Source organism: Agrobacterium sp. BT-220-3 (genome assembly GCF_025910175.1).
Taxonomy (GTDB): Bacteria; Pseudomonadota; Alphaproteobacteria; order Rhizobiales; family Rhizobiaceae; genus Agrobacterium; species Agrobacterium oryzihabitans.
In genome coordinates this window covers 114417-172087 of sequence record NZ_JAPAIX010000006.1, presented here as the reverse complement: position 1 = coordinate 172087, position 57671 = coordinate 114417, and the positions used below count along the sequence as shown (strand labels likewise).

The following is a 57671-nucleotide window of genomic DNA, read 5'->3' as shown; positions in this document are numbered from 1 at the left end:
TTGGATCAAAATCTACACCTTGCGTAATAAGATGAGTTAAATTCTCCAGAAAAATATCCGCCTTGTGGCGGCGCGGGTTGATAAAGGGTCTTGGCGGTGCAGGGAAAAACCAAACACATTTCCATTCTGGCGGGCGGTTGCGCCGCCATTGCCTATGTGGCGTTTTTGTCCCCGGGCATCGCCCTTGCGCAGGAGGTCGGCACCACGGTGCTGCAGACCATTACCGTGGACGGCGTAAAAAAGCAGGATCCCAAGGCCCCGGTGAAGGGCTATGTGGCGAAAACCAGCGCCAGCGCCACCAAGACGGGCAGGTCCCTGATCGAGACACCGCAGTCGGTTTCCGTTGTCACCAAAGACCAGATGGATGCACAGGACGTCCGCAATCTCAGCGAGGCGCTGAATTATGTTCCCGGCGTCGTTGCGCAGCCGTCAGGTCCCGATCCGCGTTTCGATGCGCCGCGTATTCGAGGGTTTGCAGGAAACCAGCTGCAATTTCTCAACGGCCTTCGGCTGATGCGCACGGCGGGTGCGCCCTCGTACGAGGTCTACGGCCTGGAGCGTGTGGAGGTCATTCGCGGGCCGGCTTCCGTGCTTTATGGCCAGGGCAATCCCGGCGGCCTCATCAATCTCATCAGCAAGCGGCCAACCTTCGAGCGTTTCGGCGAAGTGGGCGCGCAGATCGGCAGCTTCGACTATTACCAGTCGATGTTCGATATTGGCGGGCCGGTGGCGGATAGTGACAGCCTTGCCTATCGCCTGACCGGGGTTGCCCGCAACGCCCACGCCCAGACGGACAATCTGCAGAACGACCGTTATTTCATCGCGCCGGCACTCACATGGCAACCCGATGAAGACACGAAGCTGACGGTCCTTGCTTCCTATCAGCATGACAATCCGAGCTCGCCCTCCGGCCTTCCGCCGGCGCTCACCTTTTCCCGCCCGGGCAACATGCTGGACCGCAGCTTTTATGTCGGTGATCCATCGTTCGATACGTCAAACCGCAAGTTCACCAATATTGGCTACGAATTCGAGCACCGTTTCGACGAGACCTTCACCTTCCGGCAGAATGTGCGTTATTCCAATTTCGACTGGTCCTACCGGGCGCTTGGCATGTCCTCGACCAATAGCGGCATGATCGGCAATCTCATCCGCCGCAATGCGACGTTCCAGGACGAGCTGCTGAACACATTCAACATCGACAACAGCCTCCAGGCCGATTTTTCGACGGGTCCGGTTGATCATACCCTGCTTGTTGGGCTGGATTATCGCTATTTCGACAATAACGTAAAAACAGAATTCTGGGCGGCAACGCCGCTTGATCCCGTCAATCCGGTCTATGGCAGGCCGATCAGCCTGACCTCGCGCACGCTTTATGCCGATGTGAAAACCGACATATCCCAGATCGGCCTTTATGCGCAGGACGAGATTTCCTACGAAAACTGGCGGGTTACGGCCGGCCTGCGGCAGGATTGGGCCAGCACCAGCGGCACCACCTTCAACGGCACCACCTATCGTTCGCTCGACAAGGATGACCACAAGCTCACAGGCCGCGTCGGCGTCAGCTATCTCTTCGATGGCGGCATTGCGCCTTATGTCAGTTACGCGACCTCCTTCGAACCGGTGCCGCAGCCGGCTGTCGGCGATGCGCCGAAGCCCACCACCGGCGAACAGTGGGAAGCGGGCATCAAATATCAGCCCGAAGGCTTTGACGGTTTCTTCTCGGCGGCGATCTACGATCTGAAGCAGAAGAACGTGACAACGACTGTCGGCGGCGTGACGCAGCAGATGGACGAGGCGCATGTGAAGGGCGTCGAGCTTGAAGGTGTCGCAAGCCTGGCCGATGGGCTCGACCTGCGTGCGGCCTATACCTACATGGACAGCGAAGTTTCCGGCCGCGTGAACAACGGCAGGGAGCTGGACAATACGCCGCGCCATTCCGCCAGCCTATGGCTCGATTATACCTTCGCGGAGGATACAGCGCTTGAGGGCTTCGGCATCGGTGGCGGTGTTCGCTATGTCGGCGAGCGATACGGCGATGCCGCCAATGCCTTTGAAATGAAGGGGCTTACCCTTCTCGATCTCGGCGTTCATTACGAGAAAAACGGCTACCGCGCCTCGCTTCTCGTGCAAAACTTGACTGATAAAGAATATATTTCTAGTTGCTCCACTTTCGGATGCTATTACGGTGATGGAAGAACCGTTATGGGCAAGCTGACCTACCGGTGGTGACCCACATCAAGTGAAGCAGCAGGGGCATGAAGCGTAAGGATCGATGGATGTCGCCCCTCTGGGGGCGGCGGGAATTTTTGGGCCTGCTTGCCGCTTCCGCGCTTGCTGGCAAGGCGCGGGCGGAGGTGACGCCGCGCATCGCCGCAATCGACTGGGCCATGCTGGAAACATCCGTGGCGCTCGGCGTCATGCCGGTTGCCGCAACGGAACTCATCCAGTTCAGGGCAGGTGCCGTCGAACCTGAAATTCCGGAAACCGTTGCCGATCTTGGTCTGAGGGGTGCGCCGAATTTCGAACTGCTGCAGCTCACCCGACCGAACCTCATTCTCATTTCGCCTTTCTACACGCGCTACACCGGTCGGCTGGAGGCCATAGCGCCGGTGTTTTCGCTGCCTTTCTACGTAAAAGGCGAGCCGCCGTTTGAAAAGGCGCTGGCCGCTGTCTCGGCACTCGGCGAAAAGCTCGGGCGGACTGAAGAGGCGCGAAAGGTTCTGGAAGAAACGAACCATGCGCTGCAAGCCATGCGGACGCGTCTCGAAGCCTTTGCGGCAAGGCCGACCTATGTGATCAATATCGGCGACTCCAGGCATTTCCGGGCGTTTGGCGCAGACAGCATGTTCGGTGATGTCCTTGGCCGGCTGGGGCTGAGCAATGCCTGGGCGAACCGTTCGCAATTCACCTTCGCAGCGCCTGTCCCGCTCGAAAATCTTGCCGGCTCACCCGATGCCCGCATCGTCATCGTCTCGGATATTCCAGTCGAGGCCCGCGAGAGCCTGCGCAACAGCGCCATCTGGCGCGCGCTTCCAGCCGTGCGGGAAAATCGCGTGGTGACGCTCGGCAATGTGGCCCCCTATGGCGGCATCACGGCGGCCATGCGTTTTGCAAGGCTTCTGACCGAGGCCCTGACGACGCGGGGAGAAGCACTGTGACAGCACGGCCTCTCCAGTTTCTCTTCGGGATCGTCTTTCTTCTGGCCTGTGGTCTTTCCCTGCATGCCGGGCTGTTGCGGCTGCCCTTTGGTGCATGGCCGGGCCTGCCATTCGATGCCGCGACCATGTCGATGGATCAGGTCATTTTCGCCTTCAGCCTGATGCCGCGTGTGGCGGTCGCCATTCTGGCGGGCGCGATGCTGGGATTGTCGGGCGCGCTTTTCCAACAAGTGCTGCGCAATCCGATCGCCGATCCTTCCACGCTCGGCATCTCCGCCGGCGCCCAGTTGGCAATCGTCATCGCAACCCTGTTCTTTCCCTCGGTGCTGGATGGCAACCGCGCATTGGTGGCGCTTGGCGGTGGTGCCGCTGCGGCCTGTGTGGTGTTTCTTCTCGGCTGGCGGCGCTCCTTCGAGCCGGTGACCATGGTGGTGTCAGGGCTTCTGGTCGGCATCACTGCTGCCTCCGTTTCCGCCGCGTTGACGCTTGCGCAGGGCGAATATCTGATGTCGCTCGTCGTCTGGAACGGCGGTTCGCTCAGCCAGCAGGACTGGTCGAATGCGTTTCTGCTTGCCGCTCAACTTCTCGCGGGCCTTGTTCTCACCGGGCTGCTGATAAGGCCACTGACGGTTCTCGGCCTTGGTGATTCCGGTGCGCGTTCGCTTGGCGTCTCGCTGTTTTCAATCAGGCTGGCGGTGGCCGCCGTCGCGGTCATGCTGGCGGCCTTCGTTGCTGCTGCGGTCGGCCTTGTCAGTTTTATCGGCCTTGCAGCACCTGCGCTTACCCGGGCGCTCGGCGTGCGTCGGGCATCCTCCGTACTGTTCGTTTCGCCGCTTCTGGGCGGTCTGCTGCTCTGGTGCTGCGATGGTCTCGTGCAGCTTCTGGCGAGTACGACGGCTGAAGTTTTCCCGACTGGTGCGGTGACCGCTCTTATCGGCGGACCGCTGCTTCTGTGGCTGCTGCCGAAAATCCGGCCGACCGATGTGCATCGCGCCGAAGGTGTGGACCCTGCGACAAGACGCCGGCTTGCGACCCTTCTGCCAGTGCTTGTCATCATGGCCGGGCTGGTTTTTGCCGCACTCGCCATCGGCAAGGGGCCGGAGGGTTGGACAGTGCTGCAAGCCGGTGATCTACAAAGTCTTCTGCCCTTCCGCTGGCCGCGGCTGGTGGCGGCTTGCGCTGCCGGCGGTCTTCTGGCGATGGCAGGCGCGCTTCTGCAGCGGCTCACCGGCAATCCCATGGCAAGTCCGGAAGTGATCGGCGTCAGCGGTGGCGCGGGTCTCGGTTTTGCCGCCGCCATCACGCTTTTTCCGGCGGCGGGTCTGTTCGAGCTGTTTTGCGGTGCAGGCATCGGCTCGGCCGCCGTCATGATCCTCGTTCTGTTCTTTTCCGTGCGCCGGCATTTGGCGCCGGAAAAAATCCTGCTCGCCGGCATCGCCATCAGTTCGCTCTGCTCGGCGGTACTTTCGGCACTGCTTGCCATTGGCGATCAGCGGGCCTGGCAAATTCTCTCATGGCTCAGCGGCTCTGGTTCGACGGCGACGCCCGCTTCAGCAATCTTTCTTGCGGTGCTTTCCGTCGTGCTGTTTGCCGCGGCTTTGTCGGTAACGCGCTGGCTGACGATCCTCCCGCTTGGACGGGATGTGCCGCTCTCCCTCGGTCTGCCGCTCGGCGCGGCGCGCATCGCCGTCATAGCCGTCGCCGGCATTGCCACCGGGGCCGCCTCACTGCTTGTCGGTCCGCTGAGTTTCGTCGGGTTGATGGCGCCGCACATCGCGCTTCGCGCCGGTTTCACCACGCCGCGCGACCACCTGTTCGCTTCGTTCCTGTTCGGTGCGGTGCTGATGGCGCTTTCCGATCTCGGGGCGCGATCCGGGACATTTCCCTATGAGCTGCCGCTGGGTCTCTTTGCGGCGCTCGCCGGTGCGCCTTACCTGATCTGGCTTTCAGGCAGGCGAGGATGATTATTTTGAATGACTTCTGGAGATGACATCCATGGCCCAGGCAACGCTTGCCGCCGATTATGACGATGTTCCGCTTTTTTCGCTGGAAAAAGTGACGATGGAAGTGCCGGGCAGGACATTGCTGCAGCCGTTGACCGCAAGCTTTGCCACCGGCAAGACCATCGGGCTGATCGGCCATAATGGTTCGGGAAAATCGACGCTGCTCAAAATCCTTGCGCGTATCCAGGAGCCAACAGCAGGCAAGGTGTCGTTCGAGGGACAGTCGCTGGGGAGTTGGGGCAATCGCGAATTTGCGCGAAAGCTCGGCTATCTGCCGCAATATACGCCGGCCGCCTCGGGCATGCTGGCCAGGGAACTGGTGGCGCTCGGTCGTTATCCCTGGCACGGCGCGCTTGGCCAGTTCACCAAGGCGGATCAGGAGAAGGTGGATGAAGCCATCGAACTGACCGACACCGTGGCCTTCAGGGACCGGCTGGTGGACACGCTTTCCGGTGGTGAGCGCCAGCGCGTGTGGCTCGCCATGCTGGTTGCCCAGAACGCCGAAAGCCTGCTTCTGGACGAACCCATTTCGGCGCTCGACATGGCGCACCAGCTCGAGGTTCTTTCTCTGGTGCAGAGACTGTCGCGGGAAAAGGGTTTAGGCGTCATCGTGGTTCTGCATGATGTCAACATGGCGGCGCGGTTCTGCGATGAGATCGTCGCACTGCATTCCGGCCATCTGATCGCAAGGGGAACGCCGAAGGACATCATGACACCGGAAACGCTGGAGCGAATCTATGGCGTGCGCATGGATGTCATGACGCATGCCGCCACCGGCTTTCCAGTCGCCCTGCCGCTTTAAGCTTGTTGCAGCAAAACAACGCGCGGAAGCGCTTGCTGTTGACAGCAATTCGCCGGGCATTTTTCGCCCTAACAATGTCTTAATGGCATCCTACCGCCAACAGACATTGTTAACTGTTTTGCTTTCCTTGCCCCCAATTAAGTTGTTTTGGATCGATTCTGGGGAACAAACGTTAACAGTGCGGAATTCAATATCCGGAGAGGGCAAGAAGGGCTGCTGCGGGTAGGAATGAAACAGGAGAAAATCAGATGAAAAAGGCTGTTGCCGTAACTTTTGCCGCATTGACGATGGGCCTCGGCGGAACCGTTTCCGCACTCGCTGCCGACCTTGCAAGATATGAGCCGGCTCCGCAGGAGCAGGACGACCGCAACGGCGTCAAGATCGGTTATCTCACCTGCGATATCGGCGGTGGCGTCGGTTACGTGATCGGCTCGGCCAAGGAACTGGATTGCACGTTCCAGTCCACCATGGGCGCGCGCCGCACCGACCATTACACCGGCGCGATCCGCAAGATGGGCGTTGACCTTGGCTTCACCACGCAGGGCCGTCTGGTCTGGGCCGTTTTCGCCCCGACAGCGGGTTACCATCGCGGTTCGCTCGGCGGCCTTTATCAGGGCGCAACGGCTGAAGTGACTGTCGGTCTCGGCGTTGGCACCAACGTTCTCGTTGGAGGCACTTCGGGCTCGATCCAGCTTCAGACGGTCAGCGTGACGGGTCAGGTTGGCCTCAACCTCGCAGCGACCGGTACGTCCGTGACGCTCACGGCCATGAACTAATCGGCAAGCGCGCCCGGTGTATTGCACCGGGCATTCTGTCGCATGTCAAAAAGCGCCCTCTTCGTTGTCAGACGGGGAGGGCGTTGTATTATGCAGGTCATGACGATCCCGGCACCCAGATCCCTCCCGGCTTTATTGGCTTTTTTCCTCTGTCTTTCTTCGACGGCCTTTGCCGAAGGCGATGCGGCACACGGGGAAAAGGTGTTCAGCCGTTGCTCCACCTGTCACAGCGTTGACGCACCGCGTACCCGCATGGGCCCGCATCTGATGGGCGTGGTGGGCAGGCCCATGGCTGGAGTAACGGATTACGGCCATTATTCGCAGGCGCTGAAAGATGCCGGTGCGGCGGGCCGGGTCTGGACGGAAGAGGAACTGCAAAAATTCATAGCCAGCCCGAAGAAGGCAATGCCGGGGACCTCGATGCGCTTTTTCGGGCTTTGGAGCGAAACGGATATCGACGATCTGATTGCGTATCTGAAAACGCATCCGATGCCGCAATAACCTTCAGAGCGGCGCATCCGCAAGAATCTCTTCGGCATCCTCCACCGTCATCGCCATGACCTTTGAGCCAATCTCGAAGCCGAAACCGTTGCGGGCGAAGGCGGAAAACTCCTTCGATTTGCGTTTTTCATCGAGTTCGACACGGCGAAAGGGTCCGAAGGCACGTTTGCGCGCAAAGATGACGGCCGCAACCAGATCGTTGGTTTCCTCAAGCGCGACTGCTGCCGTTTCCCGGTCGATACCCTTGATCTGAAGTTTTTGCGCAAGGCCGCGTTTCGACTTACCGCTGCGCTGGCCGCTTCGCACGGCAATTTCGGCGTAAGCCGTGTCGTCGAGCGCCTTGATGCCATAAGCGAAAGTCACGGCAAACTCGCCGAGCGCCTTTACCTGTGCGGTGCTGATATCCTCGAATTTTTCCCGCGCCTTGCGCGTGATGGCGTCGCGCAGCTGCTTTTCCGTCATCATGCGCTGTTCCAGCCGGTAGAGCGCGGAATTGCGCGCCCATGACAGCATCCGGCTGGTCGGTTCGGTGGCCTGCGTTTCGCCATCCAGGGCCATGTCGTCGGTCAGGAAGGGGCTGGAATCGTCGTTCATTCCGCTTTTATAGCGCGGTAAACGTGTCTTGCCAGTTCCTTCCCACCGAATGAACTTCGGTTTTCAACGCCTCACGGCGTCTGCGCACCGGTTGCGGCGACATAGACCGAATAGAGCGATTTCGTTGCGGTGATGAACAGGCGGTTCTTCTTCGGGCCGCCGAAGGTGAGGTTTGCGACCGTCTGCGGCACCTTGATCTTGCCGAGCAGCGTACCATCCGGTGAGAAGCAGTGAACACCATCACCGGCACTGGTCCAGAGGTTGCCCGCCGTATCCAGACGGAAACCGTCCGGCAAACCATTGTCGAGATTGCAGAATTCCCTGCCATTGGCGAGCTTCACGCCATCCACCACATCGAAGACGCGGATATGGCGCCGGCGGGACACATCATGGCTGTAGGAGCTGTCGGCAACATAGAGCTTGGTTTCATCCGGCGAGAATGCAAGACCGTTCGGCTGCACGAAGTCGTCGATGGCGATCGTGATCTCGCCGGTTGCGGGATCGAGCCGGTAGACGTTGCGCGTCTTCTGCTCGGGGTCCGCCTTGTAGCCCTCGTAATCGGAAAGAATGCCGTAGGTGGGGTCGGTGAACCAGACGCTGCCATCGGATTTCACCACCACGTCATTGGGCGAGTTCAACCGCTTCCCGCCGTAGCTGTCGGCAAGAACGGTGATCGAGCCGTCGACTTCGGTGCGGGTGACGCGGCGGCCGCCATGTTCGCAGGAAACCAGTCGTCCCTGCCGGTCGCGGGTGTTGCCATTGGTGAAGTTGGAGGGGTGGCGGAACACCGAGACCCCACCATCCGGCACCCAACGCAGCATGCGCTCATTGGGAATATCGCTGAACAGCAGGCAGTTCAGATCGGCAAACCACACCGGGCCTTCGGCCCAGCGGCAGCCGGAGTAAAGCTCTTCCAGTTCCGCATTGCCGACGATCAGAAGGCGGAAGCGGTCATCGTGGATTTCGTAAGGGGAGGCGTTGTCTGTTGTCATGAGCGTGGTCCGCTTGAGGGCTTGTCGTTATGGGTTCAGCGCGTGGCCTTGGGGCCGCTTGCCAGAAGAATGACGGAGATGATGATGAGGCCGGTGAGGATGAGGCGGATGCCCGCGCCGAAACCATAGGTGTTCAGCATCGAAACCACCAGGAACATGAAGAGCGAGGCACCCCATATGCCGGGGACGTTGGAATCACCACCCGCCACCGCCGTGCCGCCGATTACCACCACGGCGATGGACATCAGCAGATATTCCGATCCCATGTTGAGCGCAGCACCTCCGGAGAAGCTGGCGAGCAGATAACCGGCAATCGCCGCCAGAACCGCGCAGAGCACGTAGGTGACGAAACGTGTTCCATCCACGGGAATGCCGGTCATGCGGGCTGCGAACGTGCTCTGGCCGATGGCGGAAATCCACCGCCCGTAAAAGGTCCGGTCGAGCAGCAGCCAGGCGATGACCGAGAGAAGCAGCGCGACAAGCGCCACGTTCGGAATGCCGAAAGAACTGGACGTGGCGAAAGTGGCCAGTGTTTCCGGCGGCTTGATGCGCAGGCCGCGGTTGGACCAGATGGCGATGGATTGCACGATGAAGCTCATGGAAAGCGTCGCGATGATCGGCGGAATGCGTAAGAGCTTGATCAGCGCATAATTGCCGATGCCGATGGCGACGCCGATCAGAATGGCGATCAGCAATCCCGGCAGGATGAGACCATCGGACACATCCATGAATTTGAGCGCCAGCGTGCCTGACAGCGTCATCGTTGCGGGAACGCAGAGGTCGATATTACCAGGACCGAGCGTGATGACGAACATTTGGCCGATGCCGACGATCACGGAAAAGGCCGCGAAGGTCAGGGCTGCGTGCGACAGGCCGAAGGAGCTGGCGCCGCCGGTGAACATGACGGTAACGATCCAGACCGCAGCCGTTGCGGCGAACGACCATATCCATGGTTTTTTCGAGAGAGACGAAAGCCCGTTCATTGGTTTTTCTCCCGCTTTTCGAGACGGTTGAGCAGGATGCGCAGCGCCAGCACGATGATGAGGATCGCCCCTTGCGCGCCGATCTGCCAGTCCGGCGAAATGCGCATGAAGGACAGGAAGGAACCGGCAAGGGTGAGCGTCAGCGCGCCGATGACGGCGCCGATGGGCGAAACCCGGCCGCCGACGAATTCACCGCCGCCGAGGATGACGCCGGCAATCGACAGCAGCGTGTAGCGAAGCGCGATATTGGCGTCGGCCGACGTCGTCAGCCCGACAAGTGCGATACCCGACAGCACCGCGAAGAAACCGGCGAGCGCAAAGGTGGCGGCGCGGATACCGACGACCGACCAGCCGGAGCGCTCGACCGAGCGGAAGTTGCCGCCAACGCCACGCATCAGCACACCGAAGGAGGAGCGCATGACGATATAGTGGGCGACGACCGCAATCAGGATACTGGCGATGATGGCGATCGGCACGAGCGGCGGTTTTGCCGTCATCAGCGCCCGGATGAAGGCAGGGGCCTGTCCGCCGGGCGAGGGGAGGATGAGGACGGCAAGACCGCCCCAGACGAAACTCATGCCAAGCGTGACGACGATGGACGGCAGGGCGCGGATATGGATGATGGCGCCAAGGGCCGCATAAACCGCAATCGCCCCGGCAAAAATCGCGATCCCCAGCATCGGCGTGGTTTGCAGGAAGGTGGCGGTGACGCAGGCGCAGAAACTGACGAAGGTGCCCATCGACAGATCGAGATCGTTGACCGACATGATCAGCATCTGCGCAATGGTGGCGAGCGCGATCGGCACTGCCAGATTGAACAGCAGGTTGAGGCCGGTATAACTCATGGCGCGCGGCTGCATGTAGAAGACGGCGGCGAGCAGGAAGGCGAGCGAGGCGGCGGGAATGATGAGGCGAAGGGCGCTGGCGGAGAGTTTCATGCGTGGTCCTCTCCGGAAAAGGAGGCTGCCAGCACATTCTGCTCGGTGATGTCCTCGCCCACCAGTTCCGCTTGGATAGCGCCTTCACGGAAAACATAGACGCGGTCGCAAAGGCGGATTTCATCCATCTCGGTCGAGTACCAGATGAAGGTGCGGCCATGGGAGGCTTCGGTTCTCAATATATCGTAGACCTCCTGTTTGGTGCCGATATCGACGCCACGCATCGGGTCGTCCATCAAAACGGTGCTGGCCGTGGTGGCAAGCGCGCGGGCGAACAGAACCTTCTGCTGGTTGCCGCCGGACAGCGAAAGGATTTTGTTGCCCATGTCGGGCGTGCGGATTTCGATGCGCTTTTTCCATTGCGCGCCAAGTTCGGTTTCCTTGCCCCTGTCCACCATGCCTGCGGCTGAAATATCCCTGAGCGAGGCGATGGACAGGTTTTTGAGGATGCTCCACAGCGGGAAGGTGCCATTCAGGCTGCGATCACCTGCGACAAAGGCGATATCGGTGTTGCGTGCGGGCAGCCAGCTGCTGTTGCGGGCAAGATAAAGATCAAGAAGCGCTTCGGTCTGGCCGTGGCCGCCAAGACCGGCAAGGCCGATGATTTCACCGCGAAATGCCTCGAAGGCGAGGCCTTCGCCCCTGCGGGCCGGCATGGAAAGCACCTTCTCGCCGGCCTTGCGGCTTTCTCCCCCGCGACTGTCCTGTTCCTTGACGACGCTGCCCATCGCCTCCACCAGCGTTCGCGTCGTGAAGTCCGCAGCCGCCCGATCGGCGACCACGCGGCCGTCCTTCATCACCACGATGCGGGTTGCTGTCGAAAGAATTTCGCCGAGAATATGCGAGATCAGCAGAACGGAGCCGCCCGTGCGCACGAAACTGCGGACATAATCCATCAATTGCTCGGCAAGACCGGCATCAAGCGACGACGTCGGCTCGTCGAGGATCACCAGTCTCGGCGCTTCGGGTGTCCGGCAGAAATTGATGGCGATTTCCACCATCTGCCGCTCGGCGATGGAAAGTTCGGCAACCGTCAGCTCGCAATCAATGCCGTGGCCCGGAAAAATCTCGTCAAGCGTGTGCCGGATCATGGTGAGCGCACGTCCGCGCCAATTCCGCCCGCTGATTGCGGCATGCATGATGCGGACATTTTCGCTTATCGTCAGGTTGGGGCAGAGCGACAATTCCTGAAACACGCAGCGAACGCCGCTGGCGCGTGCGGCCGCGATGCCGTGGCGGCTCTGATCGCCGCGATAGGAAATGGAGCCCTCATGTGGTGTCAGTCCGCCATTGATGACGTTGACGATGGTGGATTTGCCCGCGCCATTATGGCCCACCAGCCCGAGGCATTCCCCCGAGCGGATGATGAGATCGGCCCCGTCAAGCGCTCTCACTGCGCCGAACACGACCTTCACGCCGCGCGCGGCGACGACTTCTTCCGCCTCGATGATGTCATTCATGAGCAATTACGCCAGTGATGTGAAAAAGTGATCTGAAAATCGGATAATGTGTGGCTATCGCGGCGCCCGTTCCGTGAGCGCCGCAATAGTCAGGCTCTGGGCTGATCCGGCCTATTTGGCCGACGCGATGGCCTTCTGCGCGTCTTCCTGCGAATATTCCACATTCGCTACGCCGCCCTTCTGGGTCGTCTTCAGGTTTTCCTCAAGGTTGCCCTGGTCGATGCGCAGGAAAGGCACGGTCAGGTCCTTCTTCACGTCCTTGCCGTCGAGGATCTGCTGCGCCACCCAGAAAGCGAGCGTCGAGACGCCGGGAGCGATGGAGACGGACATGGTCTCGTAACCGCTTGCGTCCTTCTGCTGTTTCCACCATTGCAGCTCGTCTTCACGGTTACCCATGACGATGGTGGGTGTCGGGCGCTTGGCGGCGGCGAAAGCCTGTGCCGCGCCGTAACCATCGCCGCCCTGCGTCACGACGGCCGCGACTTCCGGAAGGCTCGGCAGAATGCCGGCGACGGCGCGCTGCGCGACGTCCTGCGCCCAGTCGCCATTGACGGAACCGACGATCTTGAACTGCGGGTTCTTGGCGACGCCGGCGGCGATGCCGGCGTGGATTTCATCATCCACTGAAACGCCCGCAAGGCCACGTATTTCAAGCAGGTTTCCACCCTTCGGCATGGCCTTGGCGAGATAGTCGATCTGGCTTTCGCCCATCGCCTTGAAATCGACCGCGATGCGCCATGCGCAGGGCTCGGTGACGATGCCGTCGAAGGACACGACGGTGATGCCGGCATCACAGGCTTCCTTCACCGCGCCGTTGAGGGCGGTGGGTGAAGCGGCATTGATGACGATCGCGTCATAACCCTGAAGAATGAGGTTCTGGATTTGCGCGGCCTGTTCGGTCGCCTGGTTTTCGGCTGTGGTGAAGGCGTCGGCGCTTGCGACCTGCTTGTCGGCAACCGCCTGTTTGGTGATCTTGTCCCAGCTCGTCAGCATCGCCTGACGCCAGGAATTGCCTGCGTAATTGTTCGAAAGCGCGATTTTTTTGGCCGACGTATCGGCATGAGCGGTGATCGGCAAAGCTGCGCATGCGACAGCGGCCGACGCCAGAAGCATCTTCCTGATAGCCATTGATTTCCTCCCTGGTGGCTTGCCCTTTTCGAGCCCGGAAACACCTGTCTGTCGCAATCTCCTCGGCGGCAGACGGAATTCCTTTGCACTGGAGCTCCTTTCCCCAGTACAAGCGAGAATGACCAAGAAGGTTTGGCTTGTACAGGCGGATCACGGCAATCTTCCTGCGGGTTTCCGCAGAAAGCATGCGGGAACCCGCAGGACGAAATGGCCTTGCCGGGCGCAGAATGGTAATGCGGCGTTCTGATATGTCGAAACTGCGCCGCCAGAGGTCGACAAGGCAGACGCTTGGGAGGGCGTCCGCACATGCTGGATACGCCGAAAAGCGCTCTTTTCCACCATTATATGGGTATTTCGCGGCTGCTCGCCGGGCAGCTAGAATTTAATGCCATCATCCAGGCGGTCGCAACCGAGATCAGCCATATCATCCCGCATGATCATATGGATGTCTGCATCAAGCAGCTGGATGACAAATATCACATCGCCTATGAGAGCGGTCTCGTCAGCGCCTGGAGCCGGCAGCCGCCCGCCCTTCTGACCGGCAGCCCGATCCGTTCGCTGCTGTCAGGCGAGGTCGAGTATCTTTTGAGCGGCGACGCCTGTTCCGATCCGCGCTTTCATTTCGAAGGGTCGTTTTCAAGCCCGATCATCGAACTCAACCTGCATAGCCGCCTGCATGTGCCGATGAAGGTGCATGGCGATATCATCGGCGCGCTGAGTTGCTCCTCCCACCAGTCGGATGCCTATACGATGGAGGATGTGGCGAATGCCCGCGCGGTCGCCGATCTGCTGGCGCCCTATTTCTACGCCATCCGCGCCGCCGAGCAGGCCAAACGCTCCGCCATCGAGGAAGCGCGCGCCAATGCCCGCGAAGAGAGGTTGCGTCTCGGCGCGCTGCAATTGACAGAGGCGCTGGAAGCCGAGCGGCAGCGGATCGGCATGGATCTGCACGACCAGACGCTGGCGGACCTGACGCGGCTAGCGCGGCGCATCGAGCGCATGAGTCATACCCCCGACCTGTCAGGCGAGATGCTGGAGCCGGTGGTGCGCAGCCTGCAGCATTGCATGCAGGATCTGCGCGAGATCATCGAGGAGGCGAAACCCTCGATCCTGCAATTGTTCGGCGTCGTTGAGGCTATCGAGACCTATGTGGACCGTTCCGTGCGCGATAGCGGATCGGCAATCGACTGGTCGGTGACGGATGAGACGGACGGGCTGGTGGAAAGGCTGGACAAGACGGTGGCCATCTCGCTGTTCCGCATCGTGCAGGAGGCGGTGAACAATGCCATTCGCCATGCCCAGCCCGAAATGATTGCCGTGAAACTGACCGCAATAGACGGTGGCTTGCGGGTGACGGTCAGCGATGACGGCAGCGGCGGCGGCGAAGGCGGGGCCTCCGGTGGCCTCGGCATCGGCAATATGAAGACGCGGGCGCGGCTGATTTCAGCCAGATTCGATATTGGCGGCAATGGCACGGGAGCGGGAACCCGCATCACCGTCACATTGCCGGAAGATGCTTTCGACCGGCGGGAGGACCTGTGACATGGATGTGCTGATCGTCGAGGACGATGCGCTGCACCGTGCCTATCTGAATGAGGCGGTGCGAGCCGCCCTGCCGGAATGCGACAAGGTTCTTGAGGCGTCAAACGGCAGAACCGGCGAAAAGCTGGCGCGGGAAAATCGCGCCGCCCATATCGTCATGGATTTACAGATGAACGAGCGCAACGGCATAGAGGCGGCGCGCACCATCTGGAAGGAGCGGCCGGACACCCGCATCCTGTTCTGGTCAAACTATTCCGACGAGGCCTATGTGCGTGGGGTCTCCCGTATCGTGCCGGAAGGCGCCGCCTATGGCTACGTGCTGAAATCAGCCTCCGACGACCGGTTGCGGCTGGCGCTGCGCAGCATCTTCATCGAGGCGCAATGCGTGATCGACCGTGAAGTGCGCGGCCTTCAGGAAAAGAGCCTCGGCAAGGCGCATGGCTTTACCGATTCCGAATATGAAATCCTTGTCGATGTCGCGCTTGGCCTCACCGACAAGGCGATTGCGCGCCGCCGCAACCTGTCGCTACGCAGCGTGCAGAACCGTCTGCAAAGCCTGTATGAGAAGCTCAATGTGCATCAGGCGGCCGGCGATGACGAGGCGGAAGGTCGCTATAATCTGCGGACCCGTGCCGTCACCGTTGCCTTCCTGCGAAAGCTTTTGAACTATAGCGCTCTCGAAAGGGCCGAGCGGGAACTGGCGGAATGGGCGGGAAGCCGCTGATCGTCAGGGCAGGAAGGCAAGCAGCCGTCTTTCATCGGCCCTGAGGCCGGAAACGGGTTTTGCCCCAACCTTCAGGATGCGGCCAAGCTTCTTCTGCGCCTTCTCCTCCGTCGCGATATCGAGAACGGCAGGGTGGACGTAGCTCTTGCGGCAGATGGCGGGCGTATTGGAAAGCTCGATCGCCGCTGCCTGGCACATGCCCTTGATGCTGGGTTTTTCACCGGCTGCCACATGCTCCATCGCATGGCAGAAGGCGGCCAGGGTGCCGCCCCAGGTGCGGAAGGTCTTGGCGGAGATGCCCTGACCGCCAATGCGGGAAAGATAGGCGTTGAGATCGCTTGAATCGACGGAGTGCACCCGGTTTTCGCTGTCCTGCCAGACAAACAGCTCCTTGCCCGGCAGATCGGCGATTTCTTCGAGGATTTTCTGAAGGCGGGGGTGGCGCAGCTGGCGCTTCACCTTTTGCCCGCCCTTTGCGGCAAACCGCAGCTCGATGGTTTCACCGAAGGAGACGTGCCGCTTGAGCAAGGTGGTTGCGCCATAGGTGCCGTTGGTTTCGAGATAGGAGCGGTTGCCGACGCGCAGATAGGCTGCATCAAGAAGCAGTGTAAGGGCGGCCAGCGTCATCTCCTGCCCATGATCCTGCCTTTCAATATCGGCAATGGCACGACGGCGGATGGCGGGCAGCGCCTTGCCGAAGCTTTTCAGCTGAAAGAATTTCGTCTCGCCCCGCATGGCGTGCCAGTCGGGATGGTAACGATATTGCTTTCGCCCGCGCGCATCGAAGCCCGTGGCCTGCAAATGCCCGGCGGGATCGATACATATCCAGACGTCTCTATAGGCAGGTGGTACGCCGAGCGACTTGATGCGCTTCAGTTCAACGCTATCCGACAGGAGTTCGCCACCCGGCAGCCTGTAACAGAAACCGCGCCCGCGCTTTTCTCGGGCTATCCCCGGTTCCTGATCGTTGACATAGGCAAGTCCGATTTTGGCAAGAAGGCGGGTGGTTGGTTGTGGCATCGTTTTTTCCGGCAGGTTTCACGCTGCGGCAAACGAAAAACAGGCCGCCTTCGTTCCGGCGGCCTGTCGTGTCGATTATCCGTTTTTATCAACCGGCCTTGGCGATCCTCAGGATCTGGGATTCGCCGCCGCCCCGCTCCTCGGTCACGGCATAGATCGCGCCATCCGGACCGACCTTCACGTCGCGGATGCGCGCCTCGAGCGGCAGCCGGCTTTCGGTCGCGACCTTGTCGCCGTCGAGATGCAGGATGACGAGGCCCTGGCTCACCAGACCGCCAACGATGAAGGCGCCCTTCCATTCGGGAATCTGGTCGCCCTCATAAAACGCCATGCCGGAGGGGCCGATGACCGGGTCCCAATAATAGACCGGCTGCTCCATGCCTTCCTTGGCCGTGGCACCTTCACCAACGGCCCTGCCGCTATATTCGATGCCGTAGGTTATGACAGGCCAGCCATAGTTCAGGCCTGCTTTCGGCAGGTTCAGTTCATCGCCGCCTCTCGGGCCGTGTTCCACGGTCCAGAGCCTGCCTTCTCCGTCCAATGCTGCCGCCTGCAGGTTGCGGTGGCCGTAGCTCCATATCTCGGGAAGGGCATTCTGCTGGCCGGCGAAGGGATTGCCTTCGAAGGCTTTGCCTTGCGCATCAATGCGGAAGACCTTGCCGAGGCCGCTGGACAGATCCTGCGCCTGCACGCGCGGCGTCGCATCGGAGCGTTCGCCGACAGTGACATAAAGCTCGTTATTCGGCCCGAAGACCAAACGCGAGCCGAAATGCTTGTCGCCATCATAGGTCGGCATCTGGCGGAAGATCACCGCGACATTTTCAAGTTTGGCCGCGCCGCCTTCCTCGGTCAGTTTTGCCGAGGCGACCGAGGTGCCATTGCCGCCGTCACGCGGTTCGGAGAACGAAAAGAAGATGGTGCGCGATGTCTCGAAATCCGGCGCAAGCGCTATGTCGAGAAGACCGCCCTGTCCGGCAGAGGCGACTTCCGGCACGCCTTCTATGGCGGGGCCGGCCTTGCCATCGGCGACGATATGCATGGGGCCTTCCTTGGCCGCAACGATCATGCGGCCATCGGGCAGAAATTCCATCGACCAGAGATGTGGCAGGCCCTCGGCAATGACGGTTTTTTCGACGTCCGGCTGGGTTGCGGCCTGTGGCGCACGGGTCTGACCCTCGAAAGCCGGTTTCTGATCCGGCGCATTGGCCCGTTTCGTCTCGGCAGCCGGGGCGGTCTGTGCGTGGGCGGCGCCAGCAAGCGGTACGGCAAGCAGCGCAAATAGCATCGTCGAACTCAGAAATCGGTTGTTGCGGAACATGGGTCTCCCTTCCTTCGTTTGCGTCAGGCACAAACCATTTGGGGAGGATTTCGTTTCTTGCGATAGCTTCAAGAAAACTTGATGAGTTCGTGTGCAGGCGGCGGCCTCTTTTATCATCCGTACGAATTCGTAGGGAACCGCAATCATGCATCCACGTTTTCCCTCTGGTTATACGGAGGGCGCCATGCAGATCATCGATAACAAGACCATAGACGGGAACAGAACCAAACCGATCCTCAATGTCGCAGAATTCTGTCGCCGTTACCGACTGGACAAGGCCGAGGAGACACGGCTGAGAAAATTGTTTGGCGAGTTTGCATCCCGGCACGAACTTCTGATGAATGCGCAGCGCAAGCCCAACTTCCGCTGATCATTCCTCGGGATCGACTGATTTTCCGAAGATCATGAAGACATCATAACGGGTGTTCTTGCCCATTATCTGATGCGAGGGTTTGCGAATGCCCGGCATAGGTTCGGCGCGCAGGGGCCATTTAAGAACAACCCGTTTCGTTGCATTATCAAGCGCCGCCTCCATAAGTTCCACCTGATCGGGATCGGATCCCACCAGTTCGCGCAGCACCCGCATCTCCTTTTTCACCAGCGCCGTATTGTGGCGCGGCGGATGCATGGGGTCGACAATCACCACTTCCGGCGAAAGTTCTTTCAGCAGGTGCCTTGAATCACCCTGCAGCAGCGTCATGCGCGACGCGGCCTCCGCATAGGCGCCGCCGGCCTCCAATGCGCGGCGAATGCCGTCCGCCAGATGGGCATGCATGCCCGGCGAGCGTTCGATCAACGTCACCTCCGCGCCGAGTGATGCGAGCAGAAAGGCATCCCGCCCGAGCCCTGCCGTGGCATCCACGATTTTTGGGGTGCGGCCTTTGGTGAAGCCTGCGGCTTTCGGCAGGGCCTGTCCACGCCCCTCGCCGGAGCGGAAACGGTGCCCGACCGCACCGCCGACAAAGTCCACCACGAAGCTTTCGTCTTGTTCTTTCATCGCAGGCCTCAAAACGGGCAGGGCACGGTGTAGGTGACGTCACGGCCATCCGGGTGGCGAAAGCCCACCGCCTCGGCATGCAGCATCAGGCGCGGCGCGGCGGCAAGCGCCTCACCTTCGGCATAAAATTCATCGCCAAGGATCGGATGGCCGAGAGCCTTCATATGCACCCGTAATTGATGGGTGCGGCCGGTGAGAGGGGTAAGTGCGAGCCTCGTTGCGGGAAGCGGCAATCTTTCCAGCACGCGCCACAGGCTTTGCGCCGGCTTGCCATTTTCATGGTCGACGTGGTGGCGGGGCTTGTTTTCCGGGTCGATCGCGAGCGGCAGGTCCACTTCACCCTCTTCGCCTTCGAGCTCTCCCCAGACGACGGCCACGTAGGATTTGCGCGTCTGGCGGTTCTCGAACTGGGCGGCGACAGCAGCGTGCGCCTTGCGGTTCAGGGACATCAGCACGATACCGGAGGTATCCTTGTCCAGCCGGTTGATCATCAGCGCTTTTGGAAATTGTTTCTGCACACGCGTCAAAAGACTGTCGGACAGCGCCGGATCGCGCCCCGGCACCGACAGAAGCCCGCTCGGCTTGTCGAGCACCAGCAGATCGTCATCCCGGTTGACGATAGTGAGCCACGGTTCGAGCGGCGGATGATAGACGGGGTTGGAAAGCTCAGATGACATTGCGCTTCCTTAGCATAAATCGCGCAGCGGGCCAGATGCCGACCCACATGATATTAGTCCGGAATATCAAGATTGACGCGCCCGCTGGTCAGATCGCTGATGAGCCGTGTCAGGCGTTCCGCCTCCTCCGCCGGAATGGAAAGCAGCATATCCGCGCCGGTGCCGGTGAAATCCTCCCTTTCCACCCGCAGATTCTGTGTGGCGGCGAGGCGTGATTTCACCAGAGCCAGATCGGAAAAGGGGCAGCTCAGCGTCGCGCTGACATAGGCGATGACCGGCGAGGTTTCTCCAAGTCGAAGGCAGGCCGCCGCCGTGCCGCCATAGGCGCGCATGAGGCCACCGCTGCCGAGCAGGATGCCGCCGAACCAGCGGATGACGAGAACGGCGACATTGTCCAGCGTCTGACCATCAATTGCCTGAAGGATTGGTTTTCCGGCAGTGCCGGAAGGTTCGCCGTCATCGCTGAAACGATAGGTCTGACCGGTCCGCCAGGCCCAGCAATTGTGATTTGCATCGACATCAGAATGCGCCGCCAGAAAGGTTTTCGCGTCTTCCTCACCGGTCACGGGTGCTGCAAAGGCGATGAAGCGGCTTTTCTTGATATCCTGCGAAAAGGTGACGGGTCGATCGAGCGTGAACATGCGCGTTTCAATATCGCATATATTCAGTCACGGAAATCGGTATAAGGCCACGATGGCTAAGATGGCGATGGAGCGGGTTTTGAAGGAAGCAAGGCGGGTCGCGATTGTCGGCGGCGGGCCGGCGGGGCTGATGGCGGCCGAAGTGCTGTCGGCTACAGGCCATGTCGTGACGGTGTTCGAAGCGATGCCGACCGTGGCGCGCAAATTGCTGATGGCCGGGAAATCCGGTCTCAACATCACCCATGCCGAAGACTACGGCAGTTTCGTCAATCGTTTTGGCGAAGCCGGGCCAAGACTGCGCGCGGCGCTTGACGATTTCACGCCCGACATGTTGCGCGACTGGGCGCAGGGTCTGGGGCAGGAAACCTTCGTCGGCACCTCCGGCCGGGTGTTTCCAACCGTCATGAAGGCCTCGCCGCTGTTGCGGGCATGGCTCGTCCGGCTGGAAGCGCAGGGTGTGACCATCAGGACCCGACACCGCTGGACGGGTTTTTCAGGCGATGGGCTGGTTTTCGCAACACCCGAGGGCGAGGTTGCCGTCAAGGCCGATGCCGTTCTCCTGGCGCTCGGCGGCGCAAGCTGGCCGCGTCTGGGGTCCGATGCCGCATGGGTTCCAGCATTGGCGACAAAGGGCGTGGCGCTTGACCCGTTCAGACCTGCCAATTGCGGTTTCGATGTCGAGTGGAGCGATGTGTTCCGGCAACGTTTTGCAGGCGAGGCGCTGAAATCCGTCATCACCATTTCTGCCGCAGGTGCGTTTCAGGGCGAGTTCGTGGTGACGCAGAACGGGGTTGAGGGCAGCGTCATCTATGCCCATTCCGCTGCATTGCGCGACCGGCTGGAACAGACGGGCAAGGCTTCGCTTGTCGTTGATCTCGCGCCGGGGCGCACCGTGGAGCGCCTCAGCCTGGATCTGGCAAAGCTCGGCCGCAAGGAAAGTTTCGCAAACCGCCTGCGCAAGGCTGGTGGCCTCTCCGCCGTCAAGGTTGGGCTTCTACGGGAAATCTTTCCCGATATAGCGGCCATGCCGGATGATCTGGTCGCCGCAAGAATAAAACATGCGGAAATTCCGCTTTTGCGGCCAAGGCCGATTGCCGAGGCGATTTCATCGGCCGGCGGTATCGTCTGGGGCGGCCTTGATGAAAATTACATGCTGAAAAGGCTCCCCGGCGTGTTTGCCGCCGGGGAAATGCTGGACTGGGAAGCGCCGACCGGCGGTTATCTGCTGACGGCCTGTTTCGCCACCGGCAAGGCCGCCGCCAAGGGCATGGACGCCTGGCTTGAACGCTCAGCCTGAGAGCCGTTCCGCCATGCCGGTTTCCGAACCCGGCGTGGTCCTGACGAGGCAGCGCATGATGGTATCAGTGGTGACGGAACCAAGCGCCTTGCCGTTCTCGCTGATGACCGTGGCGCTGGCGACATTTTCCCTGACGAGTGCGCGCAGGCCCTCTTCGACCGTCATATCCGCAGCAAGCTGAAGACGCGACTGACCCGAAAATTCCGGCTGGACGATGGCCCCAAGACGGATGACCCGGCCGCGATTGACCTCTTCCACGAAGGCTTCGATATAGCTGTCTGCCGGTGACATGACGATTTCGGCGGCCGTGCCCTGCTGGATGATTTCGCCGTCGCGCAGAATGGCGATCTTGTCTCCGAGCCGCAGCGCCTCATCAAGATCATGGGTTATGAAGACGACGGTCTTCTTCAGTTCCTTCTGCAATTCAAGCAGCACCGTCTGCATGTCGACGCGGATAAGCGGATCAAGCGCCGAATAGGCTTCATCCATCAACAGGATTTCGGCATTGTTGGTCAGAGCCCGGGCGAGACCCACGCGCTGCTGCATGCCGCCGGAAAGCTGGTTCGGATAATGGCTGGAGAAACCTTCCAGACCCACACGCCGGATCCAGACATCGGCCCTTTCCTCCCGCTCGCGCTTGTCGACGCCCTGCACCTCGAGCCCGTAGACGACATTCTGCAGCACGTTGCGATGCGGCAGCAGGCCGAATTTCTGGAACACCATCGCCGTCTTGTGGCGGCGGAATTCCAGAAGTTCCGCTTCGTTGAGGCGACAGACATCGGTGCCGCCATAGAGTATTTCCCCGGCCGTCGGGTCGATCAGCCGGTTGACGTGGCGGATCAGCGTCGATTTGCCCGAGCCGGAAAGACCCATGATCACGGTGATCTGGCCGCCGGGCATAGTGATGCTGATATCGCGAAGACCGAGCACGTGGCCGTGTCTGGCATTCAGTTCCGTCTTGGACATGCCGCCACGCACGGCGTCGACATAGTCCGCCGCCTTGGAGCCAAAGATCTTGTAGAGGCTGCGGATTTCGATCGATTGACTAGCCATGCGCCACTTCCCGGTGTTTTTGCAGTCGAAGGCCATAGGCCTGGCTGATGCGGTCGAAGATGATGGCGATGCCGACGATGGCAAGCCCGTTGAATACGCCGAGCGTGAAATACTGGTTGGCGATGGCCTTCAGCACCGGCTGGCCAAGACCCTGCACGCCGATCATGGAGGCGATGACCACCATGGCAAGCGCCATCATGATCGTCTGGTTGATGCCAGCCATGATGGTGGGAAGTGCGAGCGGCAGCTGCACCTTGAAGAGTTTCTGGCGCTTTGACGATCCGAAAGCGTCGGCGGCTTCGAGAACGTCACGATCGACCATGCGGATGCCGAGATTGGTGAGCCGGATCATCGGCGGAATGGCGTAGATGACGACGGCGATAACACCAGGCACGCGGCCGATGCCGAGCAGCATGACAACGGGAATGAGGTAGACGAAACTCGGCATCGTCTGCATGACGTCGAGAATGGGATTGACGACATTCTGCAGGCGGTTGGAGCGCGCCATGGCGATGCCAATCGGTAGGCCGATGACGATGGACAGAACGGCGCAGACGAAAATCATCGAGACCGTCTTCATCGTGTCTTCCCACATGCCGAACCAGCCGATGGCAAACAGGATACCGCAACACAGCGCAACAATGGTGGCGCTGCGGCTGGCGAACCAGGCAAGCACGCCGACAATAAGAATAACGACCGGCCAGGGCGCGCCGATCAAAAGCCTTTCCGCCCAGATGAGGAAGCTCTGGAGGGGGGTGAAGAGCCCTTCTATCGCGCTGCCATAGGTTCGGGTGAATGCCCGGAAACCCTCGTCGATGACTTTCTTCAGCGCACGCAGGGCATCGTCATTCATGGTCGGAAATTTGAAAAGCCAATCCATATCCTGTTCTCCATGACGAAGCGGAGGCGGGGACCCAACTCCTCCGCGCTCCGGGAGTAAAATCGCCAGAGCGCCGCACGTCTGTTCCCAGGCCAGACGGGACGCTCTATTCTGTCGAACCGACGCATCGTGCCTCCACGAAAGCCAATTGGCCTTCCGGCATCAATGCGGCTCGGCGCCGCCATTGGCGGACGCCTTCTGCGGGAAAGATATGTCGCGCCGTCCTTAAAGGGCGGCCTTGACCTTTTCCGCGACGTCAGGAGAAACCCAGCCCGTCCAGAGGGCCTCGTTTTCCTTCAGGAAGTGTTTGGCGCCATCTTCGCCCGTCGCCTGATTGTCTGTCATCCAGGCGATCAGTTTGTTAACGGTATCGTTGGTCCAGGCGCGCTTGTTCAGATAATCCATGGCCGGGCCGGCGCGGTCGGCAAAGGTCTTGCTGACCAGCGTCTGCACGTCGTCCACCTGCCAAGCATTTGGCTTCGGGTCGGCGCAGTCGGCGACGGACGTGCAGCGCTTCCACTCGGCGGCGTCATATTCGGTGCCGAAGCCGAGTTTCACCATTTCATATTTGCCCAGCAGCGACGTGGGCGCCCAGTAATAACCGACCCATGGCTGCTTGGCCTCGTAAGCCTTGGCGATGGAGCCATCGAGGCCGGCGGCGGAGCCGGTGTCGACGAGGGTGAAGCCCGCCTTCTCACCGCCGAAAGCCTTGAAGAGCTGGGCGGTAACGACCGTCCCGCCCCAGCCCTGCGGGCCGTTGAAGACGGCACCCTTGGCCTTATCCTCGGGCGATGGGAAAAGTTCGGGATGTTTGAAGAGATCGGGAATGGTCTTGAGGTCGGGATTGGCGTCCGCGACATATTTCGGAATCCACCATCCCTGAACGGCGCCGTCCGAGAGGATCTTGGCGCCTGCGACGACCTTGCCGCCTTCCAGGCCCTGTTTGACGATTTCCGGCTGCAGGCTGACCCAGGCCTCGGGCGCTATGTCCGGCTGGCCCTTTTCGGCCATGGACGTCAATGTCGGCACGGTATCGCCGGTGACGATTTCGGCGGCGCAGCCATAGCCTTTTTCAAGAATGAGCTTGTCGAGATTGGCGGCGACTTCGGCGGATTGCCAGTTCATGCTGGCGATTGTTACGTTTCCACAGTCGGCGGCAAAGGCAACGCCGCCTGAAAAGGCGAAGCCGGCGGAAAGAATTGTGGCACCCAAAAGTATTTTCATTTTTGTTCCCTCTGGTCGCGGTGTGGCGGAGACCCGGGTGCGGACGGCACCGCGACCGTCAGCGTTTGTATTGAGGCTTAATAATTCCTTTGTTGTCGTTCCGTTTGCGGCAATTTCTGGCGTATTGAGGATGGCAATCGTCAATCAATCATCACGTTTACCGGGCGCATCTGTAAAATTTGCGGCTTGGGGATGCCGCTTTCCCGCCGCTTTGCTGGTGATGCATGCAGTCATTTTCGTGACGGCTGGAACTTATCCGGAATCTGAAAAAGCCGGGAACAATAAAACGAAGTTTCTGTTTTCTTGGACATTTATTCCGTTCTGTATTACGGGAAATTTCGTCTCTTTTTTTGTGGTGATATTGAATGACCAATTTTCGTGCTGCCCCGGTATGGCCGATCGGTGGCGGTGAAACGGGTGAGCTTGTGCGCGGCTTCGACTGGTCGAAGACATCGCTCGGTGCGATTAGCGACTGGCCGCAAAATCTGAGGCAGAAGGCTAATTCCGTCGTCAATTCGCCCATTCCGCAGGTGCTGATGTGGGGCGCCGATCATGTGATGATCTACAATGACGGCTATGCGGAAATCGCCGGCAATTATCATCCTCAGGCGCTGGGCGGAACCGTGCCCGGCATCTGGCCGGAAATATGGGACTGGAACAGCCGCATTCTGGAAGCCGGCTTTCGCGGTGAGGTCATGGCCTATCGCGACCAGCCGATGACGCTGATGCGCAATGGCCGCCCGGAAGAGGTGATCTTCGACCTGTTCTACACGCCGATCTATAATGAGGGCGGCACGGTGGACGGTGTCCTTTGCACCGTCCTTGACAATACAGACAAGGTGAGGGCCGTCGAGGCGCTGGAACAGAGCCGCAAGGAACTAAGCCGACTTACTAATGCCCTGCCGATCCTGGTGGGATATGTCGATCGCGACTATGTCTATAAATTCGCCAATGACGGTTATCTGGAATGGTTCGGCCGCAGCGCCGACGAGGTGATTGGCCGCAGCGTTCCCGACATTGTCGGCGAGGCGTTCTTCGAGTCGCGCAGGGCCTATCTCGACCGTGCGCTCGGCGGCGAGAAGATTGTTTCCGATACCGTGATCAGCAGACCGGATGGCAGCAAGCGTTCCGCCGAAATCCGTTACGTTCCACGCTATATCGCCGATGGGTCCATCGACGGTATTTATGTCCTGATCATCGATATCGAGGAGAGGAAGCGCGCCGAGCAGGAGATCGTGCTCAGCAACAACCGTTTCCGCGCCGCGGTGGATGCCGTGCACGGTGTGCTGTGGACCAACAGCGCCGAAGGAATGATGCTGGGTGAGCAACCGGCCTGGGCCGCGTTGACCGGGCAGAGCTTTGACGACTATCAGCGGTTTGGCTGGGTCGAGGCGGTTCACCCCGACGACAGGGAACACTCGCTGGAAAGCTGGAAAAAAGCCGTTTCTGCGCGGACGACCTATGTGTGGGAGCACCGCGTGCGCCGCCATGACGGCGTCTACCGCACCTTTGCAATCCGTGGCGTTCCGATTTTCGACAAGGCCGGCGCCATTGCCGAATGGGTCGGTGTCCACACGGATATCACCGAACAGCAGCGCGCCGAAAATACGCTGAAGGAACATGCCAGCAATCTCGAACGCGAGATCCGCCACCGCATAAGAGCCGAAGAGCAGCTTCGCCAGCTCAACGAAGGGCTGGAAGCGCGCGTCGAGACGGAAATCGCCGAGCGCCGCCAGACCGAAAGGGCGCTGCAGCAGGCCCAAAAAATGGAATCCATCGGCCAGCTGACGGGTGGCGTCGCGCATGACTTCAACAATCTGCTGCAGGTAATCGCAGGCAATCTGCAATTGCTGTCGAAGGATGTGACCGGCAATGAGCGCGCCGAGCGACGGTTGGAGAATGCGCTGGCGGGTGTCCATCGCGGCGCAAAGCTTGCAAGCCAGCTTCTGGCCTTCGGCCGGCGGCAGGCGCTGGAGCCGCGTGTCATCAACATTGCCCGTTTTGTGACAGGCATGGACGATCTGTTGCGCCGTTCGCTCGGCGAGGCGATCGAGGTGGAGGTCATCACTTCCGGTGGTTTGTGGAACACCTATGCCGACCCCAACCAGGTGGAGAACGCACTTCTCAATCTCGCGATCAATGCGCGCGACGCCATGGAAGGGCATGGCAGGCTGACGATCGAAGTGGGCAATGCGGTGCTTGATCGCGATTACGCCCGCAAGCACTCGGAGGTTTCGGCGGGGCAATATGTCATGCTCGCCGTTACCGATACCGGATCGGGCATGTCGCCGGAAATTCTGGAAAAGGTGTTCGAGCCATTCTTCTCGACCAAACCGGAGGGCAAAGGCACGGGTCTTGGCCTCTCGATGGTCTATGGTTTTGCAAAACAGTCCAGCGGTCACGTCAACATTTATAGCGAAGTGGGGCAGGGCACGACGGTGAAGATGTATCTGCCGCGCTCCGCCGCCGACGAGGACAGGGAAGTGGTCATGCCGACCGGCCCTGTCGAAGGTGGAACCGAAACGATCCTGGTGGTGGAAGACGACGAAGAGGTGCGCGGCACCGTCGTCGAGACGCTGAACGATCTCGGCTATCGTGTGCTGACCGCCCGCGACGCGCAGGCCGGTTTGACGGTGGTCGAAAGCGGCATTCCAATCGATGTCATCTTCACCGACGTGGTGATGCCCGGGCCTTTGAAAAGCCGGGAAATGGCGCGTCGGGCGCAGGAACGGCTGCCAAATCTCGCGGTGCTCTTCACTTCCGGTTATACGGAAAACTCCATCGTGCATGGCGGCAAGCTGGATGCCGGGGTTGAGCTTCTCTCCAAGCCCTATACGCGCGAAGCGCTGGCGCGGCGCATCCGCCACGTCATAGCCAATCGCAAACAGGTTTCGTTGGTGAAAGGGAGGTCGGCATCTGCATCGAACCATTCAAAGGCCGTCGAACCTGCGAAGACTATTGGAAATGAAAACGGGCCGGTTCGTGTGCTTCTGGTGGAGGATGACGAGCTGATCCGGATGAATTCGACGGAGATGCTGTCGGATAGCGGCTTCACCGTGGTCGAGGCCGGAAATGCGGCACAGGCGCTGAAAGCAATCGAGGCGGAACATATCGATGTTCTCGTCACCGATATCGGTTTGCCGGACATGAAGGGCGGCGAGCTGGCGGTGGAGGCTCTGCGCCGCAAGCCGGGACTGGCCGTCGTTTTTGCAACGGGTGACAGCCATATGCCGGAAGGAGCGCCGGAAACCGCTGTGCTGTTGACCAAGCCCTATGACGAACAGCAGATCATCTCGGCCGTCGAACTGGCGCATACGGCAAAGACGTCGGCCGGGGAGTAGACCGCCCGCCGTCCTGTCTCAGTAACCGCGCGCCATATCGACCGTTTCCGGCAGGGTGCCCGTCTCGCGCCATGTCCGGACATTGCCGGCGACGATCCGTGCCGAGCTTTCCCGGCTGGTCGGCGCGGAAATATGCGGCAGCACGGTGACCTTCGGGTGCTGCCAGAATGGTGATGCTGCAGGCAGTGGTTCCTGTTCGAACACATCGAGGACCGCGTGCGAAAGCTTGCCGGAATCAAGCGCCGCGATCAGGTGGTCGGCGACGATGACGGCTCCGCGGGCGAAATTGATGATCGCGGCGCCGTTTTTCATTGCGGCGAGGCGGCTGGCGTTCACGAGACCGCGCGTCGCATCGGTGAGCGGCACCAGGCAGACGAGGATGTCGCTTTTCTCCAGCAATCCTTGCAGCCCGTCATCGCCCGTCAGCGTTTCCACCCCCTCGATTGCCTTGGACGAGCGGCTCCAGCCCGTAACATTGAAGCCCGCGTGAAGCAGGCGTTCCGCCGCAGCCACGCCGAGTGCACCGAGGCCGAGCAGACCGATGGTCATCTCGCCCGGATGGCGATAGTCGAGTTCTTGCCAGAGGGCTTTTTGCTGGTTGTCGCGATAGGCGGGCATGTCGCGCTGCAGATAATATGTCCATGCCAGCACGGCTTCCGCCATGACACGCGAAAGCTCCGGGTCCTTCAGCCGGACAATCGGCGGTGCCTTCTCTCCCAGTTCCAGCACGAGCCGTTCGACGCCGGCCCACAGGCTGTGGATCCATGTGAGGCCCGGAAGTGCTGCAATGTCTGCCGGATCGGGATTGGCGACGATGGCGAATTCCACCATGCGCCGCTGTTCTTCGCTGAGTTCGGAAAAGGAAAGAATGTGCTCCTGCGGCATCGCGGCGCGCAGCGCCTCCTTCCAGACGGTTTCCGTCTCCGCATTCATCCGCGAAACAAAGGCGATGGGTGATGACATGAAATTCGGTCCTGCCTGCGATTGCTCTTTCCGTCATCAATGCGCAATTTCGGGAGGCAATGCCATAGGTCGGACGGCGAAATTCACGCCGAAGAGATTTTTCGGCAAGACGATTTTCTGGCCATCGGCAGTCTAAAAAATGCTGCACCCGTTCTCAGCCCTCGTCATCATCCTCGCCTCAAGGGCGAGGATGATGACGGAGAGGTTCTCGGGTTGTGTCCGCTGCCACCTTGCGGCGGATCAACGCTTAAGCGTTCTCCTTCACCGGAGGCTTGGCGTCGCCGTAATAGGCCGAGAAGCTCTCATGGTAGTGCTCCGAACCGCCCGGGCCGGCATAACGCTGCAATTCCGTCATGTCGGTCTTGTTGAGCACGATGCCCAGCGTCTTGTTGGCGATATGGGGTTCATTCGCCATCAGGTTCTGCACCATCTGGATCGGCGTCTTGCCCCATTCCGTGACGAAGACAAAACCGTCGACCTGCGGCGCAAAGGCTTTCGCATCGATGACGGGAACAACCGGTGCGAGGTCAACGATGATGTAGTCGCAGGCCTCTCGCGCCGATTCGATGAATTTGCGCATGCCGGAGGAAGCCAGCAATTCACTTGAATGGGCGAACTGGTTGCTGGTCGAAACCGGCAAGATGCCCATCTTCGTGCGGGTGTCGACCTTCACCGCCTGCGTCCACGGGATTTCGTCGAGGACAACCTCCACCAGACCGGCGGATTGCCGTGTCGTCAGCATTCGGCTGAGGCCGGGGTTGCGGATGTCGGCATCCACCACCAGCGTGCGTTTGCCGGTGGAGGCGATCAGCCCGGCCAGATTGAGTGCGACGACCGACTTGCCCTCGTTCGGCAGGCAGGAGATGACGCCGATGACCCGGCACTGGCGTTCCTGAATGACGACATCCGCCGTCAGCTTCACATTGCGAAGCGTCTCCGCAAAGCTGGAACGCGGGCTGTCAACGGCAAGGCGCAGCATCTTCTGGAACGAGACCTGGCCGCTTTCGTCGAGGGTGGTGTTCTCGCTGCCGGGGGTGGCTGCGCTGGTGCCGGTTTTTGCCGGCTCCACGCCCCTTTCCCCGATAAAGGGCAGATAGCCCAGAAAACGCATGCGCAGATTGTCGCGCACATCGTTGCCGGTGTGGAAGAAACGATCCCGGAATTCGAGAAGCGCTGCAATGCCGCCACCCAGCATCAGGCCGAGGATAACCGAAAGCGCCATGGTCATGGTCTTTTTCGGGCTGGAAGGCGCCGTTGGCAGACCTGCTTCGGAAATGATGCGGGCCTTGGCGATCGGCAGCGACTGCTTCTGCGAAGCCTCCTCGAAACGACCGAGATAGGACTGATAGAGCGTGCGCAACGCGGTTGCCCGCTGCTCCAGCTCGCGCAATTGCACCATGGTGACATTGGCCTGCGAGTTGTTGCCGGCAACACGGTCAATGCTGTCGCGCAGCGACTGCACGCGGGAATTGGAAACTTCATATTCGTTCTTCAGGCTGCCGGTCAGCTGCTGCAGTTCCTGATAAATCTGGCGCGCAACCTCTTTCTTTTCGCTGTCCAGCGCAACGGCCTGTGGATGATCGGCGCCGAATTGCTGCGCGACGCCCTGCAGACGGTCAGAGATTGTAATGTAGCGTTTGCGAAGATCCTGAATGACGGAATTGTCGGTGTCGCGTGCGGAAACGACCGCATTGTCGACGGCTGCATCCGGACCACGGTCGATTATGGATTTGTACTGGCCATAACGAGCCGACGCGGTCGCGGCATCCGCCTGCGCGGCGATAAGCTGGCCGTTGAGATCGGCAAGCTGGCTTTCCGACATCAGCTCGCCGCGCGAGGAAACGATGTTATTGTCCGACCTGAATTTCTGCACCGCCAGTTCGGCCGCCTGGGCACGCTGGTTGAGGTCGGTCATGCGTTCCTGCAGCCACACGGAGGCGCGCTCGCTGGCATCGAAATTGGCGTTCAGCTGTTCCGTCAGATAGGCTTGCGCATAGGTTTTTGCGATCTGTGCTGCAAGCTGCCGGTCCGTCGAGCGGGTGGAAATGGCGATGACCGAACTGCGGCCGACACGCTCCACCGTCAGCGATTGCTGCAGCACGGCGGCCGCCTTTTCGCGGCGTCCGGCGCGGATTGCGGCCTCGGAAGCGGGCGGGTCGCCCGGCAGGATGAGATCAACGATGCCGCGCACGGAGGATTTTACGAGTTCCACCGGCGACATCGGCGGATTGACGATGGTGTCATTCTCATAAAGCCTGGCCTTGTCGACCACGGTCAGCGCCATTTCCTTTGATTTCAGGATTTCCACGGCGCTGGCGATGCGGTTGTCGACGATCTGGGCGGCGGGAACCGGCGATTCCTCTTCCGCGTAGCGTGAAAGGCTTTCATCCAGAAGCACCTGCGTCATCGCGGTGTAAACGGGGGTCGCAAGCACCAGATAAAGGCCGGCCAGAACCACGGCGGCGATGACCGAGGCGGCAATGACATTGGCACGGCGAACCACGGCGGCCCACAGGCGGTCGAGGTCGATGAACGTGTCGGCATCCTTGCCGGGATCCGGAAAGCCGATATTGGATTTAAAGGTCTTGTGGTGCATGGACCTACCTTGTGAATTAAAAATGGTACGCGGGAAGCCGAGCCTTGGCTCGCCTTCCCGCCCCCCGTTATTGGTGCGCCGACCGCCTCCCCGGCGGCGCGATTAAAGTCAGGCCGCCTGGACGCGGCTTTCGTGGTTTGCGACCAGTTCCTTCACGGAAGCGAGAACCTGGGCCTCCATATCGGCGCGCATGAGCGAAAAGGCGACATTGGCGGCGATGAAGCCCTGCTTGCTGCCGCAGTCGAATGTGCGCCCGGTGTATTTCTGCGCATGGAAGGCCTGCTTCTCGGCGAGCCGCTTCATGCCGTCGGTCAGCTGGATTTCATTGCCCGCGCCGCGCTCCTGTTTGGCGAGAATATCGAAGATTTCCGGCTGCAGAATATAACGGCCGTTCAGGTAATAATTCGAAGGCGCCTTGGATGGTTCCGGCTTCTCGACCATTTCGGTGACCGCAAAGCCGTGATTGACCTTCTGGCCGACACCGACGACGCCATAGGACGACACTTCTTCCGGCAGGCATTCTTCAACACCGAGAATATTGCCGCCGACCTCGTCGTAAAGTTCCATCAGCCCGGCAATGCAGCCGCGTGCGCCATAGGAAACCATATCCGGGAGAAGCAGTGCGAAAGGCTCCTTGCCCACCAGTTCGCGCGCGCACCAGACGGCGTGGCCGAGGCCGAGCGGCACCTGCTGGCGCGTGTAGCTGACGGTGCCCGCGACTGGCAGCATCTTTTCAAGCTGCAATACCTGCACTGTTTTGCCGGAACGGGTGAGCGTGTTGATAAGCTCGGGCGCGCTGTCGAAATAGTCTTCGATGGCGGTCTTGTTGCGGCTGGTTACGAAAATAATGTGCTCGATACCGGCCTGCATGGCCTCATCGACGGCGTATTGCACGACCGGCCGATCGACGATCGTCAACATTTCCTTCGGCATCGCCTTGGTGGCGGGCAAAAACCGCGTGCCGTTGCCGGCTACGGGAATGACGGCTTTTCTGACAGTTTTGTTCAGGTCCATCGCGTTCTCCTTCATCAAGGTTTGATCTGTCCCCAGTCCGCTTGCAGATTTCTCCGCGCACAGATTTGTCCGCTCACAAATTTTACGAAATCTGCCTTTTCACCCCAGTATTTGCCGCGGGCGCAAACATCGCGTCCCGCAACCTCTTCAGCCGCACGGCAATGGGCATTCTCAAATGGCCCAGCACGGCGGGATCTCTGATTGTTGTCTTCAGCGCGCCGATAATCGAGCGGCGCTTGATGTCTTCCACCAAGGTCAGGAAATTATGTGCGAGCCGCAGGCTGCGGCTTCTTGCCTGCTGTGCATCCATCGCAGCGGGCAGCAATGCGTAATGGCTCAGAAACTCCTGATCCGCCCGCATCATCCCTTCAACGTGATGAATTTCGAGCACGCGCGAGATCGAGCCTTCGCGGATGTTGTAGACATAACCCGGCTTCGGCTCGATGACGCAGAGGCCGCCGGCGGCAAGCGCCGAGGCAAGCAGGATATAGTCCTCGCCGATGCGGATATCCTCGCGGAAACGCAGCCCCTCGTTATCAAGGAAATCGCGCCGGAACATCGGCTTCATGTAACCGAAGTTGAACGTGGAGCGGAAAAGGATGTTGGAGGAAATGAAGTCCTCAAGGGTGAGGACCGGTCGTTCCTCCAGAAACTCTTCCGGAAACATTGTCTCCATCTGCCTGCCGTCCATATAAGCGACATCGAGATTGTCGACCGCGATGGTGGCATTGGCGGCTTCCGCCCGGCACATCATGCAGGCGGCGCGTTCGGAGCGGATGACATCGTCTGAATCGAGCACGGCGATCCAGCGTCCGGTCGCGGTCTCGATGCCGGCATTGCGTGCGCCGCCCGGCCCGAGGTTCTGTTCGAGCGCAAGCAGCCGCACACGCGGATCGGTGGCGGCAATGGTTTCGACAAGCTGGATCGTTTCGTCAGAGGAGCGGTCGTCCACGACGATAACCTCCAGCGTCACGCCCTGCTGGTCGAGCGCGCTCTGAATGGCGGCTTCGATCGTATCGGCGGCATTATAGGCGGCGATGACGAAGCTGATATCCGGTCCGAGACCGGAAATATCGGCGGGTTGCGATGTGAGGTTTTCCATCAGGTCGCCTCCACCGCGCCGTACTGGCGGATTTCACGCACCCCGAAAGCGCCGCTGGCCGAGCCCATGTGCAAAGCGCCACGCAGCGCATAACGGTTGCGGCGCACGGCGTTGAACCCGTTCAATACGGCAAAGACGGCGCAATAGAGCACTTTCGATCCCGCCTTCAGCACCTGCATCACGCGCCTTGCGCCTGGTTTCTTTTCAGCAAGCACACGGCCATGGGTCTGGCCGGAGCGGAAACGACGTTTGGCAAGCCACATGAAACGGGCGCGGCTTTCCGGCACCGGCTCGGAGAGCACGGCCTTTTCCGCAAAGACGATGCGACCGCCTGCAGCATGAAGATGCGAGAAGAAATGCGTGTCCTCACCGCCGCTCTGGCCGAGCGCCAGCGCAAAACGCCGGCCCTTCACCGATGGCGCATCCATCTTGAGAAGCGTGTTGCAGGTATAGCCGGTGATGATCTCGCCATTTACCCAGACGGGAACGGTCGAGTGAAAATCGCCGCGTTTCATCCAGCCCGGGGCGTTTTCACGGTAAACTGCCGTTACCGGGCCGAGAACGGTTTCCGCGCCGGTTTCGTCGGCCTTTTCCAGAAGGGCAGCCAGCCAATGCGGCGGCGCGGTCTCGTCATCATCGATGAAGGCCAGATAGTCCGCCTGGCATTCCGACAGGCAGGCGTTGCGGGCAATCGAAATATTCGACTTCGGGCAATGCACGTAGGTGATCTCGAAGGGGGCGGTTTCGCGCAGGCGGTCCACACTGGCCCTGGCGCTCGGCTCCTCGTCATTATCCGCAACAATCAGGCGAACTTTCACGCCTTCCGGCACCTCCAGTTCGAAGAGTGACAGAAGTGTGGCGACGAGCGCCGGACGTCTGTAGGTGCAAATGCCGATATCGACGGTTTTGGAATATTGCGGGTTGGCGACGGTGTTGTCGGTCATGAGACAGCCTTTCTTCCCCGGAATTTCAGGAGTTCCAGCCAGAAGCCGGTGGACCACGCCAGATGCATCACCATTGCGGAAAAGGCGGCGAGCGGGCCGTATGGGTTCTTCTGACCTATTGCCATCCACAAGCCATAACCCAGACATGCGGCGATCCAGAGGCCGAGCGGAATAAGTGCGGCCCAATGCACAAGCGACAGCAAGGCAAGCACGAAAACCGGCAGAACGGCGAGCGGAATCATCTGGCGGATTTTCGGGATCGAGCGGTGTTTCAGAAGGTTCTTCGCGCGGCCGCGGCCATAAGCGAGATATTGCCTGAAGAGCGGCATGACGCTGGCGCGGGGATAATAGGTCATGCGGGTTTTGTCGGTCATCCAGATGCGGAAACCGGATTTGCGCAGCCGGAAATCCAGTTCGGCATCCTCATTGTGGCTGAAGCTTTCATCGTAACCGCCGACCGCATCGAAGGCGGCAATCCGCATCAGCGCATGGTGGCCATGGTCGATCCAGTGGCCTTTCGCGCCTTCGCGGTGTTTGGAGCCGCCATTGCCGAGCTTGGAATTCTGGGCGATTGCCGTCGCTTTCTGGAAGAGGCCGTGTCCGACCGTGTCCATGGCGACGACGACGGAATCCGCACCGGTGCGATCGGCATCCTCGATCAGACGCTGGCAATAATCATCCGGATAATCGCCATGGGCGTCGATACGGATGAGATAATCGAAATCCTCGCCGAAAGTGGCAACGGCAAGGTTGATGCCGGCGCTCTGGATGCGCTTGGGATTGGCGAGAAGCGTGACGCGGTCATCCGTTGCGGCGAAGGCTGAAACGATGTCGCGGGTGCCGTCCGTGCTGCCGCCATCGGCGACAACGATGCGGAAAAAACGCCCCTGCATCGCAGCCGTGAATTTATTGAGCAGCCCCTCGATCGTCCTCGCCTCATTGAGGCAGGGAATGACGATCAGAGTTCTGATGCCGGAATGACCAAGACCTTCCATGATTTGCCCCCTACGCACTACACGGGTGAAAACTGCGCTTGCCGGGCATGGCCGGAAGCGGATTTGGCGAGAGAGGACAATTGCTGGACCAGCTGACGGCAATCGTCGCGGTCGGTCAGCCATTGTTTTTTATCGAGCGCCGAGAGGGCGCCGAAGGCTTCCGCGTAGGTTTGCGGCGTCATGCTGTTGAAAAGAGCGGCCAGATCGTCAGCTCCCGCATTTTGCAGGGCAAAACCGATATCGCGCTTTTCGATGAAACGGGCAGTTTCCGTGCCTGCCAGTGCAATCGGCAGGGTGCCGTAAAGGCAGCCCTCGTAGAGCCGGTTGGGCAGAAGCCAGCTCGAATTCTGGCCTTCCTCGAAAAAGTCGATCGCCCAGGTGAACTGCACTTCATTGTAGATGGCGGCCAGATCCTCGGGGTTCTTGTAGGCACCGTGGAAATGCACATGCGGGGCGGCGGCCACGAAGCCATCGAAATCCGCAAATTCCGAATAGGCCGGGCGGCCGCGCAGGATGATTTCGACCTTGCCATCCATGCGCTTCGCAAAATCGGCGAGGATTTCGAGCGATTTGCGGCAGCGAAGCGCGCCGAACCAGCCGATTTTCCATGGTTCGCCGAGGGCAGGGGCGCGTGGTTGCGGCGTGGCGGCAACGGTGGCGTCGAGCGCCAGAACCTTGTTTTCCTGCAGCAGGACGGGGAGGTTGAGGCCGGATACGGGCTTGAAATAATGGTCTACGAATGCCGGAGAACTGGTGATCAGCAGCTTCGCGTCGCGTGCGAAGTAACGCTGTGCGGCATTCAGCATCTGTCCGGGCTTGCCCTTGTTGAGAAGCAGGCGGTGAATGTCGAGACATTCATAAACCAGCGCCGGCCGGCGGTCGTAGAGAGACACGGCCCGTTTCGCGAGAGCCAGCATCTCCAGGTTTCTGGCAAGAATGACATCCGGTGTGGGTATGCCGCGCAAGGTTTTGCCCAGCGAGAGGCTGGCTTTCGCTACAGCCGCCATGCGCTGAAGAAACTGCCCATCGGCCGTTTCCCCGAGAACGACGGGTACGACGCCCTCGATCTCCGCCAGCCTGTTCTGTCCGCGCCGGAAACCCGCCAGCGTCACCTGCGCCCCGCCCGCAAGCAAGGTCAGCACCCGCCGGCGAATGGCGGGGTCCGACAGGTCATGCGCGAGATAAAGAACATGGGTCATGCAGGGGTTCCGGTTGGGTTCATGCGTCAAAGACGCAGCAGCTTATGTTTTGGTTCAAAAAAGCGCGTCGGTTCAAAAATGCAGTCAGTTAAGGGCGCAGGCGATGGATTCGGGAAACTGGCATTTGTCGCCGAGCGCCGTGAAGGCAAACCGGTCGACGGTCATCTGTGTTGCGCCGGAATAGGAAAAGGCACCCATCCAGTCCTTCAGCGTGTCCGTTCCCCACAGGCTGAAGAATATCTTCTGGGCGTTCTGCGGGATTTTCGTCTCGTCCGTCACTTCGTGGACGAGCTGGCCGTTGACGTAATAGCGCAGGCGCTGCGGCTCCCACACGAATGCATAGTCGTTGAAACCTGCATCGGCTCCGCCTTCCACCGGCACCAGCTTCTCATTGCCGCCCTTGGCGGAAACATACTGGTTGAGCTGTACCTTGCCGGTATTCTTGCCCAGCACCTCGAAGTCGATTTCATCGTGAGGCTTTTTGTCGGTCGGGCCGATATAGGTGAAGAAGGCGGAGTTCAGCCCGGAACCGGTGGCGGCTTTCATCCGTGCTTCATAGGTGCCGTAGCGATAACGCCCCTTGGTCTGGATTTCACCGCAGGTGAAGTTGCGCTCGCCGGCCTTGCCTTCTTCAAAACCAAGGGTCAGTTGGCCGTTTTCGACCGTGGCCAGTTTCTTGGACCAGGTGCAGTTCTGATGTGCACCGTTGTTCCAGCCGTCTGATACGTACCAGAACGACCTGTCCATGGCATCGAAGTTCTCGATGAAGGAGGCGCCGTTGCCTTCCTGTGCCTGGCTCGGTGTCGTGAAAGGTGCCGCCAGCAGGGCGGCGGCAAGAAGAATGCGTGTCTGAACGCGGGTGACAAATGTTGTCATTGGTTCACCTCTGTCGTTGCGAATAAAGCGTTTCGGATGTAGGCGGCCCGATCATGGAAGCCCGTTTTGTGGCAAAATCGGCCGTCTTGCGTTTGCCGCTCCGGCTTCCGGTCAGTACGGCGTAGACGGCCGGCAGGTATTTGCGGGTCTGGGCGTTGCTGATCACCAGAATGACAAAGGCGGAAAGCGTCGCGCTGATATAAAAGGCGGGGTAGAAATCGGGTCCGCCCTTGTTCCAAACCATCCACATGATGACAAGCAACGGGTAATGGGCGCAGAATATCCAGAAGCTCAGGCTTCCGGTTTCGGAAAGCCGCCGGCCAAGCCTGCTGCGGATCAAGAGCGCAGACGATGCCCAGAAACCGAGCGCGCCGAAGACGGCGAGCAGATTGCGCGACATGTTCAGCCAGAAGGTGAATTCCGGCCCGGTGAAATAGAGGCCCGTCGCCAGCACGGCAGAGGCGGCGAAGGTCAGCGCCATGATCGGCAGGGCATAGGGGTCGAGCGCCTTGACGTCGATGCGGTGGAGCGCGAGCGCAATGCCGAGCGAAAAGCTGAACAGGATGGACTTCTTCTGAACGATGAAGATCGTCAGATCCGGCATGGCGGTGATGAAGAGCAGGATGGCAAGCGTCGGCAGCGCAAAGCGGCGCATGAGAAAGGCGAGCACTGGCGACAGCAGGATACAGACGAACAGATCGCGCAGGAAATAAAGCGGCACATTCACCGGCAGTTCCTCGAGCGCGGTTCCATGGCTGATGATTTCACGCGGGCTGGCATTCCAGAGATCCGGGAAATAGCCCACACCCACGTCGAAGACCTGGATCAGCAAAACGGCGGCAAACAGCGCGCCATTCCAGAGGAGGAAGGGCAGCAGCACGGTTTTTGACTTGGAGCGTATCGTCGCCGGATAATCGAAACCGCTCATGCCGCGGCGAAACAGCAGATAACCGGAAATGGCGCTGAGACAGGGCACGCCGATGCGAAACAGGGCGTCGCCCAGAAAAACCCGCAGCCAGTCGAAGAAGCCGTAAAGGCCAAGAAAAGGGCTGGTTTCGGCATCGTGCGGCACATGGACGAACACGATCCCGGAGATCAGCAAGATGCGCATCAAATTGATACGGGAGGATAGGTTCTGATCGACAGTCACATCAGTCACCCCTATTGGGCGGCGTCCACCCACGCCGCGTTGCAACCAGAGCGAACTTAAGCCCGCACTGGAAAGTCTGGTTTCGACTTTGGGATAAAATGTGGCGACGCGGGAAAAACACAAGCTTAGATTTTGCGGGTGAATGTCTGGCTTCGTGGCCTCCCTCGCGCCTTCGCAAAGTCAAGTAGCTGAAATAGATGTGTTTTTTGTAATTTCAGCTATCGTTAAAAATCGCTGAAGCGTGTGAATTTGTCATTTGTCGTGATGCTGCGCCGCAAAAACAATGGTTTCACGCCCCACCGCCATAGACGAATTCGCCGCAGCGATGGCCGGTTAACGGCGGAAATGAGGCGCGTTTTGCAGGCGTGACGTTAACCTTGGGTTGCGTTCTCCCGCATTCGCCGCGATTTCACCATGCCGAGGATCTTCTTCAACAGCGTGCGTTCCGTGAGCAGGATCAGCACGCCATAGATGACGCCGCCAACTGCCGCTCCCACGAGGACCTGAACGGTCGCATTGGGGATACGGTCTGCAAGGACGTGAAGCAGGTAACGCACCGAAACCGCCATCACCAGTGCTGCAATCATGGGTCTGCTGCTGATGTAGAGACCGCTAAAAAAGGGCGTATCGCTTGCCTTGAACACGGCCCAGGAATAGGCGACGAGAGTGACCGCATTGACGATGCAAAGCCATATCATCGCATCGATCAATGTGCCGTAGACGGCGGCTGCCCAGACCGCGACGGTGGTGACGACCGCACGGATCGTCGCCGACCAGAACAGCACGCGCCCATAACCCGCGCCCTTGAGATAGGGGATGAAGGTGCTGCACGGTGTCAGAATGGCCTTTGACAGGGCAAGAAGACCGAGAACCGGCCAGGCATAGGCCCAGTTCTGTCCGAAGATCACCAGCATGGCCGGCTCGGCCACCGCCCATAGGCCGAACATCATCGGCGCAAGCAGCACGGTCAGCACCTGCGTGCTGAACATCAGCGCATCACGCCGGCGCTGCGGATCGTCCATCATTCGGCTGAAGGCGGGGAACAGAACACCCATGACGGCTGACAGCACGACCTGATTGGGAATGCTGGCAAAGCGGTTGGAGGCGGAATAGGCGCCCGCATCGGCAAGGCCGAGATGCCGGGCGATCACCACCATCGGTGACTGGAAGGTGACGAAATTGGCGATTTCCGACCCCATCAGGCCGGAACTGAAGCCGAGAAGCGGCACGAGGCGGCGCGGTTTCATGACGAAACGCGGGCAATAGCGGGAAACGGCGTAAAGCCCGACGAGCCGAATGAGGGCGGCGGCAAAAAGCTGGATGATGAGAGCCCAGACGCCGAAACCGAGAAGGGCGAGAGCGACGGCGACCACAGCCGCGATGCTTTCGGACGCCATGCTCCACAGCGCGTCCTTGCTGAAATTCATGCGCCGGGCAAGCAGCGAATAAGCGACATCGCCCGCCAGCTGCAGCGGAATGAGGAAGGCCATGATGCGCAGCAGATAGGCGCTTTCCACCGCACCCAGCAGCCCGCCGAAAAACTCCGCCCATATGTAGAGGACGGCGGCCATGGTGCAGGAAATCGCCAGATTGGCCCAGAAGACGGTATGGATCGTATCCATATCCTCTTCCTTTTCGACGATCAGCGCGGAGGTCAGCCCCGCACCGGCGATCATGGTCAGAAACTGTACAACCGTTAGTCCTACCGCCACCACACCGAATTCTTCCGGTGAAAGCAGTCGCGCGAGAATGGGAACGGTGACAAATTTAAGCCCGAATGTGCCTGTCTTTGACAGGACGCTCCAACCGACATTCGTGGTGATGGTCTTTACATTTGGAGCTGGGGGCATACAAGCATCCTGTTTCTGGAGGCCGGCGGGGAGGATCGCCGGTTGGGAGTTGCCGATACCATCGGGGCCGTTTTCAGGATCGGGCCCGACACTTCTTGATCAACGCAAGGGGCGAAACAATGGCAAGATTTACTGTCGTCATTCCCTACTACCAAAAGCAGCACGGGGTTCTTGGACGTGCACTCGCATCGGTTTTTGCGCAGACTTACCAGGATTTCGATCTTGTCATCGTCGATGACGAATCGCCGTACCCGATAGACAAGGAACTTGCGGAACTTTCGCAGGAACAGATAGACCGAATTATCGTCATCAAACAGGCCAATGCCGGCCCGGGCGGTGCGCGCAATACCGGCCTCGACAATGTTCCTGCGGGTAGCGACTACGTGGCATTTCTCGATTCGGACGACATGTGGACGCCGGATCATCTCCAGAATGCGGCCTCCGCGCTGAGGACTTTCGGTGGCGAGTGCTACTGGGCGTCCATGCAGGCAAGTGACGAATTTTATTACCATTTCGCCATTTCCGAACTGGAGAAGAACGAGGGTGCGGCACGGCTTTCGGAGCGGCCCCTGGTGATCGAACTGCCGGATCTGGCAAGTGTGATGCTGCGCAACTGGAGCTTCCTGCATCTCTCCTGCATGGTGATTGGCCGCCCCCTGTTTGAAAAGATTCGCTTCGACCCGGCGCTGAGATTGGCTGCGGAAGACGTGCTTTTTTTCTGTGATTGCATTCTCGCATCGAAGCGGACGCTTCTGTGTGACGATGCCGGCGCGATGCGCGGCATGGGCGTCAACATCTTCCACAGCATCGACAATACCTCGCCGGAATTCCTGCGCCAGCAGTTCAATACCTGGGTGGCGCTCGATACTCTGGAGGGTAGATTTGCGCGGCGGCCGGCCGATGTGGCCTCCATTGCTTCCTATAAAAACACGGCGCGCAAACAGGCGCTGTGGAGCCAGGCGGGCAATCTGAAACGGCGCAAGGTGCCCGAATTCGGGCTGCTTCTGAAGTGGGCGATGCGCGATCCGGCACTTCTGCGTGCCGCTTTCGAGCTTGGCGCAGGAAAAATCGTGCGAACAAGGTGAGCGAATTTTCGCCCGTAAGAATTTATATGTTTTTCACCCAGGAGTGACCTCATGAAACCTTACCACTGGGAATCGCATCACGGCAATTTCGGTGATGATCTCAATCTGTGGCTGTGGGATTTTCTGCTCCCCGGTCTGCGCGACGTGCATGAAGATGTGATGCTTGTCGGCGTCGGCACCGTTCTCAATGATGTCCTGTTGCCCGCAAAACAGCGCAAGCTGGTCATCGGTAGCGGTTATGGCTATGGCGCAGTGCCTGACATCAGCACCGAGTTCTGGGATATACGCTGCGTGCGCGGCGAAAAAACCGCGGCCAAGCTCGGGCTCGCGGCCGAAAAGGGCATTGTCGATCCCGCCGTCATGGTAACCGAGATGGCTGATTTCAAAGGCCTGCCGAAGCTCTACAAGAAGACCTTCGTGCCCCATTGGGAATCGGCGGAATTCGGCATGTGGGAAACGGTCTGTGAGCCGGCCGGGCTGACTTATCTCGACCCGCGCGGCGAGGCCAAGTCGGTCATCCGCGCCATCGCCCAGTCGGAATTCATCGTCGCGGAATCCATGCATGGCGCAATTCTCGCCGATGCGTTCCGCGTGCCATGGGTGGCAGTCACCACATCTCCCTCGATCAACAGCTTCAAATGGAGCGATTGGGCAGGCACCGTCGGTGTGGAATATCAGCCGCGTTACGTGCCGGTTTCGACCCGTGCCGAGGCAGCAAAAAAGGGCTCGCGTTTCTGGGGCATGAGTTTCCCGCCGCCGCCAGCCCCAGCCATCGCCGAGACCGGTCCTGTTCCGGCGCATCATGAGGGTGATGTGCTGGTGCGGCCGCAGGAAACGCAATCACGTTCGTTGCGCAAACTGGCCAAGCAGGTGCTGGCCGCCCCTTCCACACTGGCGCTCTGGCAGGCAAGCCGTGCCGAGCCGCGTCTCAGCCCGGATGGCAGGCTGGAAGAGCGCAAGGAGCGTTTTTCCGCCGTGCTGGAAACGATCAAGCGAGATTATCTTTGAGGGCGGAAGCAACGGGTGCGGCGGGGAATTTTCTGCCGCTCCCAACCTAAGGATACTATCCTCTAATCTCTCTGCCGTCATGCTCGGGCTTGTCCCGAGCATCTGCAACCGTTTGATTTTACGATAGGTGGTTGGATCCTCGGGACAGGCCCGAGGATGACGACGGAGCGTTGGGCAAAGTTGTCTCCCCTAATCCCGCGCCTTTTCCCTCACGAAACCGGCGTACCGTCGAGAAGGTAGCGAACATCCCGTACCGGCTGCACCGGTTTGCGGAAACGGGCGGTCTTGTCGGTCCAGATGCCGTGCGTGATGGCGGGCAGGGCAGGCAGGCGCGACAGGGCGTGGGTCAGCGCGCCGCCCATACCTTTCTGCTTTTTCGCATCCAGAAAATGGCGGAGTTCGAATTTGGCGCGGACATGTTTTTCGTGCTCGCGCAGGATCGCCGTCTCACCGGCGGAAAGCGTGCAGCCGGCGAGAATGGCATTGTCCGCTTCGTATAGACGTCGAAGGTCCTCGGTGCTGTGACGCCCGCTCAGCGAATTGCCGCGAACGATCGCGCCGTAACCGCAATGGCGGATGACCTTGTAGCGGGCGCCGGCGGCAAGTGCGCGCACGTAAAGCTCATAATCTTCACCGAGCCGTAGAGCCTCGTCATAACGCAATGCATGTTTGTCCAGAAAAGCGCGGCGTATCACTGGCTTGAGAAAGCCTGTCTCTCCGCGCTCGACCCCGGGTCTGGAAATGTTGCCTTCCACGAATTCCGTCAGCGATAGAAAACGTGCCTGCGGTTCGAAGCGGGCAGGCTGCATGGAGGATGCCCCCGCAACCGATTGCTGGATGAAGGCGATATTGTCGGCCACAAGGTCCCAGTCATCATCGGCGAGCATGGCTGCAAAACGACCCCTGAAAAAGAAGTCGTCCGCATCGAGAATACTGATGAGCGGCGAAGATGAAATCGAGATCGCGTGATTGCGGGCAGCCGAGGGGCCGCGGTTGATCTCGAACCGCACCACACGCAAACGGCCCGTGCCGTCATCCGCCGCATGCGCCACGTCGCTCGTCGCATCGGTGGAGCCATCGTCAATCACCACCACTTCGGCGACCTCCGGTTCCACGAGGGCGGAGCGGATGGCGATATCGATCGTTTCGGATGCGTTTTTTGCAGCGATGATGACGCAAATGGGCTGTGAACCGCTCACCATGAAATGTCCTTCTGCTGTGACGAACCGTCAGGATTTGGCCAGCAGAAAGTGTCAGGGGTGAGGATGCAAGTGATTTTTTTGCGGCGCAATAAAAGAATCTGCGTGGAAGGTCACATATCGGTCAGTTTCGCGCCGTGCGGCGGGGCACTGCTTGCGCTATCCGCTGTCACATTCTCGGCGCCGCGATCGCGCAGAAAAGTTTCGCGCATGCGGCGCTTCTCGCGGGCGACGAGGACCAGAATTGCAATAAAATAACCGGTTTGCAGAATGACGGCGCAGATGAGGGTCTGGATAAACGCCGTATAGAACGACCCGTGAATGAAATATGTGGCAACCGCAAAGATAAGCAACGCACCGATCATGCTGAAAAAAACACGAGGTGCATACATGGTGCTCTCCTCCCGAGAACGACTTCTCCATTTTTGGCTGCGCTGCGGCATTTTTTTTCTTTGCAAGAAATATACGATGAGACCGGTGTTGTTTCAACACACATATACTTCTTCTATCTGCCATGGCATGAAATTTCGGTAATCTTGATTGGTAAATTCCTCGGTAATCGGCGATTTGCCCGCATCGTGCCGGCCTAAAACATGGGGTTCGGCCCGCCGTCCGTCGTAAAACCAGCCTTCTCCCTTCCTCTGCAGACTTCGTTAACCATCTCACCTTTAAAAAAGTCGGTATTGATTCCTCAGACAGAGCAGGGTGCCCGCGTGACGACGAGTTCAGAAGTAATCGCCTTTCCGGCAAAGAACCGTATTGCCGACGTAAAACGGTGTGCAACCATGCTCGACCAGCTGCATGGTGTGGAGGCGAACGACTTCTGGCGCAGGGAGTGCCGTGAACTGGCGGCCTATCTGACGGGCCTTGGCTATGACGACGCGGCCATGCGGCGTGAGGTCATGGAGTTTCAGAATGCGGTGCAGGCGGAATTGTGGGCGGGCGATGCCGCACCCGAGGCCCGTCGCGACAGCCATTGAGGCCCTCGCATTTCCTCATAAAAAAAGCCGGCAGTGTCGCACCGCCGGCTTTTTTGTTTATGCGTGTTTGATCAGGAAGCGCTGGCGCCGCGTGTGCGGGCAACGCCATCCAGCGCGGGCTTGTATTTAGGATCGAGCCGGGCCGCGTGTCCATAGGACTTGGCGGCCTTGGCCATCTCGCCGCGTCGCTCATAGACCAGCGCCTGGTTCGCCCAGGATTCCGCGATGTTGCCGTCGAGCGAAATGGCGTGGTTGAAATCGGCGAAGGCGTTTTCATCGTCGTTCAGCGCGACATAGGAAAGACCGCGACCATTATAGGGCTCCGGCGAGGTCGAGGAGAGCGAGATGGCCTTGGAGAAGTCCTCGATTGCCTGGGCGTGCTGGTTGCGCAGCTGGTAGATCAGGCCGCGATTGTGCCATGCACGTCCATCGGTGGTTTCCAGCTCGATGGCGCGGGAGAAATCGTTAAAAGCCTCGTTCACGCGTCCGGACTGACGGTAAAGATTGCCGCGGCCGATCAGCGCCACGTCATAGCTCGGATTGATCTGCAGGGCCGCATTATAGTCCTGCAGGGCCTGCTGCTGCTGGCCGGAATTGCGGTAGACCAGCGCGCGGTTGGCATAGGCTTGATAAAAGCGCGGGTTAAGCTGCAGCGCCTTGTTGAAATCCTCGATGGCGCGGCGGGAATCACCGGCGCGGCCGTAAGCCGAGCCACGGACATTGTAGCCCTCGGGATCCTGCGGATTGGCGTTGATGACCGAGGTGAGCGAGGCGATGTTTTCCTGCGAGCCCTGGGCGCGGTCGATCCTGAAGACATCATCCGTCTGGTTGGACGTCGCGCAACCGGAAAGTCCGGCAAGAACGGTGCAGACGACAAGGGAAAGATGAAGCCGCTTGTTGTTTCTCAGCGGTACCCGGCGCGTGGAGGCATCGGAGTTGTTTACAACACAGGCATCAACAGCGGTCATTCGGTGTGGGTTCCCTCGCAGGCCGGTCTCATAATCGTTGTCCCACGATCGGTCTCCGGCCACAAACACAAAGAGCGGCGGCGAATAGATCGCCCCCGCCCAACAAGCATTCAAAAACGTCCAAAAGACGGCCTATTAACGGCCTGCGCGCGGGGCCGCAACCAGACCTTCGCGCTGCGCACGCTTGCGTGCCAGCTTGCGAACGCGGCGAACGGCTTCAGCCTTTTCGCGAGCGCGCTTCTGGGAAGGCTTTTCGTAATAATCGCGCATCTTCATTTCACGGAAAATGCCTTCGCGCTGCATCTTTTTCTTGAGAGCGCGAAGCGCCTGATCAACGTTATTGTCGCGGACTAGTACCTGCACGTGAATCCCGTTCCTTTTATCTGGTTATCTTGCTGCGCGAATAAAGGCATTCGCGCGCAAACACAAAATCGTTCGCTAGGCCGTTTTGGCCGTGCGATTGGTGACGTGCATTATCAGATCATTTGCGGCAAGTCCAGCCGGTAACCCGCAAACAACCGCTAAAATGCGACCGTCCCGTCTTTCTTCCCGTCATGTCAAAACAAAACCATCGCCGCGTCGCAAAAGGGATATTGCCTCCGGTCCCGATTTGCCATGTGTATTGTACGTGCCGGCGCCGTGATGTCCGGCTTCTGGCCGGTTCTTGAGGAGCAGACAGCGAATGCGCAAATATTCCGTTTTTGCCGTGGCGCGCGAGGCGTTGCGGGGTCATAAAGGGTGGGATGCGCAATGGGCGTCGCCCGAGCCGCGCAAGGACTATGACGTCATCATCATCGGCGGCGGCGGCCACGGTCTTGGAGCCGCTTATTATCTTGCCAAGGAACATGGCATCACCAATGTCGCGGTGCTGGAAAAGGGCTGGCTCGGCGGCGGCAACACCGGCCGCAACACCACCATCATCCGCTCTAATTATCTCTATGAAGAGAGCATGGATATCTACGAGCATTCCCTGAAACTGTGGGAAGGCCTGAGCCAGGATCTCAATTACAACGTCATGTATTCGGCGCGCGGCGTGATGATGCTGTCGCACAATATTCATGACCGGCAATCCTTCAGCCGGCACATCAACGCAAACCGCCTTTATGGCATCGACAATGAATGGCTGACGCCCGAACAGGCAAAAGCATATTGTCCGCCGCTCGATATTTCCGGCAATGCCCGTTATCCGATCAATGGCGCCGCGCTCCAGCGTCGCGGCGGCACGGCGCGCCATGATGCGGTCGCCTGGGGATACGCGCGGGCGGCCTCGGATCGCGGCGTGCACATCATCCAGAATTGCGAGGTCACGGCCATCAGGCGCGGGCCGGACGGTGCGGTGACGGGTGTTGAAACCAATCGCGGTTTCATCGGCGCGAAGAAGATCGGCGTTTCCGCCGCCGGTCACTCCTCCATCGTGATGAAGATGGCGGATGTGCGCGTACCCCTGCATTCCAACCCGCTGCAGGCGCTGGTGTCGGAACCGCTGAAGCCGATCTTCCCCTGTGTGGTGATGTCCAACACGGTCCACGCCTATATTTCGCAATCCGACAAGGGCGAGTTGGTCATCGGCGCGGGCACCGACCAATACAACTCCTATTCCCAGACCGGCGGCCTGCAGATCATCACCCATACGCTGGATGCAATCTGCGAGCTCTTCCCGATCTTCCGCCGCGTCAAGATGATGCGGCAATGGGGCGGCATCACCGACAACACGCCGGATCGTTCCGCCATCCAGAGCGTGACGCCGGTGCCCAATCTCTTCGTCAATTGCGGCTGGGGAACGGGTGGTTTCAAGGCGACGCCGGGCTCCGCCAACCTGTTTGCGCATCTGATCGCCCGTGGCGAGCCGCATCGTCTGGCGGCCGGTCTGACACTCGACCGCTTCCGCACCGGACGTCTGATCGATGAGGCCGCCGCTGCCGCGGTGGCGCATTGATGCTGGCGGCGGCTTTGGTTGCGGCCAACATGTCGGGTGCGGCGGCCGTCGTGCCCGCAGGCAGCTTCGTTCCCGAGGCGGACGATTTTCGCAGCCAGCAAATCCGCAGGATGCAGGGTGAACGCGACTGGCCCTTCGTGGCGGAAAAAGGCCTGCTTCTCTGCGCGCCAAGCCTGATGGAGAAGCTCGTCTATTTCGTCGGCGAGAAGGAGAATGGCGAACAGGACGAACCCTTCGCGATCGACACCGACATGATGGCGGTTGCCATCATCAATATGGGTCGGGCCTCGGCGCTGAAACCATTCGATAATTTCGAGCAGCTCTTGAAGCGGCTTTCCCCCTTCGTTGCGATGGGAAAGCGGCTGTGTGACCAACCCGCCGGAAGCATGCTTCCGGAAAGTTCTCTTTGAAGGTGGAGCGACGATGCTTCTGATCCATTGCCCCTATTGCCGGGAAGACCGTTCCGAACTCGAATTCCGCTGGGCGGGTGAAGCCCATATCGCGAGACCGGAAAACATCGCCGATATTTCTGACGAGGCCTTCGCCGAATATTTCTTCATCCGCGACAATGACAAGGGTCTCGTTTTCGAGCGCTGGCGTCACATTCACGGTTGCGGCCGGTTCTTTAACGCCGCCCGCGATTCCGTCAGCGATAAATTTTTGATGACCTACAAGGCAGGCGAACCGAAGCCGGATGTCGAGACGGTTCTTTCCGGAGAGAAGGGAGAGGCGCAATGAGCGGCGCTTATCGCATCAAGGGCGCTGGCCGCCTGACACCCGCCAGAACCGCGCGTTTCACCTTCGACGGCAAGATCTATCAGGCGCTGGAAGGCGACACGGTCGCATCCGCGCTTCTGGCAAACGGTGTGCATCTGATCGGTCGTTCGTTCAAATATCACCGGCCGCGCGGCTTTCTCTCCGCAGGTCCGGAAGAGCCGAATGCGCTGATCGACGTCTCGCGTGACAGCATGCGCAAGCAACCGAATGTCCGCGCCACGGTGCAGGATGTGTTCGACGGCGCGATCATCGCCTCACAGAACCGCTTTCCGTCGCTGTCCTTCGATATCAGCGCGATCAACGATTTCCTGTCGCCGATGTTTGCGGCCGGCTTCTACTACAAAACTTTCATGTGGCCGAAGGCCGCCTGGCATAAAATCTATGAACCGATCATCCGCCGCGCCGCCGGTCTAGGCAAGGCGCCGAGCGAGCCGGATGCGGACCACTATTCCGGCCGATACGCCCATTGCGACGTGCTGGTGGCCGGCGGCGGCGTTGCCGGTCTGACGGCAGCTCTCACTGCTGCGAAAACTGGCGCCAGCGTCATTCTGGTTGATGAGAATGCCGAAGTTGGCGGCGCGTTGCGTTTCGATACCGGCACGGTCATAGACGGCCTGCCCGGCTATGACTGGGCGCAAAAGGTTCTGGCCGAGCTCAAATCCCTGCCCAATGTGCGTGTTCTGACCCGCACCACGGCCTTCGGTTATTACAACCATAATTTCGTGGCGCTCGCGGAGCGCGTGACCGATCACCTCGCCACGCCGGCCAGACACCAGCCGCGCGAGAGACTGTGGCAGGTCCGCGCCGGGAAGGTCGTCCTGGCGGCAGGTGCGATCGAGCGCCATATGGTCTTTGCCAATAATGACCGTCCCGGCATCATGCTGGCCTCTGCCGCCCGTATCTATCTCAACCACTATGGCGTGAGCGTCGGCAATAATGTCGGCGTCTATACCGCCCATGATTCCGCTTATGAAACGGCATTCGATCTGAAAAAGGCAGGCGTGAAGATCGCCGCCATCGTCGATTGCCGCGAGAACCCTGATGCACGGCTGCTGGACGAGGCGCGGGCTCTGGGCATTGAAGTGCTGGCCGGCCATAGTGTTTACGACACGGCGGGACGCCTGCGCGTTTCTTCCATGACCGTTGGCCGCAATGGCGGCTCGAACAAGCGCAAGATCGCCATCGATGCGCTCGTCGTTTCGGCCGGTTGGACGCCTTCGGTGCATCTCTTTTCGCAATCGCGCGGCAAACTGAAGTTTGACGCGGCTAACCAGCGCTTCCTGCCGGATATCCATGTGCAGAATTGTGTGTCCGTCGGCGCCTGCAACGGCACGGACGATCTCACCGCATTGATTGCCGAGGCTGCCGCTGCTGGCGGTGGCGCCGTGGAGTTTTCCGGCGAGAATGCGCGGGCCTGGACCGGCGGCATGATCGGCGCTGCCGAAGGGGCAGGCGAGGGCACGGGCGTCAAGGCCTTCATCGATTTCCAGCACGATGTCTGCGCCAAGGATATTCGCCTTGCCGTGCGCGAGGGCATGCACTCCGTCGAACATATCAAGCGCTTTACCACCAATGGCATGGCGTCCGATCAGGGCAAGATGTCCAACATGCACGGTCTTGCCATCGCCTCTGAAGCGCTTGGGCGGGATCTGCCGAAGGTCGGTCTCACCACCTTCCGCCAGCCCTATACGCCGGTCACCTTTGGCACGCTCATCAACCATTCACGCGGCGCGCTGTTCGATCCGGCCCGCAAGACGCCAATGCATGAGGAAGAGCTGGCTGCCGGTGCGGTCTTCGAGGATGTCGGCAACTGGAAGCGTGCATGGTTCTTCCCGCGCCCGGGTGAGGACATGCACGAGGCCATCAACCGCGAATGCAAAACGGTTCGGACAAGCGTCGGCGTGTTCGATGCCTCGACACTCGGCAAGATCGAGGTTGTCGGACCGGATGCGGCGAGGTTCCTGAACCTCATCTACACCAATGCCTGGGATACGCTGAAACCTGGCCGCTGCCGTTACGGTATCATGACCCGCGAGGATGGTTTCGTTTATGATGACGGCGTTGTCGGGCGTCTCGCCGAGGATCGTTTCCATGTGACGACGACGACGGGCGGTGCGCCGCGCGTGCTGCAGCATATGGAGGATTATCTCCAGACCGAATTCCCCGATCTCAACGTCTGGCTGACATCGGCCACCGAACAATGGGCGGTGATTGCCGTGCAGGGACCGAAGGCGCGCGAGGTGATTGCGCCCTTCGTCGAGGGTATCGACCTTTCCCCGGAGGCCTTCCCGCATATGGCGGTGGCCGAAGGCACCTTCTGCGGCGTGCCGACGCGGCTTTTCCGCGTGTCCTTCACCGGCGAACTGGGTTTCGAAATCAACGTTCCGGCCGATTACGGCGCGGCCGTCTGGACCGCGATCCGCGAAAGGGCCGAAGCCGTGGGCGGTTGCCTTTATGGTACCGAGACCATGCACATATTGCGTGCGGAAAAGGGCTACATCATCGTCGGGCAGGATACCGATGGCACGGTGACGCCTGATGATGCCGGGCTCGCCTGGGCGGTTTCGAAAAAGAAGACGGATTTCGTCGGTATCCGCGGTCTGAAGCGCCCGGATCTGATGCGCTCCGGCCGCAAGCAGCTTGTGGGCCTGAAGACAAAGGACCGGCTGACCGTTCCCGAAGAAGGCGGCCAGATCGTTGTCGATCCGAACCAGCCGAAACCCATGACCATGCTCGGCCATGTCACATCCGCCTACTGGTCGGAAAATCTCGGCCACTCCATTGCATTTGCGCTGGTGGCTGATGGCAGGGCGCGCATGGGCGAAACGCTCTATATACCGCTCGCCGATAAAACCATTGCCGTCGAAGTGACCGACATGGTCTTCCTCGACAAGGAAGGAGCCCGTCTCAATGGCTGACACGCTTCACGCAAAACGCAAATCCGTCCTTGAGGATTTCCACGGCGGCTCGCCCTTCGTCTCGCTGAAACCGGCCGCTTCCGCCTCGCGGCTATCACTCCGGGCACGGGAAAGCGCCGTGCCGGCCCTGTCAGAGGCGCTCGGCCTTGCCTTGCCCACCAGCCCGAAAGCCTCGGTAACATCAGGCCTGCGTTCCGCTCTCTGGCTCGGTCCGGATGAATGGCTGGTGATCGATCAGGGCGAAAGCGACCTGATGGCGGCCTTCGCCGGCGTTTCCGGCCTGTTTTCGGCAACCGACATCTCCCACCGCAACACGGCCGTCATCGTCTCCGGTCCCGGCGCTGAGGCGGCGCTCAATGCCGGTTGCCCGCAGGAACTATCGCTCGAAAAATTCCCGGTGGGAGCCTGCTCGCGCACGGTTTTCGGCAAGGCGGAAGTCGTGCTGCTGCGCGTGGCTGACGATACGTTCCGGGTGGAGTGCTGGCGCTCCTTCGCCGAATATGTCGGCGGCCTGCTACAGGAGGCGGCGCAGGACGTGGCGGTTTAAGCCGCCGCCCACCTTGCCTAGGCCCTGTTCTTCCATCCCCGCCATTCCACCCATCGCCCATGGAAATCGGCACGGCCGATTTCCTGCTTTTCGCCGGTCGGCCAGATTTGCAGGGTAATGGCGGCGCCTCCCGGTGTCGCATCCGCTTCCATCTGCAGCCGGGCAAGCGGAGCGTCCGGCGTGGCATGGGCGCCTGCTTCGGCAATCAGTGTCTCGCCTGTCTGTTTCAAGGCGTCCGGCAGATATTGCCAAGCGATGGAATGATAGACGACATGGGCAGCACCCGGATGTTGCGTGGCAAGGCGGCGCTTCAGCCAGTCGATTGCGTCGGCCTTTTCGACATGCAAACCCTTTTCCACAGCAATCCGCAGGGCAGCCGCCGTCCGCTCCAGCCTGTCGGTCTGATCGGCCCATACATAGGAGATTAGCCGCAGACGGTCCTCGATTGAGGACGGGTCGAGCGGGTTGAGATCGCAGCCGGCGCGCTCGATGATCTCAATTGGCGTATTGGGCGGCGCGTTTCCGCGCCATTCCGGCGACATGAAGACCTCGGATTGTTCGCCCCAGGCAAGATCGCCAAGGCGATATTGGTAACGGTCAAATTGCAGGTTGAGGCCGGCGCTCGCACCGACCTCGGAAAGAACCAGTGGTTTGCCGGTAAGCTCTGCCAGTGTGAGAAAGCCCGGCAACAGCACGGCGGAACGGCGGACTTCATTGGTTTGCGGCGGTGATTTCAGCCTTTCAAGGATGAAGGCTGCATGGAAACGCAGGGCGTCTGTGCAGGCTTGCCAGAGTGCATCTTCGTTTTCTGGCGCAATATCGACCAGCGGCGCGATTTTGTCCTCGATGACAAGCGCATGTAGCGCGCCGGCGAGCCGCAGGGGTGCGGAATCACCGGACGGGCCGACATCGCCGGGCCAGGACAAAATCCTCTCGCCAACCTCCGTCTGTCGGTCCAGCCGTGTCGCCACCGCGCGGCATAGCCGCGCGGTAAAGGGCGAGCCGAGGCTGTCGCAGGCTCTTGCCTGAGCGAGAAACGCATTCCTTACGGCTTCGTCATGCATTTGGCCGTCTCCTTTGCGCAGTCCGGTGTTAATTTGCCCGGCCGGCCTCGCCATTGACGAGGGCTTGATCATCAAAACCAAAATTTCGCATCAGCGCACGGTGTTCGTCTGATCCAAGATAGCGAAGGAGCGCCGCATCGACAGCGCTCTGGAGTTTCCGGTCTGACTGGCGGAAAGCAAATGCGCCCGGGGCCGCTGGTCGTTCTTTCGGTGAAACGGTGACAATCTCCAGATCCAGCTCTGGATTTTGCTGCAGAAAACCGAGATGCGCCATGGCGACGCTGGCATAGGCATCGGCGCGGCCGTCGAGGACAGCTTGAGCGGCTTCGTCGTAGGTCTCGCAGATGAGAATGTGGTCATCGGCGACGCCCGCTTCCATAATCACACGATGTTGGATCTGATTCCGGATCGCGACCAGCGTAGTCTCGTGATTTTTCGCTGCCGAGGCGTATCCGGCCAGATTTCCCGGGTTACCCTTCCTCACGAGAAGTCCGTCCGGCAACGCCCAGATGGGACAGCTGAATGCAACGATCTTTCTGCGTTCAGCCGTATCGAAGAGGCCCGTGGTCATGTCCCAAAGGTTCTCGTTCAGGCCGGGCAACAATTGCGAGAATTCGGCTTCGATGAATTCAACGTCGCGAATACCGATCATGGCCAGAATAACCCGCGCCAACTCCACATCGCACCCGGTAACATCACCGGTCTCGTTCCTGTAGTTGAACGGAGGTTCTATCAAATATGCGAATCTCACAGACACTCCGATCTCAAATTGGGATTTACTTCGCCATCAGGCGTCTTGTGGCCTGTCCTCGGGGTTGAACTGGGTAATGGTCGTCCAGCGGGCGGTGAGCGCCGGTTTCTTCTCGTTTTCGATCTCCACCGTCACATCATAGGTCGTCACCAGCATGGCGGCGCCGCGAAAACGCGCCTCGGCCAAGATGAAACGACCACGCACCCGTGCTCCGCTTTTGACCGGCGTGACGAAGCGAACGGCGTCAAAGCCGTAATTGATGCCCATGGTCGTTTCGCGAATGCGGGGCAGGGCATCGTAATTCAGAGCCGAAAGCAGCGAGAGTGTGAGGAACCCATGCGCGATGGTGCCGCCAAAGGGGCTTTCCGCCTTGGCGCGCTCCGGGTCTGTGTGGATGAACTGATCGTCCAGCGTCGCTTTTGCGAAGGCGTTTATCATCGACTGATCGACCGTGATCCAGTCGGAAATGCCCAGTTCCGTGCCGACGAAATTTTTCATTTCCGCCAGCGCTATGTCCTTTGCCATGTTACCTCTTCTGGGTTGCCTCGCGGCACTTATAAAGGTGCCGGGGCCAAGCGATCAACCGCGCAGATAAAACACCACCGATCGGGCTGGCAGAAAGGCGGGATTGCCGAAATTCGTGCCGATCGCGCGCCAGTCGTCGCCCGGCAGGGTGAATGGCACGATCTCGCGGCTGCGATTGATGAGCACCGCAAGCTCGGCATCGTTTCCGGTCTCATCATCAGGGGTGGCAAGCACCATGGCGAAGGCCGGCCCGTCCGGCCTTTCCCATTCTTCCACGGTCATCGGTTTACCGCCGGGGGCAAGCCAGGTCACGTCGCCATTGCCGGAGAAAAAGCTGGTTTGAGAAAAGACGCCGAAGCGTTTGCGAAGTGCTGCAAGAAACGCGGTGTGATCGATCAGTTCGGGCAGGAGCGATGACCAGTCGACCCAGGTAATGTCATTGTCCTGGCAATAGGCATTGTTGTTGCCTTGTTGGCTGCGGCCGCCCTCATCGCCGGCGGTCAGCATCAATGCGCCGCGGCTGACGAAGAGCGTGGACAGCATTGCTTTCACATCTGCGATACGGGCGGCAACAATGGCGGGATCATCGGTCAGGCCCTCGAAGCCATTGTTCCAGGAATGATTTTCATTATGGCCGTCGCGATTGTTCTCGCCGTTTTTATCATTGTGCTTGTGTTCGTGGCTGACGAGATCGAACAGCGTGAAACCATCATGGGCGGCAAGGAAATTGACGCTGCGGCTGTTTAAGCGGCCATGGCGGGAAAAGATCGGCGAGGAGCCGGAGAGCGCATTGGCCAGCGCGCCGGTCGTTCCCGCATCGCCGCGCCAGAACCGGCGCATGTCGTCACGGGTGCGGTCGTTCCACTCCAGAAAGCTCTCGGGGAAATTGCCGAGCTGATAGCCGCCGGGGCCGATGTCCCACGGCTCGGCGATCAGCACGCGGTCATGAAGCACGGGGTCTGAATGCATGGCCTCGAGCGTCGCGCTCGCCATGTCGAAGCCATCGGCCGTTCTTCCGAGCACCGGCGCGAGATCGAAGCGGAAGCCATCGATACCGGCATTCAGAACGAAATGCTTGAGCGAATCGATGATGAGCTGGCGTACATAGGGATGATCGCAGGCGACTGTGTTCCCAGTGCCGGTGTCGTTGATCAGCACACCCGGCTCTCCCGGTGGGTGACGGAAGGCGGTCAGATTATCCAGCCCGCGTAGCGACAGGATGGAGCCGTCAATGTCGCTTTCACCGGTATGGTTGAAGACCAGATCGAGAATGACGCCGATGCCCTGCGCATGCAGCGCGGCAACCGTGTCGCGCAACTCCCGCACCCCGCCGGGGCAGAGGCGTGGATCAAGCGCCATGAAGCCGACCGGATTGTAGCCCCATGCATTGGAAAGGCCGAGCGGCGGCAGGTGGCGTTCGTCGATCCATGCGGTAATCGGCATCAGCTCCACCGCATCGACGCCGATTTTTTTCAGGTGCGCGAGAATGGCGGGATGGGCGAGCGCCGCCACGGTGCCGCGCAACTCTTCCGGCACTTGCGGATGTAATCTGGTGAAGGATTTGACCGAAAGTTCGTAAATCAGCCCGCCTTCGGCAAAAAGCGGCGGCTGGCGCTTGAGCGGCTCGTACTCTGAAAGGATCGCCTTCGGCATGACAGCGCCCGTGTCCTCGCCAAAGGCATAGAGCGCCGGATCATGCCGGAACGGCCGGTCTATCTGTGTTGCATAGGGATCGAGCAGCAGTTTTGAGGGATCGAACCACAGACCATGCTCGGGAGCGTAAATCCCGTGGGCGCGGTAGCCGTATCGTGTGCCGGGGCCGGCCTCTGTGACCGTCAGCCGGTGAATGTCATCCTCACCGCGCGACATCGGCAAGCGGGCTGTCTCTTTTTCGCCCGTTCCATCGAAAAGACAAAGGTCGATTGCGGAGGCGTGCCGGGAATAGACCGTGAATTCCGTGCCGTTTTCCGTCTGGGTTGCGCCTTTGGGGAAAACGGATGGTGTCTGCATGGTCTGTCTCTCCGGGGGATGGTTTTTCTCCTCCGCAAAGGAAGAAGGCGGTCCGCGGGTATCACGAGATGGCCTTCCGGCCATCTCAGAGTTTTAGAGGTGTTAAAACCTCTCTTCCGTCATCCTCGGGCTAGACCCAAGGATCCATAACCCGCTGAAATCGTGGATCCTCGGGTCAAGCCCGAGGATGACGTTGAGTGTGGTGAGGTTCTCTACCCCATCAGGTGGCCTCGCGGCCACCCCTCGCTTTTTGTATCCTGTGCCGTATCCAGCGGTCAGGAGCGCGGCGCCAGCCTTTAGGTAATGACGCTCGGCGCATTCCGGCCGGTATGGGCTTTGATACCGGCGATCGTATCGGCAACGGAAATCAGGTCGGCGAGTGCCTCCTGCGTCTCGATGCCGTGACGGCCCGCATCTGCCTCATAACGTTCGACGTAAAGCCTGAGCGTTGCGCCCGCCGTGCCGGTGCCGGAAAGGCGCAGCACGATGCGTGAACCGCCCTCGAACAGGATGCGGATGCCCTGATTCTTGCTGACGGACTGATCGACCGGATCGATATAGGCGAAATCATCCGCCGCCGCGACCTTCAGGTTGCCGTAGCTGGTGCCGGGAAGCGTGGCGAGTTTTTCGCGCAGGGTGGCCACCAGCGTGTTGGCGGCGTCGGAATCCACTTCCTCATAGTCGTGGCGGGAATAATAGTTGCGGCCATATTCGGCCCAGTGCCTGGTGACGATGTCCTTCACGCTTTCCTTGCGGGCGGCGACGATGTTCAGCCAGAACAGCACGGCCCACAGGCCATCCTTTTCACGAACGTGATTGGAGCCTGTGCCGAAGCTTTCCTCGCCGCAGATCGTCACCTTGCCGGCATCCATGAGGTTGCCGAAGAATTTCCAGCCGGTCGGCGTCTCGAACATGCCAAGCCCCAGCTTTTCGGCAACGCGGTCCGCTGCCGCACTTGTGGGCATGGAGCGGGCGATGCCGGAAATGCCGGCGGCATAACCGGGTGCGAGTTTCGCATTGGCGGCGATGATCGCCAGACTGTCGGACGGCGTGACGAACATGCCCTTGCCGACGACCATGTTGCGGTCGCCGTCGCCATCCGACGCTGCGCCGAAATCAGGACCTTCCGGGCTCATGACGTCGTCATAGAGCTCCTTGGCGTGCA

Annotated in this window: 52 protein-coding genes and 1 pseudogene (1 of these 53 only partly in view); 20 read left to right on the top strand and 33 right to left on the bottom strand. The window is 60.0% G+C overall.

The annotated features are described in order from the left end of the window. Nucleotides 1-96: 96 nt before the first annotated feature. From OK142_RS17090 to OK142_RS17065, 6 genes are all read left to right on the top strand, one after another. Nucleotides 97-2229, top strand: a complete 2133-nt coding sequence (locus OK142_RS17090; protein ID WP_498684098.1) for a TonB-dependent siderophore receptor — start codon at nt 97-99, stop codon at nt 2227-2229. A 26-nt stretch (nt 2230-2255) separates the two neighbouring features. Next, nucleotides 2256-3158 carry an iron-siderophore ABC transporter substrate-binding protein gene (locus OK142_RS17085; protein ID WP_498684097.1) on the top strand — a complete coding sequence of 301 codons (903 nt, stop codon included), beginning with the start codon at nt 2256-2258 and terminating at the stop codon, nt 3156-3158. After that, nucleotides 3155-5122, top strand: coding sequence for a Fe(3+)-hydroxamate ABC transporter permease FhuB (fhuB, locus tag OK142_RS17080; RefSeq protein ID WP_498684095.1), 1968 nt, complete (start codon nt 3155-3157; stop codon nt 5120-5122). Before OK142_RS17085 ends, fhuB begins: the two co-directional genes overlap by 4 nt. A 31-nt stretch (nt 5123-5153) precedes the next feature. After that, nucleotides 5154-5963 carry an ATP-binding cassette domain-containing protein gene (locus OK142_RS17075; protein ID WP_498684093.1) on the top strand — a complete coding sequence of 270 codons (810 nt, stop codon included), beginning with the start codon at nt 5154-5156 and terminating at the stop codon, nt 5961-5963. Nucleotides 5964-6211: 248 nt separating this feature from the next. Further along, a complete protein-coding gene (locus OK142_RS17070; RefSeq protein ID WP_003498285.1) occupies nt 6212-6739 on the top strand; it encodes a DUF992 domain-containing protein in 528 nt (175 codons plus the stop codon). Nucleotides 6740-6829: 90 nt separating this feature from the next. Then, entirely contained in the window at nt 6830-7240 is a 411-nt protein-coding gene (locus OK142_RS17065; RefSeq protein ID WP_035242995.1) for a c-type cytochrome, read from the top strand. Nucleotides 7241-7243: 3 nt separating this feature from the next. Here the strand turns inward: OK142_RS17065 and recX are convergent, their stop codons facing one another. The 6 genes from recX to OK142_RS17035 form a co-directional block, all read right to left on the bottom strand. Further along, entirely contained in the window at nt 7244-7834 is a 591-nt protein-coding gene (gene recX / locus OK142_RS17060; protein WP_137039385.1) for a recombination regulator RecX, read from the bottom strand. Nucleotides 7835-7905: 71 nt separating this feature from the next. Further along, nucleotides 7906-8826: an SMP-30/gluconolactonase/LRE family protein gene (locus tag OK142_RS17055; RefSeq protein WP_498684088.1), complete on the bottom strand. Its 921-nt coding sequence runs from the start codon at nt 8824-8826 to the stop codon at nt 7906-7908. Nucleotides 8827-8861: 35 nt separating this feature from the next. Then, complete coding sequence (locus tag OK142_RS17050; RefSeq protein WP_498684085.1) at nt 8862-9809, bottom strand: ABC transporter permease; 948 nt, start codon at nt 9807-9809, stop codon at nt 8862-8864. After that, entirely contained in the window at nt 9806-10747 is a 942-nt protein-coding gene (locus OK142_RS17045; RefSeq protein ID WP_498684082.1) for an ABC transporter permease, read from the bottom strand. The genes OK142_RS17050 and OK142_RS17045 overlap by 4 nt, the downstream gene beginning before the upstream one ends. Further along, nucleotides 10744-12207: an ATP-binding cassette domain-containing protein gene (locus tag OK142_RS17040; protein ID WP_498684081.1), complete on the bottom strand. Its 1464-nt coding sequence runs from the start codon at nt 12205-12207 to the stop codon at nt 10744-10746. The genes OK142_RS17045 and OK142_RS17040 overlap by 4 nt, the downstream gene beginning before the upstream one ends. A gap of 111 nt (nt 12208-12318) precedes the next feature. Continuing rightward, a complete protein-coding gene (locus tag OK142_RS17035; RefSeq protein WP_498684079.1) occupies nt 12319-13335 on the bottom strand; it encodes an ABC transporter substrate-binding protein in 1017 nt (338 codons plus the stop codon). 306 nt (nt 13336-13641) lie between these two features. Between OK142_RS17035 and OK142_RS17030 the strand changes: the two genes are divergently transcribed. Continuing rightward, nucleotides 13642-14877: a GAF domain-containing sensor histidine kinase gene (locus OK142_RS17030; protein WP_498684076.1), complete on the top strand. Its 1236-nt coding sequence runs from the start codon at nt 13642-13644 to the stop codon at nt 14875-14877. 1 nt (nt 14878) lies between these two features. Next, complete coding sequence (locus OK142_RS17025; protein WP_082185132.1) at nt 14879-15601, top strand: response regulator transcription factor; 723 nt, start codon at nt 14879-14881, stop codon at nt 15599-15601. A 3-nt stretch (nt 15602-15604) separates the two neighbouring features. Here OK142_RS17025 and OK142_RS17020 read toward each other — a convergent pair whose 3' ends face one another. Together OK142_RS17020 and OK142_RS17015 are read right to left on the bottom strand one after the other, a co-directional pair. Next, nucleotides 15605-16621: a DNA topoisomerase IB gene (locus OK142_RS17020; protein WP_003498307.1), complete on the bottom strand. Its 1017-nt coding sequence runs from the start codon at nt 16619-16621 to the stop codon at nt 15605-15607. An 88-nt stretch (nt 16622-16709) separates the two neighbouring features. After that, the gene (locus tag OK142_RS17015) at nt 16710-17939 is read right to left on the bottom strand and encodes a PQQ-dependent sugar dehydrogenase (protein WP_498684073.1); all 1230 of its coding nucleotides are present in this window, start codon (nt 17937-17939) and stop codon (nt 16710-16712) included. 184 nt (nt 17940-18123) lie between these two features. Here OK142_RS17015 and OK142_RS17010 point away from each other — a divergent pair, with 184 nt between their 5' ends. After that, nucleotides 18124-18309, top strand: coding sequence for a hypothetical protein (locus OK142_RS17010; RefSeq protein WP_080838926.1), 186 nt, complete (start codon nt 18124-18126; stop codon nt 18307-18309). Here OK142_RS17010 and OK142_RS17005 read toward each other — a convergent pair whose 3' ends face one another. Genes OK142_RS17005 through OK142_RS16995 form a run of 3 tightly spaced genes read right to left on the bottom strand, consistent with a single transcriptional unit; the run spans nt 18310 to nt 20254 of the window. Continuing rightward, on the bottom strand, nt 18310-18936 hold the full coding sequence (locus OK142_RS17005) for a class I SAM-dependent methyltransferase (protein WP_313608568.1): 627 nt from the start codon (nt 18934-18936) through the stop codon (nt 18310-18312). It abuts the gene before it with no gap. Between the two features lie 8 nt (nt 18937-18944). Then, complete coding sequence (locus tag OK142_RS17000; RefSeq protein WP_498684070.1) at nt 18945-19613, bottom strand: pseudouridine synthase; 669 nt, start codon at nt 19611-19613, stop codon at nt 18945-18947. 53 nt (nt 19614-19666) lie between these two features. After that, the gene (locus tag OK142_RS16995; RefSeq protein WP_498684068.1) at nt 19667-20254 is read right to left on the bottom strand and encodes an IMPACT family protein; all 588 of its coding nucleotides are present in this window, start codon (nt 20252-20254) and stop codon (nt 19667-19669) included. Nucleotides 20255-20306: 52 nt separating this feature from the next. Here OK142_RS16995 and OK142_RS16990 point away from each other — a divergent pair, with 52 nt between their 5' ends. Continuing rightward, on the top strand, nt 20307-21551 hold the full coding sequence (locus OK142_RS16990) for a TIGR03862 family flavoprotein (RefSeq protein WP_498684065.1): 1245 nt from the start codon (nt 20307-20309) through the stop codon (nt 21549-21551). On the opposite strand, the gene OK142_RS16985 is transcribed toward OK142_RS16990, so the two are convergent. The 3 genes from OK142_RS16985 to OK142_RS16975 all read right to left on the bottom strand — a co-directional run bounded on the left by OK142_RS16985 (nt 21543) and on the right by OK142_RS16975 (nt 24708). Then, complete coding sequence (locus OK142_RS16985) at nt 21543-22604, bottom strand: quaternary amine ABC transporter ATP-binding protein (RefSeq protein ID WP_498684063.1); 1062 nt, start codon at nt 22602-22604, stop codon at nt 21543-21545. The two genes, OK142_RS16990 and OK142_RS16985, sit on opposite strands and share 9 nt — an antisense overlap. Beyond that, complete coding sequence (locus OK142_RS16980; protein WP_082185125.1) at nt 22597-23484, bottom strand: ABC transporter permease; 888 nt, start codon at nt 23482-23484, stop codon at nt 22597-22599. The genes OK142_RS16985 and OK142_RS16980 overlap by 8 nt, the downstream gene beginning before the upstream one ends. A gap of 225 nt (nt 23485-23709) precedes the next feature. Continuing rightward, the gene (locus OK142_RS16975) at nt 23710-24708 is read right to left on the bottom strand and encodes an ABC transporter substrate-binding protein (protein WP_082185124.1); all 999 of its coding nucleotides are present in this window, start codon (nt 24706-24708) and stop codon (nt 23710-23712) included. Here OK142_RS16975 and OK142_RS16970 point away from each other — a divergent pair. Next, nucleotides 24608-25120 carry a hypothetical protein gene (locus OK142_RS16970; protein ID WP_498684260.1) on the top strand — a complete coding sequence of 171 codons (513 nt, stop codon included), beginning with the start codon at nt 24608-24610 and terminating at the stop codon, nt 25118-25120. The two genes, OK142_RS16975 and OK142_RS16970, sit on opposite strands and share 101 nt — an antisense overlap. Beyond that, on the top strand, nt 25074-28049 hold the full coding sequence (locus OK142_RS16965; protein WP_498684060.1) for a PAS domain S-box protein: 2976 nt from the start codon (nt 25074-25076) through the stop codon (nt 28047-28049). Before OK142_RS16970 ends, OK142_RS16965 begins: the two co-directional genes overlap by 47 nt. Before the next feature lie 18 nt (nt 28050-28067). Here the strand turns inward: OK142_RS16965 and OK142_RS16960 are convergent, their stop codons facing one another. From OK142_RS16960 to OK142_RS16915, 10 genes are all read right to left on the bottom strand, one after another. After that, nucleotides 28068-29012 (bottom strand): 2-hydroxyacid dehydrogenase, encoded by a 945-nt coding sequence (locus OK142_RS16960; protein ID WP_082185122.1) that lies wholly within the window; start codon nt 29010-29012, stop codon nt 28068-28070. A 247-nt stretch (nt 29013-29259) separates the two neighbouring features. Beyond that, the gene (locus tag OK142_RS16955) at nt 29260-31608 is read right to left on the bottom strand and encodes a polysaccharide biosynthesis tyrosine autokinase (protein WP_313608426.1); all 2349 of its coding nucleotides are present in this window, start codon (nt 31606-31608) and stop codon (nt 29260-29262) included. Between the two features lie 108 nt (nt 31609-31716). Next, nucleotides 31717-32622 (bottom strand): UTP--glucose-1-phosphate uridylyltransferase, encoded by a 906-nt coding sequence (locus tag OK142_RS16950; RefSeq protein WP_035243292.1) that lies wholly within the window; start codon nt 32620-32622, stop codon nt 31717-31719. A gap of 82 nt (nt 32623-32704) precedes the next feature. Further along, nucleotides 32705-33724, bottom strand: coding sequence for a glycosyltransferase family 2 protein (locus OK142_RS16945; RefSeq protein ID WP_498684059.1), 1020 nt, complete (start codon nt 33722-33724; stop codon nt 32705-32707). After that, on the bottom strand, nt 33724-34668 hold the full coding sequence (locus OK142_RS16940; RefSeq protein ID WP_498684057.1) for a glycosyltransferase family 2 protein: 945 nt from the start codon (nt 34666-34668) through the stop codon (nt 33724-33726). Before OK142_RS16940 ends, OK142_RS16945 begins: the two co-directional genes overlap by 1 nt. Then, nucleotides 34665-35663, bottom strand: a complete 999-nt coding sequence (locus OK142_RS16935; RefSeq protein ID WP_003498341.1) for a glycosyltransferase family 2 protein — start codon at nt 35661-35663, stop codon at nt 34665-34667. Before OK142_RS16935 ends, OK142_RS16940 begins: the two co-directional genes overlap by 4 nt. A gap of 17 nt (nt 35664-35680) precedes the next feature. After that, entirely contained in the window at nt 35681-36862 is a 1182-nt protein-coding gene (locus OK142_RS16930) for a glycosyltransferase family protein (RefSeq protein WP_498684055.1), read from the bottom strand. Nucleotides 36863-36946: 84 nt separating this feature from the next. After that, complete coding sequence (gene exoK / locus OK142_RS16925) at nt 36947-37738, bottom strand: endo-1,3-1,4-beta-glycanase ExoK (RefSeq protein ID WP_003498345.1); 792 nt, start codon at nt 37736-37738, stop codon at nt 36947-36949. Between the two features lie 4 nt (nt 37739-37742). Further along, nucleotides 37743-38888, bottom strand: a complete 1146-nt coding sequence (locus OK142_RS16920) for an acyltransferase family protein (protein ID WP_137039402.1) — start codon at nt 38886-38888, stop codon at nt 37743-37745. A gap of 371 nt (nt 38889-39259) precedes the next feature. Further along, complete coding sequence (locus OK142_RS16915; RefSeq protein ID WP_003498350.1) at nt 39260-40738, bottom strand: lipopolysaccharide biosynthesis protein; 1479 nt, start codon at nt 40736-40738, stop codon at nt 39260-39262. A gap of 119 nt (nt 40739-40857) precedes the next feature. Here OK142_RS16915 and OK142_RS16910 point away from each other — a divergent pair. Then, a pseudogene (locus tag OK142_RS16910) lies at nt 40858-41253 on the top strand (glycosyltransferase family 2 protein); the annotation flags it as partial. Between the two features lie 621 nt (nt 41254-41874). Beyond that, entirely contained in the window at nt 41875-42831 is a 957-nt protein-coding gene (locus tag OK142_RS16905) for a polysaccharide pyruvyl transferase family protein (protein ID WP_498684053.1), read from the top strand. Nucleotides 42832-43040: 209 nt separating this feature from the next. Here the strand turns inward: OK142_RS16905 and OK142_RS16900 are convergent, their stop codons facing one another. Together OK142_RS16900 and OK142_RS16895 are read right to left on the bottom strand one after the other, a co-directional pair. After that, the gene (locus OK142_RS16900) at nt 43041-44033 is read right to left on the bottom strand and encodes a glycosyltransferase family 2 protein (protein ID WP_498684051.1); all 993 of its coding nucleotides are present in this window, start codon (nt 44031-44033) and stop codon (nt 43041-43043) included. 110 nt (nt 44034-44143) lie between these two features. Further along, on the bottom strand, nt 44144-44422 hold the full coding sequence (locus OK142_RS16895; RefSeq protein ID WP_216333494.1) for an exopolysaccharide production repressor protein: 279 nt from the start codon (nt 44420-44422) through the stop codon (nt 44144-44146). A 321-nt stretch (nt 44423-44743) separates the two neighbouring features. Here OK142_RS16895 and OK142_RS16890 point away from each other — a divergent pair, with 321 nt between their 5' ends. Next, a complete protein-coding gene (locus OK142_RS16890) occupies nt 44744-45010 on the top strand; it encodes a DUF6074 family protein (RefSeq protein ID WP_137039406.1) in 267 nt (88 codons plus the stop codon). 71 nt (nt 45011-45081) lie between these two features. Here the strand turns inward: OK142_RS16890 and OK142_RS16885 are convergent, their stop codons facing one another. Both OK142_RS16885 and rpsU read right to left on the bottom strand, forming a co-directional pair. After that, the gene (locus tag OK142_RS16885; RefSeq protein WP_003498357.1) at nt 45082-45978 is read right to left on the bottom strand and encodes a tetratricopeptide repeat protein; all 897 of its coding nucleotides are present in this window, start codon (nt 45976-45978) and stop codon (nt 45082-45084) included. 135 nt (nt 45979-46113) lie between these two features. Beyond that, nucleotides 46114-46341 (bottom strand): 30S ribosomal protein S21, encoded by a 228-nt coding sequence (rpsU, locus tag OK142_RS16880; protein WP_003498359.1) that lies wholly within the window; start codon nt 46339-46341, stop codon nt 46114-46116. Nucleotides 46342-46660: 319 nt separating this feature from the next. On the opposite strand from rpsU, the gene OK142_RS16875 reads away from it, so the two are divergent. Genes OK142_RS16875 through OK142_RS16855 form a run of 5 tightly spaced genes read left to right on the top strand, consistent with a single transcriptional unit; the run spans nt 46661 to nt 52156 of the window. Continuing rightward, nucleotides 46661-47914, top strand: coding sequence for a sarcosine oxidase subunit beta family protein (locus tag OK142_RS16875; RefSeq protein WP_003498360.1), 1254 nt, complete (start codon nt 46661-46663; stop codon nt 47912-47914). Continuing rightward, the gene (locus tag OK142_RS16870; RefSeq protein WP_313614565.1) at nt 47914-48324 is read left to right on the top strand and encodes a hypothetical protein; all 411 of its coding nucleotides are present in this window, start codon (nt 47914-47916) and stop codon (nt 48322-48324) included. The genes OK142_RS16875 and OK142_RS16870 overlap by 1 nt, the downstream gene beginning before the upstream one ends. 13 nt (nt 48325-48337) lie before the next feature. After that, nucleotides 48338-48652, top strand: coding sequence for a sarcosine oxidase subunit delta (locus tag OK142_RS16865; RefSeq protein WP_137039407.1), 315 nt, complete (start codon nt 48338-48340; stop codon nt 48650-48652). Continuing rightward, nucleotides 48649-51609, top strand: coding sequence for a sarcosine oxidase subunit alpha (locus OK142_RS16860; protein WP_498684046.1), 2961 nt, complete (start codon nt 48649-48651; stop codon nt 51607-51609). The genes OK142_RS16865 and OK142_RS16860 overlap by 4 nt, the downstream gene beginning before the upstream one ends. Next, on the top strand, nt 51602-52156 hold the full coding sequence (locus tag OK142_RS16855; protein WP_313608434.1) for a sarcosine oxidase subunit gamma: 555 nt from the start codon (nt 51602-51604) through the stop codon (nt 52154-52156). Before OK142_RS16860 ends, OK142_RS16855 begins: the two co-directional genes overlap by 8 nt. A 17-nt stretch (nt 52157-52173) precedes the next feature. On the opposite strand, the gene OK142_RS16850 is transcribed toward OK142_RS16855, so the two are convergent. The 5 genes from OK142_RS16850 to OK142_RS16830 form a co-directional block, all read right to left on the bottom strand. After that, nucleotides 52174-53220, bottom strand: coding sequence for a DUF2332 domain-containing protein (locus OK142_RS16850; protein ID WP_498684043.1), 1047 nt, complete (start codon nt 53218-53220; stop codon nt 52174-52176). A 28-nt stretch (nt 53221-53248) separates the two neighbouring features. Next, complete coding sequence (locus tag OK142_RS16845; RefSeq protein WP_498684041.1) at nt 53249-53971, bottom strand: transporter substrate-binding domain-containing protein; 723 nt, start codon at nt 53969-53971, stop codon at nt 53249-53251. A 36-nt stretch (nt 53972-54007) separates the two neighbouring features. Beyond that, nucleotides 54008-54496: a MaoC family dehydratase gene (locus OK142_RS16840; RefSeq protein WP_498684039.1), complete on the bottom strand. Its 489-nt coding sequence runs from the start codon at nt 54494-54496 to the stop codon at nt 54008-54010. Nucleotides 54497-54550: 54 nt separating this feature from the next. After that, entirely contained in the window at nt 54551-56506 is a 1956-nt protein-coding gene (gene glgX, locus OK142_RS16835) for a glycogen debranching protein GlgX (RefSeq protein ID WP_498684035.1), read from the bottom strand. A gap of 296 nt (nt 56507-56802) precedes the next feature. Continuing rightward, nucleotides 56803-57671 carry the 3' portion of an alpha-D-glucose phosphate-specific phosphoglucomutase gene (locus tag OK142_RS16830; protein WP_498684032.1) on the bottom strand. The gene runs 760 nt beyond the window's last position, so the window shows 869 of its 1629 coding nt (coding positions 761-1629); the start codon falls outside the window, past its right edge — the gene reads right to left on this strand; its stop codon occupies nt 56803-56805.

Bases quoted from the DNA above. Each gene is read 5' to 3' on its own strand.
- OK142_RS16895 (WP_216333494.1), bottom strand. From the start codon at position 44,422: ATGTATGCACCTCGTGTTTTTTTCAGCATGATCGGTGCGTTGCTTATC.
- OK142_RS17070 (WP_003498285.1), top strand. From the start codon at position 6,212: ATGAAAAAGGCTGTTGCCGTAACTTTTGCCGCATTGACGATGGGCCTC.
- OK142_RS17040 (WP_498684081.1), bottom strand. From the start codon at position 12,207: ATGAATGACATCATCGAGGCGGAAGAAGTCGTCGCCGCGCGCGGCGTG.
- OK142_RS17065 (WP_035242995.1), top strand. From the start codon at position 6,830: ATGCAGGTCATGACGATCCCGGCACCCAGATCCCTCCCGGCTTTATTG.
- OK142_RS16995 (WP_498684068.1), bottom strand. From the start codon at position 20,254: ATGTTCACGCTCGATCGACCCGTCACCTTTTCGCAGGATATCAAGAAA.
- OK142_RS16860 (WP_498684046.1), top strand. From the start codon at position 48,649: ATGAGCGGCGCTTATCGCATCAAGGGCGCTGGCCGCCTGACACCCGCC.
- OK142_RS16885 (WP_003498357.1), bottom strand. From the start codon at position 45,978: ATGACCGCTGTTGATGCCTGTGTTGTAAACAACTCCGATGCCTCCACG.
- OK142_RS16865 (WP_137039407.1), top strand. From the start codon at position 48,338: ATGCTTCTGATCCATTGCCCCTATTGCCGGGAAGACCGTTCCGAACTC.
- OK142_RS17050 (WP_498684085.1), bottom strand. From the start codon at position 9,809: ATGAACGGGCTTTCGTCTCTCTCGAAAAAACCATGGATATGGTCGTTC.
- OK142_RS17020 (WP_003498307.1), bottom strand. From the start codon at position 16,621: ATGCCACAACCAACCACCCGCCTTCTTGCCAAAATCGGACTTGCCTAT.
- OK142_RS17045 (WP_498684082.1), bottom strand. From the start codon at position 10,747: ATGAAACTCTCCGCCAGCGCCCTTCGCCTCATCATTCCCGCCGCCTCG.
- OK142_RS16960 (WP_082185122.1), bottom strand. From the start codon at position 29,012: ATGTCATCACCCATCGCCTTTGTTTCGCGGATGAATGCGGAGACGGAA.
- OK142_RS16900 (WP_498684051.1), bottom strand. From the start codon at position 44,033: ATGGTGAGCGGTTCACAGCCCATTTGCGTCATCATCGCTGCAAAAAAC.
- OK142_RS16945 (WP_498684059.1), bottom strand. From the start codon at position 33,724: ATGGAAAACCTCACATCGCAACCCGCCGATATTTCCGGTCTCGGACCG.
- OK142_RS16940 (WP_498684057.1), bottom strand. From the start codon at position 34,668: ATGACCGACAACACCGTCGCCAACCCGCAATATTCCAAAACCGTCGAT.
- OK142_RS16855 (WP_313608434.1), top strand. From the start codon at position 51,602: ATGGCTGACACGCTTCACGCAAAACGCAAATCCGTCCTTGAGGATTTC.
- OK142_RS16915 (WP_003498350.1), bottom strand. From the start codon at position 40,738: ATGCCCCCAGCTCCAAATGTAAAGACCATCACCACGAATGTCGGTTGG.
- OK142_RS16870 (WP_313614565.1), top strand. From the start codon at position 47,914: ATGCTGGCGGCGGCTTTGGTTGCGGCCAACATGTCGGGTGCGGCGGCC.
- OK142_RS16840 (WP_498684039.1), bottom strand. From the start codon at position 54,496: ATGGCAAAGGACATAGCGCTGGCGGAAATGAAAAATTTCGTCGGCACG.
- OK142_RS17025 (WP_082185132.1), top strand. From the start codon at position 14,879: ATGGATGTGCTGATCGTCGAGGACGATGCGCTGCACCGTGCCTATCTG.
- OK142_RS17010 (WP_080838926.1), top strand. From the start codon at position 18,124: ATGCAGATCATCGATAACAAGACCATAGACGGGAACAGAACCAAACCG.
- OK142_RS16930 (WP_498684055.1), bottom strand. From the start codon at position 36,862: ATGACCCATGTTCTTTATCTCGCGCATGACCTGTCGGACCCCGCCATT.
- OK142_RS17055 (WP_498684088.1), bottom strand. From the start codon at position 8,826: ATGACAACAGACAACGCCTCCCCTTACGAAATCCACGATGACCGCTTC.
- OK142_RS17035 (WP_498684079.1), bottom strand. From the start codon at position 13,335: ATGGCTATCAGGAAGATGCTTCTGGCGTCGGCCGCTGTCGCATGCGCA.
- OK142_RS16935 (WP_003498341.1), bottom strand. From the start codon at position 35,663: ATGGAAGGTCTTGGTCATTCCGGCATCAGAACTCTGATCGTCATTCCC.
- OK142_RS16955 (WP_313608426.1), bottom strand. From the start codon at position 31,608: ATGCACCACAAGACCTTTAAATCCAATATCGGCTTTCCGGATCCCGGC.
- OK142_RS17000 (WP_498684070.1), bottom strand. From the start codon at position 19,613: ATGTCATCTGAGCTTTCCAACCCCGTCTATCATCCGCCGCTCGAACCG.
- OK142_RS16875 (WP_003498360.1), top strand. From the start codon at position 46,661: ATGCGCAAATATTCCGTTTTTGCCGTGGCGCGCGAGGCGTTGCGGGGT.
- glgX (WP_498684035.1), bottom strand. From the start codon at position 56,506: ATGCAGACACCATCCGTTTTCCCCAAAGGCGCAACCCAGACGGAAAAC.
- OK142_RS17075 (WP_498684093.1), top strand. From the start codon at position 5,154: ATGGCCCAGGCAACGCTTGCCGCCGATTATGACGATGTTCCGCTTTTT.
- OK142_RS16980 (WP_082185125.1), bottom strand. From the start codon at position 23,484: ATGGATTGGCTTTTCAAATTTCCGACCATGAATGACGATGCCCTGCGT.
- OK142_RS16850 (WP_498684043.1), bottom strand. From the start codon at position 53,220: ATGCATGACGAAGCCGTAAGGAATGCGTTTCTCGCTCAGGCAAGAGCC.
- OK142_RS17005 (WP_313608568.1), bottom strand. From the start codon at position 18,936: ATGAAAGAACAAGACGAAAGCTTCGTGGTGGACTTTGTCGGCGGTGCG.
- OK142_RS16990 (WP_498684065.1), top strand. From the start codon at position 20,307: ATGGCTAAGATGGCGATGGAGCGGGTTTTGAAGGAAGCAAGGCGGGTC.
- OK142_RS16985 (WP_498684063.1), bottom strand. From the start codon at position 22,604: ATGGCTAGTCAATCGATCGAAATCCGCAGCCTCTACAAGATCTTTGGC.
- OK142_RS16905 (WP_498684053.1), top strand. From the start codon at position 41,875: ATGAAACCTTACCACTGGGAATCGCATCACGGCAATTTCGGTGATGAT.
- recX (WP_137039385.1), bottom strand. From the start codon at position 7,834: ATGAACGACGATTCCAGCCCCTTCCTGACCGACGACATGGCCCTGGAT.
- exoK (WP_003498345.1), bottom strand. From the start codon at position 37,738: ATGACAACATTTGTCACCCGCGTTCAGACACGCATTCTTCTTGCCGCC.
- OK142_RS16970 (WP_498684260.1), top strand. From the start codon at position 24,608: ATGCTGGCGATTGTTACGTTTCCACAGTCGGCGGCAAAGGCAACGCCG.
- OK142_RS17030 (WP_498684076.1), top strand. From the start codon at position 13,642: ATGCTGGATACGCCGAAAAGCGCTCTTTTCCACCATTATATGGGTATT.
- OK142_RS17015 (WP_498684073.1), bottom strand. From the start codon at position 17,939: ATGTTCCGCAACAACCGATTTCTGAGTTCGACGATGCTATTTGCGCTG.
- OK142_RS16975 (WP_082185124.1), bottom strand. From the start codon at position 24,708: ATGAAAATACTTTTGGGTGCCACAATTCTTTCCGCCGGCTTCGCCTTT.
- OK142_RS17085 (WP_498684097.1), top strand. From the start codon at position 2,256: ATGAAGCGTAAGGATCGATGGATGTCGCCCCTCTGGGGGCGGCGGGAA.
- OK142_RS16965 (WP_498684060.1), top strand. From the start codon at position 25,074: ATGACCAATTTTCGTGCTGCCCCGGTATGGCCGATCGGTGGCGGTGAA.
- OK142_RS16950 (WP_035243292.1), bottom strand. From the start codon at position 32,622: ATGGACCTGAACAAAACTGTCAGAAAAGCCGTCATTCCCGTAGCCGGC.